Annotated in this window: 49 protein-coding genes, 1 tRNA gene and 1 pseudogene (1 of these 51 running past the window's edge); 27 read left to right on the top strand and 24 right to left on the bottom strand. The window is 63.4% G+C overall.

The genetic code is table 11. The annotated features are described in order from the left end of the window. The 4 genes from QWU43_RS04440 to QWU43_RS04425 form a co-directional block, all read right to left on the bottom strand. Positions 1-1011 carry the 5' end (the start) of a fatty acid synthase subunit beta domain-containing protein gene (locus QWU43_RS04440; RefSeq protein ID WP_370917239.1) on the bottom strand. It extends 8367 nt beyond the left edge of the window, so only the first 1011 of its 9378 coding nucleotides appear in the window; its start codon is at positions 1009-1011; the stop codon falls past the left edge of the window. A 299-nt stretch (positions 1012-1310) separates the two neighbouring features. Further along, the gene (locus QWU43_RS04435; RefSeq protein ID WP_370917238.1) at positions 1311-2021 is read right to left on the bottom strand and encodes a TetR/AcrR family transcriptional regulator; all 711 of its coding nucleotides are present in this window, start codon (positions 2019-2021) and stop codon (positions 1311-1313) included. A 102-nt stretch (positions 2022-2123) separates the two neighbouring features. After that, a complete protein-coding gene (locus QWU43_RS04430; protein WP_370915308.1) occupies positions 2124-2537 on the bottom strand; it encodes a YccF domain-containing protein in 414 nt (137 codons plus the stop codon). A gap of 62 nt (positions 2538-2599) precedes the next feature. Next, positions 2600-3448: a DNA-formamidopyrimidine glycosylase family protein gene (locus tag QWU43_RS04425; protein WP_370917237.1), complete on the bottom strand. Its 849-nt coding sequence runs from the start codon at positions 3446-3448 to the stop codon at positions 2600-2602. Between the two features lie 935 nt (positions 3449-4383). On the opposite strand from QWU43_RS04425, the gene QWU43_RS04420 reads away from it, so the two are divergent. Then, positions 4384-4551 carry a hypothetical protein gene (locus tag QWU43_RS04420; RefSeq protein ID WP_370917236.1) on the top strand — a complete coding sequence of 56 codons (168 nt, stop codon included), beginning with the start codon at positions 4384-4386 and terminating at the stop codon, positions 4549-4551. Between the two features lie 76 nt (positions 4552-4627). On the opposite strand, the gene QWU43_RS04415 is transcribed toward QWU43_RS04420, so the two are convergent. Next, positions 4628-9550, bottom strand: a complete 4923-nt coding sequence (locus tag QWU43_RS04415) for a DEAD/DEAH box helicase (RefSeq protein WP_370917235.1) — start codon at positions 9548-9550, stop codon at positions 4628-4630. 143 nt (positions 9551-9693) lie between these two features. Between QWU43_RS04415 and QWU43_RS04410 the strand changes: the two genes are divergently transcribed. The 4 genes from QWU43_RS04410 to QWU43_RS04395 all read left to right on the top strand — a co-directional run bounded on the left by QWU43_RS04410 (position 9694) and on the right by QWU43_RS04395 (position 12162). Then, a complete protein-coding gene (locus QWU43_RS04410; protein ID WP_370915311.1) occupies positions 9694-10455 on the top strand; it encodes a 3'(2'),5'-bisphosphate nucleotidase CysQ in 762 nt (253 codons plus the stop codon). Between the two features lie 70 nt (positions 10456-10525). Next, entirely contained in the window at positions 10526-11335 is an 810-nt protein-coding gene (locus QWU43_RS04405; protein ID WP_370917234.1) for a thymidylate synthase, read from the top strand. A gap of 3 nt (positions 11336-11338) precedes the next feature. Beyond that, positions 11339-11878: a dihydrofolate reductase gene (locus tag QWU43_RS04400; protein ID WP_370917233.1), complete on the top strand. Its 540-nt coding sequence runs from the start codon at positions 11339-11341 to the stop codon at positions 11876-11878. Positions 11879-11907: 29 nt separating this feature from the next. Further along, a complete protein-coding gene (locus QWU43_RS04395; protein WP_370915314.1) occupies positions 11908-12162 on the top strand; it encodes a mycoredoxin in 255 nt (84 codons plus the stop codon). 75 nt (positions 12163-12237) lie between these two features. Here QWU43_RS04395 and QWU43_RS04390 read toward each other — a convergent pair whose 3' ends face one another. The 3 genes from QWU43_RS04390 to QWU43_RS04380 all read right to left on the bottom strand — a co-directional run bounded on the left by QWU43_RS04390 (position 12238) and on the right by QWU43_RS04380 (position 13849). Next, a complete protein-coding gene (locus tag QWU43_RS04390; protein ID WP_370917232.1) occupies positions 12238-12621 on the bottom strand; it encodes a hypothetical protein in 384 nt (127 codons plus the stop codon). 125 nt (positions 12622-12746) lie between these two features. Next, positions 12747-13505, bottom strand: a complete 759-nt coding sequence (cobF, locus tag QWU43_RS04385; protein WP_370915316.1) for a precorrin-6A synthase (deacetylating) — start codon at positions 13503-13505, stop codon at positions 12747-12749. A 74-nt stretch (positions 13506-13579) separates the two neighbouring features. Then, the gene (locus QWU43_RS04380; RefSeq protein WP_370915317.1) at positions 13580-13849 is read right to left on the bottom strand and encodes a hypothetical protein; all 270 of its coding nucleotides are present in this window, start codon (positions 13847-13849) and stop codon (positions 13580-13582) included. 212 nt (positions 13850-14061) lie between these two features. On the opposite strand from QWU43_RS04380, the gene QWU43_RS04375 reads away from it, so the two are divergent. The 3 genes from QWU43_RS04375 (at position 14062) to QWU43_RS04365 (ending at position 16079) form a co-directional block, all read left to right on the top strand. Then, positions 14062-14137, top strand: a tRNA-Arg gene (locus tag QWU43_RS04375). A gap of 151 nt (positions 14138-14288) precedes the next feature. Continuing rightward, positions 14289-15110 (top strand): alpha/beta fold hydrolase, encoded by an 822-nt coding sequence (locus tag QWU43_RS04370; RefSeq protein ID WP_370917231.1) that lies wholly within the window; start codon positions 14289-14291, stop codon positions 15108-15110. A 102-nt stretch (positions 15111-15212) separates the two neighbouring features. Then, positions 15213-16079, top strand: a complete 867-nt coding sequence (locus tag QWU43_RS04365; RefSeq protein ID WP_370917230.1) for a DUF1906 domain-containing protein — start codon at positions 15213-15215, stop codon at positions 16077-16079. Between the two features lie 15 nt (positions 16080-16094). Here the strand turns inward: QWU43_RS04365 and QWU43_RS04360 are convergent, their stop codons facing one another. The 6 genes from QWU43_RS04360 to QWU43_RS04335 form a co-directional block, all read right to left on the bottom strand. After that, on the bottom strand, positions 16095-17495 hold the full coding sequence (locus tag QWU43_RS04360) for a cation:proton antiporter (protein ID WP_370915320.1): 1401 nt from the start codon (positions 17493-17495) through the stop codon (positions 16095-16097). A gap of 87 nt (positions 17496-17582) precedes the next feature. Continuing rightward, the gene (locus QWU43_RS04355) at positions 17583-18485 is read right to left on the bottom strand and encodes a hypothetical protein (RefSeq protein WP_370917229.1); all 903 of its coding nucleotides are present in this window, start codon (positions 18483-18485) and stop codon (positions 17583-17585) included. A 154-nt stretch (positions 18486-18639) separates the two neighbouring features. Then, the gene (locus QWU43_RS04350) at positions 18640-20292 is read right to left on the bottom strand and encodes a cation acetate symporter (RefSeq protein ID WP_370915322.1); all 1653 of its coding nucleotides are present in this window, start codon (positions 20290-20292) and stop codon (positions 18640-18642) included. Positions 20293-20300: 8 nt separating this feature from the next. Further along, on the bottom strand, positions 20301-20645 hold the full coding sequence (locus tag QWU43_RS04345; RefSeq protein ID WP_370915323.1) for a DUF485 domain-containing protein: 345 nt from the start codon (positions 20643-20645) through the stop codon (positions 20301-20303). Positions 20646-21037: 392 nt separating this feature from the next. Then, positions 21038-23461, bottom strand: a complete 2424-nt coding sequence (locus QWU43_RS04340; RefSeq protein ID WP_370915324.1) for an HAD-IC family P-type ATPase — start codon at positions 23459-23461, stop codon at positions 21038-21040. 246 nt (positions 23462-23707) lie between these two features. Further along, a complete protein-coding gene (locus QWU43_RS04335; protein WP_370917228.1) occupies positions 23708-24568 on the bottom strand; it encodes an aldo/keto reductase in 861 nt (286 codons plus the stop codon). Between the two features lie 136 nt (positions 24569-24704). On the opposite strand from QWU43_RS04335, the gene QWU43_RS04330 reads away from it, so the two are divergent. From QWU43_RS04330 to QWU43_RS04305, 6 genes are read left to right on the top strand one after another with little or no spacing between them, the layout of a single operon-like run. Further along, on the top strand, positions 24705-24974 hold the full coding sequence (locus tag QWU43_RS04330; RefSeq protein WP_370915326.1) for a helix-turn-helix transcriptional regulator: 270 nt from the start codon (positions 24705-24707) through the stop codon (positions 24972-24974). Positions 24975-24996: 22 nt separating this feature from the next. Continuing rightward, positions 24997-25443 (top strand): hypothetical protein, encoded by a 447-nt coding sequence (locus QWU43_RS04325; RefSeq protein WP_370917227.1) that lies wholly within the window; start codon positions 24997-24999, stop codon positions 25441-25443. Further along, the gene (locus QWU43_RS04320) at positions 25440-26021 is read left to right on the top strand and encodes a hypothetical protein (protein WP_370917226.1); all 582 of its coding nucleotides are present in this window, start codon (positions 25440-25442) and stop codon (positions 26019-26021) included. The genes QWU43_RS04325 and QWU43_RS04320 overlap by 4 nt, the downstream gene beginning before the upstream one ends. A gap of 21 nt (positions 26022-26042) precedes the next feature. Beyond that, complete coding sequence (locus QWU43_RS04315) at positions 26043-26951, top strand: ABC transporter ATP-binding protein (RefSeq protein ID WP_370915329.1); 909 nt, start codon at positions 26043-26045, stop codon at positions 26949-26951. Next, positions 26948-28192, top strand: coding sequence for an ABC transporter permease (locus QWU43_RS04310; RefSeq protein ID WP_370917225.1), 1245 nt, complete (start codon positions 26948-26950; stop codon positions 28190-28192). Before QWU43_RS04315 ends, QWU43_RS04310 begins: the two co-directional genes overlap by 4 nt. 51 nt (positions 28193-28243) lie before the next feature. After that, on the top strand, positions 28244-29746 hold the full coding sequence (locus tag QWU43_RS04305) for a carboxyl transferase domain-containing protein (protein WP_370917224.1): 1503 nt from the start codon (positions 28244-28246) through the stop codon (positions 29744-29746). A 71-nt stretch (positions 29747-29817) separates the two neighbouring features. On the opposite strand, the gene fkpA is transcribed toward QWU43_RS04305, so the two are convergent. Then, positions 29818-30177 (bottom strand): FKBP-type peptidyl-prolyl cis-trans isomerase FkpA, encoded by a 360-nt coding sequence (fkpA, locus tag QWU43_RS04300; protein ID WP_370915332.1) that lies wholly within the window; start codon positions 30175-30177, stop codon positions 29818-29820. Between the two features lie 203 nt (positions 30178-30380). Continuing rightward, a complete protein-coding gene (locus QWU43_RS04295; protein ID WP_370915333.1) occupies positions 30381-31676 on the bottom strand; it encodes a citrate synthase in 1296 nt (431 codons plus the stop codon). Between the two features lie 779 nt (positions 31677-32455). On the opposite strand from QWU43_RS04295, the gene serC reads away from it, so the two are divergent. The 3 genes from serC (at position 32456) to QWU43_RS04280 (ending at position 35591) form a co-directional block, all read left to right on the top strand. Further along, positions 32456-33589 carry a phosphoserine transaminase gene (serC, locus tag QWU43_RS04290; protein WP_370915371.1) on the top strand — a complete coding sequence of 378 codons (1134 nt, stop codon included), beginning with the start codon at positions 32456-32458 and terminating at the stop codon, positions 33587-33589. A gap of 167 nt (positions 33590-33756) precedes the next feature. Beyond that, positions 33757-34692 (top strand): septation protein SepH, encoded by a 936-nt coding sequence (gene sepH / locus QWU43_RS04285; RefSeq protein WP_370915334.1) that lies wholly within the window; start codon positions 33757-33759, stop codon positions 34690-34692. Between the two features lie 8 nt (positions 34693-34700). Next, positions 34701-35591 (top strand): hypothetical protein, encoded by an 891-nt coding sequence (locus QWU43_RS04280; protein ID WP_370917223.1) that lies wholly within the window; start codon positions 34701-34703, stop codon positions 35589-35591. Between the two features lie 7 nt (positions 35592-35598). Here the strand turns inward: QWU43_RS04280 and QWU43_RS04275 are convergent, their stop codons facing one another. Both QWU43_RS04275 and QWU43_RS04270 read right to left on the bottom strand, forming a co-directional pair. Beyond that, entirely contained in the window at positions 35599-36450 is an 852-nt protein-coding gene (locus QWU43_RS04275; protein WP_370915336.1) for a TrmH family RNA methyltransferase, read from the bottom strand. Positions 36451-36551: 101 nt separating this feature from the next. Further along, complete coding sequence (locus QWU43_RS04270) at positions 36552-38039, bottom strand: NCS2 family permease (RefSeq protein WP_370915337.1); 1488 nt, start codon at positions 38037-38039, stop codon at positions 36552-36554. A 220-nt stretch (positions 38040-38259) separates the two neighbouring features. On the opposite strand from QWU43_RS04270, the gene QWU43_RS04265 reads away from it, so the two are divergent. Beyond that, positions 38260-40209 carry a chorismate-binding protein gene (locus QWU43_RS04265; protein ID WP_370917222.1) on the top strand — a complete coding sequence of 650 codons (1950 nt, stop codon included), beginning with the start codon at positions 38260-38262 and terminating at the stop codon, positions 40207-40209. 110 nt (positions 40210-40319) lie between these two features. After that, complete coding sequence (locus QWU43_RS04260) at positions 40320-40910, top strand: aminotransferase class IV (RefSeq protein ID WP_370915339.1); 591 nt, start codon at positions 40320-40322, stop codon at positions 40908-40910. Here the strand turns inward: QWU43_RS04260 and QWU43_RS04255 are convergent. Beyond that, a complete protein-coding gene (locus QWU43_RS04255) occupies positions 40907-41701 on the bottom strand; it encodes a DUF3027 domain-containing protein (RefSeq protein WP_370917221.1) in 795 nt (264 codons plus the stop codon). The genes QWU43_RS04260 and QWU43_RS04255 overlap by 4 nt on opposite strands. 9 nt (positions 41702-41710) lie before the next feature. On the opposite strand from QWU43_RS04255, the gene QWU43_RS04250 reads away from it, so the two are divergent. Beyond that, entirely contained in the window at positions 41711-42538 is an 828-nt protein-coding gene (locus QWU43_RS04250; RefSeq protein WP_370917220.1) for a glutaminyl-peptide cyclotransferase, read from the top strand. Positions 42539-42547: 9 nt separating this feature from the next. Then, the gene (locus QWU43_RS04245; protein WP_370917219.1) at positions 42548-43081 is read left to right on the top strand and encodes a DUF2771 domain-containing protein; all 534 of its coding nucleotides are present in this window, start codon (positions 42548-42550) and stop codon (positions 43079-43081) included. A 9-nt stretch (positions 43082-43090) separates the two neighbouring features. Here QWU43_RS04245 and QWU43_RS04240 read toward each other — a convergent pair whose 3' ends face one another. Further along, a complete protein-coding gene (locus QWU43_RS04240; protein ID WP_370915343.1) occupies positions 43091-43480 on the bottom strand; it encodes a cold-shock protein in 390 nt (129 codons plus the stop codon). Between the two features lie 661 nt (positions 43481-44141). On the opposite strand from QWU43_RS04240, the gene QWU43_RS04235 reads away from it, so the two are divergent. Then, positions 44142-44792 carry a resuscitation-promoting factor Rpf1 domain-containing protein gene (locus tag QWU43_RS04235; protein ID WP_370917218.1) on the top strand — a complete coding sequence of 217 codons (651 nt, stop codon included), beginning with the start codon at positions 44142-44144 and terminating at the stop codon, positions 44790-44792. Between the two features lie 205 nt (positions 44793-44997). Here QWU43_RS04235 and QWU43_RS04230 read toward each other — a convergent pair whose 3' ends face one another. After that, positions 44998-45189 (bottom strand): hypothetical protein, encoded by a 192-nt coding sequence (locus tag QWU43_RS04230; protein ID WP_370915345.1) that lies wholly within the window; start codon positions 45187-45189, stop codon positions 44998-45000. A gap of 64 nt (positions 45190-45253) precedes the next feature. Here QWU43_RS04230 and QWU43_RS04225 point away from each other — a divergent pair, with 64 nt between their 5' ends. The 5 genes from QWU43_RS04225 to QWU43_RS04205 all read left to right on the top strand — a co-directional run bounded on the left by QWU43_RS04225 (position 45254) and on the right by QWU43_RS04205 (position 54161). Continuing rightward, on the top strand, positions 45254-47629 hold the full coding sequence (locus QWU43_RS04225) for a helicase-associated domain-containing protein (RefSeq protein ID WP_370917217.1): 2376 nt from the start codon (positions 45254-45256) through the stop codon (positions 47627-47629). Between the two features lie 93 nt (positions 47630-47722). Then, positions 47723-49384 carry a DNA repair helicase XPB gene (locus QWU43_RS04220; protein ID WP_370917216.1) on the top strand — a complete coding sequence of 554 codons (1662 nt, stop codon included), beginning with the start codon at positions 47723-47725 and terminating at the stop codon, positions 49382-49384. A gap of 55 nt (positions 49385-49439) precedes the next feature. Continuing rightward, a complete protein-coding gene (locus QWU43_RS04215; RefSeq protein WP_370917215.1) occupies positions 49440-50090 on the top strand; it encodes a DUF3239 domain-containing protein in 651 nt (216 codons plus the stop codon). A gap of 549 nt (positions 50091-50639) precedes the next feature. Then, on the top strand, positions 50640-53027 hold the full coding sequence (locus QWU43_RS04210) for a sensor histidine kinase (protein WP_370917214.1): 2388 nt from the start codon (positions 50640-50642) through the stop codon (positions 53025-53027). An 861-nt stretch (positions 53028-53888) separates the two neighbouring features. Then, a complete protein-coding gene (locus QWU43_RS04205; protein WP_370917213.1) occupies positions 53889-54161 on the top strand; it encodes a hypothetical protein in 273 nt (90 codons plus the stop codon). Between the two features lie 299 nt (positions 54162-54460). On the opposite strand, the gene QWU43_RS04200 is transcribed toward QWU43_RS04205, so the two are convergent. The 3 genes and pseudogenes from QWU43_RS04200 to QWU43_RS04190 all read right to left on the bottom strand — a co-directional run. Beyond that, on the bottom strand, positions 54461-55207 hold the full coding sequence (locus tag QWU43_RS04200) for a condensation domain-containing protein (protein ID WP_370917212.1): 747 nt from the start codon (positions 55205-55207) through the stop codon (positions 54461-54463). After that, positions 55144-55839, bottom strand: a complete 696-nt coding sequence (locus tag QWU43_RS04195; protein ID WP_370917211.1) for a phosphopantetheine-binding protein — start codon at positions 55837-55839, stop codon at positions 55144-55146. The genes QWU43_RS04200 and QWU43_RS04195 overlap by 64 nt, the downstream gene beginning before the upstream one ends. 559 nt (positions 55840-56398) lie before the next feature. Continuing rightward, positions 56399-56794, bottom strand: a pseudogene (locus QWU43_RS04190) (AMP-binding protein); the annotation flags it as partial. Positions 56795-57671 lie beyond the last annotated feature (877 nt).

Here is a 57671-nt window from a genome sequence, read left to right as displayed (position 1 = left end):
ATCGCAGCGCTCGGACATCCCGATCGCGCGTTCGACGGCCGGAGCCATCGAGGAGTGGTGGAAGGGAGCCGCAACTTCGAGAACATTAAAAACGGGCTCGATCAGCGAACCACCCCGCTTCTTCTCGATGATCCCCTCATTGTGACGCTCAGATGCGGCGAGGAGAGCACCACGCGCCCGTGACAGTCCTTCAGATGTACCCGCGAGAACGAAATGTCGCGGGCTGTTGCACAGTGCCACCTCAACCCCTGAATCAGCGATGTCGGCAAGTGCATCATCGATTCCTTCACGGCAGAAGCCTCGAACGCTCAACATGCATGACTCATCGGAGGCAATGTCGAGATCCCGCGCCCGGGCGGAGGTCACAGCACCGAGGATGAGGGCGAAGGCAACCACGTCGACCAGACGACCACGGTCACCGGCTGCAATGGCCTTGGCCGCGGCGACACCGATGCTTCCCTGGGAATGCCCGGCGAAGCGCCAGGAGGACAGATCCACTCCGGAATCCGCAAGCTGATGAAGCGCTCCGATCTGTGCCAGGGTGATGCCCGCCACGGAAACCGCCGGTTCCCGGTCGAGGGGAAGGCGCGCCGGACTCGCCCCACCGATAAGGGCATGCAGGCGTTCCCGCGCACCGGGCACGATGATCGAGATGTCCCGGGCAACCGGCGCGCAGCGGTGCCACGCAGCGTCCAGAAGTTCATCCAGGAGACGTGCGGTGGAGGAGTCCGTCACACTGTCAGCGAGTGCCTCGACCCACTGTGATGCTTGCCCCGCGAACAGAATTCCGGGATCCGAGATCTGATGCAGTGGGGTCTCACCGGCTGTGAAGCTGGTGATGTCATGGGTGTCGGCGTGCGTGGTGGTCACTGATGGAACTCCTCGGGGGAAAACGTCGGCGGTGGGGTGGACGGTACCGATCGCGAACCCCGGAAATCCGGGGCCATGGGAGCTGGTTTTTCGGTCGCGTTCGCCCGCCGCCGTACTCGGATTGACGGTGCTGGCTTTCATTCGGCGGGCCACCTCCATGCTCACCATCGATGACCGAGAAGTCACCAAGGCATGCGGAAAGAGGACGGACCGCGTCTACCTGGAGCGTAAGACAGTTAGGTTAGCCTGTCGAATACATTTCTGTATCAAAGCGATACATTTGTGTATCGCACCCGCTCACAGCCACACCAGCCGACGATGTGTTCTTGTTCGCATCCGTGGTGAAGAAGAGGATCTGCCGACACTCCGGTCGCGTGAACGGTTGCCCCCGCTGATGTGAACCACAAGCATGAAGCGACACAAACGAGGTGCCGACGGAGTCATTCCCCGTTCGTAGATCCCTCGGGGATCATCTCTTCCACCGGCCGCGACGAAGCAACCAGAAGGGTGAGCACCAGATCCAGGATGTCATCCAGTTCGAGCATCGTCCCCCGACGATGATGCTCCGCTTCCGCGTCCTCCAGCCGGTCCCGCCACACAGCCACCCCGGTGTAACGCATCGTGATTCCAATCACCGCCTGGGCGATCGCCTCAGTACGCTTCACCGGAACCCTGTTGACCTCGGCCAGCATCAACTCGAGAGCACGCCCGACCCCGACCACGAAATCACGGTTGAGCTCCATGAACTGTAATGCCCAATCCGGCTCCCGCGCCGCACGAGCAAGCAATTCATTGTGCAGAATCAGGAAACTGCGATCCAGTCCCAGTCGCTCGCGGGTTCGGACCAGAGCGTCGGACAACTGCGCCACAGCGGTCTCCTCAGAGCACCCCGCGAGTCGATTAACCGGCCGGAACCCGGCGACCCACTCGCGGGTCACGGCGTCGAGAAGCTCAATGACCCGCGAGTACTCGCCCCTCACGACCAACGTGAACAGATCATCCTTGTCGGTGAAGTTCGAATAGAACGCCCCCCGGGTGAAGCCGGCAGCCCGACAGATCCGCTCCAGCGTGCAACCCTCGAAGCCATGGGCGACGATGACCCCACGAGTGGCTTCGACCAGTTTCGCCTGGGTCTCCGGATTACTGCGCACAGTAGCTCACCTCCTCGGAGGATTCACCCCCACCATCGACGGGCCGACTATCGGGCCGTTTGTCCAGAATACAGCCCACTCCGCCACCGATCATTCAGCCACTCACATCTGCACCATCGGGCGGTACCCGACCGGGATCCGGTCGTTGTCGACGATCTGCTTACCGAAGGGGAAACAGGTCACCGGGATCATCTTCAGGTTCGCCAGTGCGAGCGGGATACCGATGATGGTCACCGCCTGGGTCACCGCCGTGGTCAGGTGCCCGAGTGCCAACCAGAAACCAGCGACGACGAACCAGATGACGTTACTGACGGTATTGAGCCCACTGACCCCGGTGTCGGGGACAATAACGGAACGACCAAATGGCCACAGCGCGTAGTTGGCCATCCGGAAGGAGGCGACGCCCGCGGGAATCGTGACGATGAAGATGCACGCGACGACCCCGAAGATCACGTAGGCCAGAGCCAGCCACACGCCGCCGAAGACGAACCAGATGATGTTCAGGATGAGTTTCATGTCCTCATTCTATGGCCGTCCCCTGTACGTTTACTGTGTCTTACCCTTGAGAACAGCATGGGTCACCGACCGCCGCCGACCCAGCCCTCCGGAACCGGCTGGCAGTGCGGGCACCACCAGATGACCCGCTCCAGCTCTCCGTCGTCCCCACCCCGGTCCACGCCACCGAGGAAACTCTGCTCAATCGGGGTCCCGCACCTGCGGCACGGGCGGTGGTTCCGTCCGAACACGTAGGCCGTCTCCCCTGAACGTTTCACACCTGTGGTCACCCGCACCGGTTCACTGCGATTCGCCCACATCAACCGGCGGGTCACATCGAGAACCCGGTCCACGTCCACCTCCGACACGGGCGTCGCGGGGTGGACACCGCACAGGAAACAGATCTCCGCGCGGTACTCGTTGCCTACCCCGGCCAGATTCCTCTGGTCGAGCAGTGCGGCACCGATGGCCCGGTCCGGGCGGACCAAAATGCGGTGCCGCGCCTCATCCCGTCCCCATTCAGTCCAGTCCTCGTAGAGCACGTCCGGCCCGAGATACCCCATCCGCTCCCGGTACTCGGACGCGGGGAACACCTGCACGAGGCCCAGGTCGAAGCCGACGACCTCGATCGGCGCACGGTCGGGGCCGTCACTGAGCCGGAGCACCACCCGCGCCGCGTGCCCGGGTTTCCGCCACCGGGCCCCCTCCCGGTGCACGGACCAGGTGCCCTCCATCTTCAAGTGCGTGTGCAGGATCCGGTCGCCGAAAGACATGAACAGGTGCTTGCCCAGCGGCCACACCGCCCCGACCGTCTCCCCGGTGAAGGAGACGGTGGCGTACCGGGGCACGCGTATCGACGTCGAGGTCACCTCGCGTCCGCACATGAACTGCATCCGCGCGGACAGTTGGTAGACGGAATCACCCTCGGGCACGGGGCTCCTTTCAGGATCACGGGGGCGCCTGATCAACCTGTGGATGCTGGCGATCCTCGAGTACCGGGTAGAAGCACCTTAGAAGCGAGACACGACGCTCCACACGATCACCAGCTACATGTCCCGGTGCCGGGTCCGTGGTAGTCCAGTCGGGCTGAACCAGAGTCTTCTCCCTGTACCCAGCGGTGTCACCGCCAGAATGCCACGGCCATCCTTCCGTCAGGTTCACCCGGCCACTACACCGGATCGACGATGGTGGTCATGCTCCCACCGTAGACCCTTCCCTGATATCGACGGGTTCGACTACCGTCGCCACACCGACATCCATTGTGCGGAACCGCGATTGTTCAGGTGATTCGCCTGGCGGAATAACCCCACATCACTGTGTACAAGTTGTACACAGTGATGTGGCATCCGTAACGCTGTCCCAGTTCACAATCAGAGCGACTACATCGCTGCCGCACAGAATGAGCCGGTAGAGATCACGTCCCGAGGTATCGGAACGCCGAGCCGTCGTTATCTCGCCCGAGTTCTTCGACCGGGCGGTGCTGGCGATGGAAGAGCTGGCGGAGATCCCCGCAGCCGACGAGTCACAAAAGGAGACCGGAAGGGTCTCCCACGAGAAACTTGAACGCGAACTCGGGCTCTGATCCAGGCTCATGCCCCATACGATCAGTTACGTTCCATCAGCCGCGAAAGCCCTACGCAAACTGGACAGAACCACTGCCCGCCGGTTGCTCACCGTAATCCGGGTAAGCGTCAGACCCACACGAGGGTGTGTCCAGCTCAAAGGGGGCAGATGGGAGGATGAAATCCCCTACCACGGGCGGGAAACTCCACACATTCACGAACAACGTTATCCTCGGCGGCACATCCGTTGGAGCTCCACGCGCGGATCACAATAACTACGGACACGGTAAACAGGGAGAATAGTGATGATTCTCAGAACAGTCGTCACGCTCATCGGAACAGCCGCGATTTTCTTCGTCTTTTTCGGTGTACTGCAGAACTGGGACATGAATTCTGCGGCGACGAGCATCTTCACTCTGCTGTTTAGCGCGGTGTTCGCGTATCTCATCTTCCGCACTCCCCGGAAGAAATAAACGCAGGAGCTCTCGACCGAATTGTGCCGACACCACACTGGACCGGTCCCCGTTCCCACTCGGGCAGGGGCTCCCCTCAGCGCCCCGGCTGCCTGGGCCTGCGGAATCCGCCACCGGGCGGCGGGTCGTCGAAGGTGAGGTCAATGTCGGCGGCATCGGCTGCGGCCTCGGACAGTGACCTTCCAGGTCGGGTACGCGCCACCCGGGGAGTGACGGTGCCGGAGGTTCCGGCCAGCCGCAGTCCCTTCGGGGTGATCGCGGCACCCGCCGAGAGGAAGGCCCCGACCAGTGAAGATTCGAGGGCCGGTTCCCCGCCGATCTTCTCCACGGTGAACCGGGACATCCGCCCCGCCGCAACCGCATCCACCAGGGCGGCGACCACGAGGGCGACCAGCTCCGCCGCCCCGCCGGGGCAGATTCCGGGGAACAGGGTGAGGCTGCGGCCACCCCGGGTGAGGTACGCCAGCGGCAGCCCGTCGGCCAGGACCACCACAGCACCAGCGCTACGGGTCGGACGCGCCCCGGGGCAGTCGGGCCACGGTAGAGCGGCTCCGTAGGGGTTCGCCGGATCAGCGGCTGCGAGCAGGACCACGTCCGGATCGGTGGTTCCCGACGGCCAGCCCTCGACGTCCGGGGTGTCGGCCAGTCCCCGAAGCCGGTCGATGACGGCCGTCGTGGAGAACTGTGCGGCGCCGAGGCCGTCGATGACGTAGCCGCGCATCGCCTTGCCGGTCTCCTCGAAGGAGGACAGGACCTTGTAGGCGAGCGCGAACCCACCGGTGACATCCTCGGCGACGACGCTGCCCCGGGTGACCACGCCGTACCGGTCCAGCCACGCCTCGCCGTGTGCGACGGAGCGGGTCGTCGGGTCGGTGGCCGGGGTCACGGCGGCGGCCCACCGGCCCACCATGTCCGGTGGGGCGGATACCGCCGTCGCGTTCGCCCGTTCGGCCTGTGCGAAGCGGGTGCGCCCCATGCGCAGACGGTTGCGGGTGAGCCTGCGTTTCGCACGGTGTGCTGTGGCACCGGAGGTCGTGCCCGCGAGGCGGGCCCGCAGCGGCACGAAGCTATCCGGGCTGACCAGTCCCAGCTCGACGAGCTCCCAGAGGGAGTCCGCTAGATCACGGGCCTCGACGCCGCGCGGCACGGCGATGTCGAGATCATCCTGCGCGAGGGTGGACACCTCCCCGAGCAGCTCGGCGAAGTGGAAACCGCCGCCGCGGCGCAGCACGGTGAGTACCGCCTCCTGCAGTCCGGTGAGCGTGGGCGGCTCGGTCCGCGGGGCGAGCTGCGCGGCGTAGTCGGCGGGCAGCAGCATGATCCACGGGTCCCGGGTACCGGCGGAGCCTGCGCCCAGGATGAGCACCTCTCCGGTGGCGGTCAGCTCGTCGAGCAGGCGCGGGGTGTAGTCACCGACGCGGGCCGGCAGGACGAGGGTCTCCCAGGCACTCGCGGGCAGGCGGACACCGGCGAGCTGTTCGATGACCGTGTACACACCGTCCACACCGCGTAACACGGGCCGCCTGCCGACGCCGGCGATCTGGTGCCAGTCGGTGAGGAAACGCGCGAAGGTCGAACCACTGACTGGCTCGGCCTGGGATCGGGCGAGCGCCAGCGACCTACTGCGGATGGTGCGCAGGACCTCGACGGCGCAGTACTCGGGCCCCTCGACCCCGGCACGGTAGTGGCCCTCGATGACGGTTCCGTCGGTGACGGCCTGGCGGAGCGCGGTGTGTGCGGCGGCGGGCGCGAACCCGAAGGTGTCCGCCAGATCCGCGAGGGTGAAGGGGCCGCGGGTGCGGGCGAAGCGGTTCACGAGCTGGGCCAGTGCATCAGTGACGGTGGCCGGTTGCGCCGCCACACCTGCGGGTACCGGGACACCGAGGGCGTCGCGGAGCAACGGGGCGTCGAGGGACTGCGCCAGGTGCTCAGTTCCGGCGATGCGCACGAGCATGACCCGGTCGCGGAGATGGTCGAGGACGAGATCGACGACGGTGCCGGGCTCGCCGAAGGTGCAGTGCTCGTGGACCCTGGTGACGGGGACTGGGCCGATGATGCGCAGCACGTCGGCGAGTTCCTCCGGACTCCGTGCCCGACGCCCGTCGGCAGTACGCTGTAGTTGGTCGTGAACCTCAGCGATGATCCCGGCGTCGAGGAGTTCCCTGAGTTCCACGGTTCCGAGCAGTTTCGCCAGGAGCGCGGGGTCGAGGGCGAGTGCCGCCGCGCGTTTCTCCGCCAGCGGGGTGTCGCCCTCGTACATGAACGCACCGGTGTAGGTGAACAGCAGCGAGGAGGCGAAGGGGCTGGGTTGGTCGGTGGTGATCTCCGCGATGCGGACACGACGTGCACCGAGATCGGCGCACAGATGTTTCAGCGCCGGGAGGTCGTAGACGTCCTGCAGGCACTCGCGCACCGTCTCCAGGATGATGGGGAACGACGGGTATTTCCGGGCGACGTCGAGGAGCTGCGCCGAACGCTGGCGCTGCTGCCACAGCGGCGCCCGTTTGCCGGGGGTGCGGCGCGGCAGGAGCAGCGCGCGGGCAGCGCACTCCCGGAACCGGGAGGCGAACAACGCCGAGTTTCCGACCTCCCGGGTGACCAGGTCCTCGATGTCGTCGGCGTCGAAGGTGAACAGGTCGGCGCCGGGTTCACCGTCCATGTCGGGCAGGCGGAGGACGATGCCGTCGTCGCCGGCGACCGCCTGGGCGTCCATGCCGGTGTTCTCCGCGATCCGCGCACCGACGGCGAGCGCCCACGCCGCATTCACCCCGCGTCCGTAGGGGGTGTGCAGGATGATGCGCCAGTCCCCCAGCTCGTCGGTGAAGCGTTCCAGCAGCAGCGTCTTCTCGTCCGGGACGATTCCGGTGGCGTCGGCCTGCTCCGCGAGATAGCGCGTGAGATTCTCGTGCGCCCAGGTGTCCAAGCCGAGGCCCGCGGCGCGCGCCGGATCGGCGGCGACCTCGCGGCGAAATGCACCGAGTGCGGCTCCGAGTTCTGCGGGGCGGCCCGCCTGGTCCCCGATCCAGAACGGCAATCTGCCGGTGTGCCCGGGTGCCGGGGTGACGATGACCTGGTCGCGGGTGATCTCCTCAACCCGCCAGCTCGATGCCCCGAGGGTGAATACATCGCCCACCCGGGTCTCGTAGACCATCTCCTCGTCCAGCTCACCGACCCGGCGGGGCGCCCCACCACCCTCGCCGGTGGTGCCCGCGAGGAACACGCCGAACATGCCCCGGTCCGGGATCGTGCCACCGGAGGTGACGGCCACCCGCTGCGCGCCGGGCCGGGTGGTGAGCATTCCCGTGACCCGGTCGTAGACGACGCGGGGCCGCAGTTCCGCGAAGTCAGTGGACGGGTACACGCCGGAGGCCAGGTCGATGACGGCGTCGAACACCTCGCGCGCGAGGGTGGCGTACGGGTGGGCACGGCGCACAGCCTCGTACCACTCGTCGACGTGGATGTCACGGGCGGCGACGGTGGCGACGGTCTGCTGGGTCAGCACGTCGAGGGGGTTGCGGGGCACGGTCAGTTCCTCGATCGCACCGGCCCGCATCCGTTCGACGGTGACCGCGCTCTGCACGAGATCAGAACGGTGCTGGGGATAGAACGAGCCCCTGGAGACAGCGCCGACGGTGTGCCCGGCGCGGCCGACGCGCTGCAGTCCGGCGGCGACGGACGGTGGTGAGGCAACCTGGATGACGAGGTCGACGGCACCCATGTCAATGCCGAGTTCCAGGGATGAGGTGGCCACGACGCAGGTGAGTTCCCCTGATTTGAGCTGCTCCTCGATGCGGGCGCGTTCCTCCTTGCTCACGGAGCCGTGGTGGGCGCGGGCGAGGATAGGGTCGGCTTTCCCGGCGACGTCGACGGACTTCATCACCTGAGCCGGTGGCCTGCGGGTCGGTGCGGAGAGCGCCCCCGGGTCGTGTTTCTCGGCGTGGATCTCGTTGAGTCTGCTGGTCAGTCTTTCCGCGGTGCGGCGTGAGTTGACGAAGACGAGGGTGGAGCGTGCCCGGGTGATCTCCGCGTAGAGCTCGGTCTCGATGAACGGCCAGATGGAGCCCGCGGTGGGCAACGCCGATTCCTGCGGAGCACCTGTCGACGCCGCCGGTTCGGGGTCGCTGGTTGCGTCCAGTGGTTCAGTCAGGCCGTCGGGATCGTCGATGACGGCGTCCCCGATGGTGGAGGCGTGTTCCGGGGTGGGTAGATCGGACATGTCGGGCACGGGGACGTGGACGTCGAGTTCCCACCGTTTCTCGCTGCCCGGCGCGATGATCGCGACGTCGCGGTCGGTTCCACCGAGGAACGCGGCGACCCGTTCGAGGGGTCGGACAGTGGCGGACAGCCCGATGCGCTGCACCGGCTGCCCGGTGAGCAATTCCAGGCGTTCGAGGGACAGCGCGAGGTGCACGCCGCGTTTCGTGCCCGCGAGGGCGTGGATCTCGTCAATGATGACGGTGTGCACACCGGTGAGCGTGCCCGCTGCCTTCGAGGTGAGCATGAGGTACAGCGACTCGGGCGTGGTGATGAGGATGTCCGGCGGGTTGCGCTGCTGACGGGCTCGTTCCTTCGCTGGGGTGTCCCCGGAACGCACACCGACGGTGATGGTCGGCGCCACGACACCGAGGCGGTCTGCGGCACGGGCAATCCCGGTCAGCGGGGCACGGAGGTTGTTCTCCACGTCGACACCGAGTGCCTTGAGCGGGGAGATGTAGAGAACCTTCACCCCGGAGCCGTCGGTGCCTGTGGATACGGGCATCGTGTCGGCATCCTCCGATATGGGAAGGAGTGCCTGTCTGGGACGTCCGGTCAATGAGTTCAGCGCCCACAGGAAAGCGGCGAGGGTCTTGCCGGATCCGGTGGGGGCGACCACGAGTGCATGCCCGCCGGTGGAAATCTCGGCCCACGCCTGTTCCTGCACTGCGGTGGGCCGGGCGAAGACGTCCGTGAACCAGGTCCTGACCTCCGGACGGAAGCGGTCGAGTGGGGACGTCGGCATGCTTCCCATTCAATCAAATGTTCGTATCGACGGGATCTCCACCTAGGATGAGTCGGCCGGTTTCCGAACATGCCCGACCGTGTGACCGGTATGACCCTGCATGCCCCCAGCAGATGCCCGTTCCAACAACTAGAGTGGGGACCATGACCGCGAACATTGATGATGCCATCCTCACCACTCGACTTGCCCAGGGAACCGGCGACATCCTGAAAGGGGTACGTGATGTCGGGGCGTTGCGGGGTCGTGGCCTCGGTGACGCCGGTGATGAGCTGGCCCAGAGCTGGATCTCCCGGGTATTGGAGCAGCACCGCCCGGATGACGGCGTACTCAGTGAGGAAGCCGCCGACAATCCGGCGCGCCTCGGCAAGGACCGTGTCTGGATCATCGATCCTCTCGACGGCACCCGCGAGTTCGCAACCGGCCGCCAGGACTGGGCCGTGCACATCGCTCTCGTTGAAAACGGAAGGCCCCTGTCCGCTGCTGTCGCTCTACCCGACCTGGGTGTAGTTTTCAGTTCCCATGACGCCCGCGCAGTGAACGGCCCATTCGCCCGGAAGATCGTCATGTCCCACAACCGTCCCCCGAAGGTGGCCTTCCACGTCGCGGAAAAACTTGGTTTCGAGCCGATGGACATGGGCTCCGCAGGAGCGAAGGCGATGCACGTTCTCCTCGGTGATGCCGACGCCTACGTCCATGCGGGAGGCCAGTACGAGTGGGATTCCGCTGCGCCCGTCGGAGTGTGTCAGGCCGCTGGACTGCACTGCTCCCGGTTGGACGGTAGCGAGCTGACCTACAACAACAAGGACACGTACCTCCCGGATCTGTTGATCTGCCGCAAGGATCTCGCGGATCAGATCCTTGCGGCCGCCGCGGAGTTCCTGGAGGAACACGGCTCCTACACCTAGTCCCCACCCTTTTCCGGAACACAGCCCCGTCGATCAGACTGAGGGGCTGTGTTCCGTTAGTCTGGACGCCATGAGCGCCACCGCAATCCCCACCCCCTACGAGGATCTTCTCGCGCAGATCATGCGTGAAGGAAACCACAAAAACGACCGTACAGGCACGGGAACCACCAGCCTGTTTGGCCGCCAGATGCGGTTCGAACTCACCGAGTCCTTTCCTTTGATCACCACGAAGAAGGTGTACATGAAGGGGATCGTCGGTGAGCTGCTGTGGTTCCTGCGGGGTGAGTCGAACATCGGATTCCTGAAAGAGCACGGTATCAGGATCTGGGACGAGTGGGCGTCCTCTGAAGGTGAACTCGGGCCTATCTATGGGGTGCAGTGGCGCAGTTGGCCGACACCGGACGGCCACCACATCGACCAGATCTCCCAGGTAATCGACCAGTTACGGAACAACCCGGATTCCCGCCGAATGATCGTCTCCGCGTGGAATGTCTCGGAGCTCGACCAGATGGCACTCCCCCCGTGTCATCTGCTGTTCCAGATGTATGTCGCAGACGGGCGACTGTCCTGCCAGCTTTACCAGCGTAGTGCCGACATGTTCCTCGGAGTGCCGTTCAACATCGCCTCCTACGCACTCCTCACGCATATGTTCGCGCAGCAGGCTGATCTTGAGGTCGGTGAGTTCATTTGGACGGGCGGAGACTGCCACGTTTACGACAACCATCGGGAACAGGTTGAACTGCAACTGTCCCGCGAGGCGCGCCCCTACCCGCAGCTCCAGTTACGCAAGGCGTCCTCGATGTTCGACTACACCTTCGATGACATCTCCATCACCGGGTATGATCCGCACCCGGTGATACGCGGGAAGGTGGCGGTCTGAGGCATGGGCTACCGGGCAATCTGGGCTCAGTCCGTCGACGGGGTCATCGGCGATGGTACGGACATGCCGTGGCACATTCCGGAGGATCTGGCGTATTTCAGGAGGATGACACTCGGATCTCCTGTTCTGATGGGGCGGAGGACCTGGGAGACGATTCCGGAGCGGTTCCGCCCACTTCCGGGGCGGGAGAACTATGTGCTGGCATCGGGATGCCCCGGCGCCTGGTCACGCGGCGCCCGGGTCATCAGCGACCTGTCGCAGGCTCCGGAAGACGTTTGGATCATGGGCGGTGGGCGTGTCTACGCCGATACCCTCCCGAGGGTCGACGAGGTTCGGGTGACGCTCATCGACGCCGAGCTGCGCGATGTGCTGGGACCAGTCGCGGTCCTCGCCCCGGAACTCGGTGAAGCGTTCACGTGCACGGATGAGACGGACTGGTTGGAATCGGAGAAGGGACGGCTGGTCGGCACCGCTGCAGTAGCTCAGCCGGAGGGGCCACTCCGTTTCCGGATCCGGACATATCTCCGTACCCCGGTGGAATAACCCGGTCAGGTCTTGGCGTTGAAGCCGGTATGAGCGACAATCACATCACAGTGTTCCTGACCGACTGGTGCCCCTACTGCAAGCGTCTGGTGAAGGCGCTCAACAGTACGGAGACACCATTCACCGCAATCAACGTCGACGATGACGTCGAGGCTGCCGCATGGGTCGAGTCGGTGAACGACGGTAATCGTATCGTCCCTACCGTGAAATACTCCGATGGGACGCATGCCACGAACCCCCCGGCTTCGGATGTACGTCGTAAGCTGGAGGAGCTGCAGGGCTGATCTCTCACCCCAACCCCATGGAAAACCGCCGCCCCGACATCCTGTGTGTCCGGGGCCGCTTTCATGGACGGGCTTTTACTCGTCGCCGCCACGCCAGAGATGCAGCCCTCGTCCCGTACGACGGGGAGCCGAGAACCTGAGCAGGACGATGACCAGCCAAGGAACGCCGATGAATAGCTCGAAAATGAACCACCAGGTGAATGTCGCGGCCACTACCCCGGAGAGGATCAGCGCAACTGGGCACGCCAGGCCTGCTAACGAGCGTAGCTCGGAGATCATCGTCACACCGGCGGCGGTCATGACACTGAGAAACGCGCTGACTCCAAAACCCCAGGTCAGCGCATGACTTTCAACACGATAGGCGAACACCGCGAAAATCGCCCAGACGGCCGCAAGTATCCACACAACAGTGATCCACGGACTGAACGGCACCTTCTGCTTCTTCCGTGATGCAGGCACCCGGACGTCACCTCTCTTTCGTTTCCCGATCCATCGGCATCCTGTGCTCCGGGAACGGACTTCACACCAAAGTCACAACCTACCTGTGCCCGGAGAACCCACCAACCGGTGGTCTTCAGGAGTTCTCATTCACCATCGAGTTCCCGGAGTAGATAGGTGTCCATGATCCATCCATGACGTTCCCGGAGGGTGTATTTCAGGGCGGCGATCTCATCACCGATGTTCTCGACATATCCGGAGCGGAGAATCTGGTCCGGTGTCCCAAGGTACGCACCCCAGTAGATGTATGTGCCGGACCCGAACACCTCGTTCCAGGCGGCCCCGCTGTCGAGCATGACAAAACAGTTCCGGCGGGCCGCTGCTGCGGTATACGGAAGCAGGCGTCCGGTGGTGACGTGAATCGACTCACCGACGCGGTTGGCGGTGATGGCGTGCGCGGCGGTTAGGGCCTGAAGCGCGGTGATTCCGGGGATCACCTGCACAGCACAATCAAGACCCGCTTCCTCCCGCATGCGCTCGATGATCCGGAGCGTCGAGTCGTAGAGTGACGGGTCACCCCAGACAAGGAACGCGACGGCACCGTCCGGACCACTGGCGCGGATAATTGCATCGGAGAGGATGCCTGCCCTTTCGTGATGCCAACGACGGACCTCTGCATGATAATCAGCCGGGTTCCGGTCACGGACAGCATCAGGGACCGTGACCACGGGCACATTAGGCGCATGAGTCTCAACGATCCTTCGACGGGCGCGCAGGAGATCAGCTTTCTGTTCTCCCTTGTCAATCGCGATGACCGCGTCGGACGAGCGGAGTGCATCGATCGCACCGAGCGTAAGGTGCGTGGGATCTCCAGCCCCGATGCCAATGACCAGCAGTGTCCGCATCTCGGGCTACCTCCCCTTCCGGGTCCGGTGGGAACAACCTGTCGATGCCCGATACTACCGGCGGAAAGCGGCAATCAGTCGTCGCCGTGGATCTCCTGATGATCTTTCACCGACAACCCGGAGGTGAAGCCCTCGAAGTTCGCGATGAACGACTCTCCAAGGTACTTCGTACAGGCCTCAGAGAGCTGCTTTGCATCGTAGACGTTCAGGAGCAGGAGACTGGTCAGGGTACCGTCTTCCTCAACCTTGTCGAGCGAGAGCACCGGGCCGCGTTCTCCACTGACTATGTTGGCGACGACCGGGACGCGGCGGACATCGGTGAAAAGTGGTTTCTTCGGGAACATGAAGCACCTTCCTTTATTTAGGGGCGGAGTTTCCTTTACCTCGCAGGTATTACCGACAGCCTATGTTCCTTCCGCGGTCATTGACACGAAGGTCACGGTATTGCCTTTGTTTTACCCGTTTCAACCACCCCCGACGCCCATCAGTGAGCTGGTTTCCGTCACAGACCCAGGATGGGTTAATCTTGCACGGTCCGGTAGTGTGATCGGAACAGGCCCTAGTAGCTCAGTGGATAGAGCACGGCTCTCCTAAAGCCGGTGTCGGAGGTTCGATTCCTCTCTGGGGCACCACGAAGAACACCCCGCGAACTGTGCTGAAGCCGGTTTGTGGGGTGTTTTTTCATGTTCAGTCGGTAACTGTCTCAGTCCGGACGCGGCGAGAAGGTATGTCAGACGCCAGGGAAATATCGTATTACTGTCCCCAACCGCAGAAGGAAACACCATGCCCTCTTCCCCCCTCGCCAGGTACACGCTCCCCTCCAGGAATAATGCCCGGACATTCATCAGCTTTCACGGGATCACCGACAGCAGTGTCGCCAATTCTGATCTCGGGCACAGGATGTCGTCTGATTTCCGAGTGATACTCCCCGATGCCCGAGGCCATGGCATGTCTCCAGATTTCAGCGCGAAACAGCTCCTACACCCATTCGACACCCTCCTCGAAGATGCACTGAATCTGGTTAAAGAGGAGATATCACGAGACACTCGGCGACGTCCGGTGGTTTTGCACGGGCATTCAATGGGCGGAGCTACGGCTGCCGCGGTTGCCCGTCATCATCCTGAACTCGTCGCCGCTCTGATTCTCGAGGATCCGGCGTTGTTTACGGTGGAACAGCGTGCACGATTCGCGGCGACTGCTGAACCCCGGATCAGAAGCTCTGAACGGGCATGTTCCGAACCGGAGGTAGTGCTGGGGGAGCTCCGGCAAGTCTTCCCGGGATGGTCGGTGACGGATTCCGCGGGATGGCTGTTCTCCCAGGCCAGGGCACGGGAAGCTTTCCTGCGGATGGCTACCGTGGACAGTGGTGAACCACGCGGCCTGGTGTTGTCTGCGCTCAAGGTTCCGACACTTCTGGTCACGGGCGACCGCGACTGCCTGTTCGGACCGGAGGGTTTACGTGAGGTCTCGCATCTGGGGAATCGTCATCTCCGAACCGCTCTCGTTCCCGGGGTGCGACACAGTGTCCGGCGAGATGATCCGGAGGAGTTCCATGCCGCAGTTTCAGGGTTTCTCAGAGACGTCGTTGGCGATGTGCAGCCCTGACCCGGTGGACAGACGTCACTGAAGCCACGGAAATGTTGCTACTGTTACGCATGTGACCCCTGTTGCCGCCGGGGTCTGCCGCATCTCCACAGGAAGACAACAATGACGCCGCAGCAGCCCATCGTTCAACGTCGCGTGCTTCTCAAAGCCGCCGCTCTCGCCATCGCAGGTGGTTCCATCGCGACTACCGCCGGAGTTCTGCCACGGGCACACGCAACCCGGCCGGTACTCGGCACCGTACTCGATTACGCCGCAGGCGTACCCGATGCCCGCGCCATCGCCGCAGCCGGCCACCTCGGAGCGGTCCGATACGTCTCACAACGCCGTCCGGGCGCGGAGAACTGGATGCTGGGCAAACCCGTCACCGCCGCGGAGACCCTCGCGTTCAACGCCGTCGGGCTCAGTACCGCCAGCGTCTACCAGTTCGGGCGCGCCGATACCGCCGACTGGCTCCGAGGTGCCGCTGGTGCCGCAGTCCACGCGCCCCATGCGATCGCACTGCATGCTGCGGCGGGTGGCCCCATGGGGCGTCCGATCTACGTCGCCATCGACGACAATCCAACCCGCACCCAGTACAACAATCAGATCCGTCCCTACCTCACAGCGTTCAAGACTGCTCTTGAGGCCGCAGGACTCCGGCTGGCGGTGTACGGCAACTACAACGTGATCGCCTGGGCACTGGCCGACCAGCTCGGTGAGTTCTTCTGGCAGCACGACTGGGGTTCCGGGGGAAGACTCCACCCCCGGGCGGACCTGCACCAGCGGGCGAAGCGGACAGCGTGGATCTCCGGTGTCGAGGTAGACGTGAATGATGTCTACTCCCCCGACTGGGGCCAGTGGAAGGCCACGTTCCCCGGCACCGGGGTGCCTGGCCCGGCTGAGTTTCCCGCCCCGTTGTCTCCCGCACCAGAAGATCCGTTGAAGGCTCTCAGCCAGCTCCTGAATCACCTGAACGGACTGTCAGGCTGATCCCACGGAGAAACCTCAATCCAGCTCTGAGTCGATGGTGATCTCATCGTCGGAAACCGTACTGCTCTTCGGCCGTGGTTTCGAGTTCACGGTGGGACGCCCGGTGGAGGCGGAGGTTTCACTCCGGTATTCGGCCGCTTCCGCCACCACCTCACTCTCCGTCCTGCGTCGCACCTCTTCATCATCCGAACCATCGGGTGCGGGAATATACGAGTGCACGTTTGCGGCGAGCATCGGGAACAGCAGTACCGTCGCGGCGCCTGTCGCAACCATCACCGACGCGTGACCTTCCCCGAGCAGCCCGCGGTCGACGGCGATCTCCGTGACCGCCACGATGATCGGGAGCCCGGTCGCGGAATAGAGCGAGAGTTCCACCTGATCCCGGAATCCCCGGATTTCCGAGCCGGTGTCAGTGAAGCACTCCGCCAGAAGAATCGGCAGGCCTCGGGCGATGTAGATGACTGAGATCCCGACGATAACCGCCCACGGAGAATGCAGTACCTCCCGTACGTTGATCGACATGCCGGAAGTGATGAAGAACACCGGTATCAGCAGGCCGTACCCCATGACGTCAAGACGTGCCTCCACCGTCTTACGTGCCCGGACCGGAACCAACGCCCGGAGAATGATACCTGCGGCGAACGCCCCGAGAACGACATCGAGCTCAAAGACCGCAGCCATCGCCATCAACGTCGTCAACAATACGATGACCATGCGCATCACGGTCTGACTCGTGTGGCTCGCACCATCTCGCACCGCGTGACCGACCCACGGGACCAGCCTGGAGACGGTCCTCGGAACGAACGCCACCATCATCGCTCCCCCCATGAAGAGAGCGAGGATGACCAGGGTAAGAGACGTGTTTCTCGTGGAGAGCAGCAGCGCCATCGCGAACACCGGTCCGAGTTCCCCCACAGCACCATGAACGAGGACACCACGCCCCACGGGAGAATCCGCACGTCCGGAATTCTTGATCACCGGAAGCAACGTCCCCATGGCCGTGGATGACACCGCGATGGCAAGCACAATACTGCGCAGTAGATCAGCCGTACCGAACAGGAGCAGCGCCGCACAGACGGCGAGTCCCAGACTGAGCAGCCAGGTTCCGGTCGCCCGACGCCCTTGCCGCCCCTTCATCACTTCGGGGTCGATCTCCCAGCCCGCGAGCAGGAACAGCATACCGAGACCGAGTTCCCGGAGCAGCGCATTCGAGCCATCCAGATGGGCGAGATCGAGTACCTCCGGCCCGATGACCACCCCCAGGAGAAGCATGAAGACGACGCCGGGAACCCGTTTCCCCGTGATGAACGACAACAACGGTGAAGCGAGAGCCGCGATGGCTATCCACATCATCGAGACGATGACACCGGGCGCCACGGAAGCCCCGGAAGCGAGTACAGCGGTGGAACTCAACATCTACCTTCATTTCCTGGAGGATAAACCCACACGGGAACGATTGCCGTACCCATGGCGATCCCCCATGATAAGCCACTGCAAGGGCACCTAGGAGTCCGGTGTCGTCGACAGCTCCGTTGCCGACAACCGGTGCCCGGAACTTCCCGCAGAGTTTTTGGCCCCGTTACGGGCAAGGGCATACAACTGTCTCTCCACCAGTGCAGTGAGATCCTCAGCGGATCCGGCCACGGCCGCCGCCGCGACGAAATCATCTCCGAAGGTCACGGATGAATGCAGGGAGTAGTCGTTCGACCACCCCCACTTCGTCCCCGTCGCACCGGGCAACACCGCCGTCCCGAAGTCCTGCGGATAACCATCAGCGGCGATCTCGTCGGATTGGCTCATCGCAGTCAGGATGGGCGACATCCGGTCATTCTCCAACTTTTGCCGGATAAAGGAGACGACATCATAGGTGGAGGTGACGCTGTATCCCCATTGCTCGTCGGATCTGGTCGACAACAGGCCATAGTCCCTTGCTGTCACATCTATGGCCCGCGGGTACCGTTCCCAGAGTTCATCCGCGAGGTAGTCATCAGAAGACCGGATCATCTCCACTGCGTCGAGCTTGTCCGCGGGATTACCGTACCGGAGGACATAATCTGCGATGTAGAGCTTGATCAGGCTGAGCGCCGGTCGGGCGTACCGCTCCGTAGCAGTACCCGTGTGCCAACCGTCTGAGAGCCGGGTGAATGACACCTGCGAACCTGTCGCGTTTTCGGTGAAGCCACCGAGATCTTCCCGGGAGAGCTTAACGTTGGAGCTTTCCCGCCCCGCGACAGTAGTGGATCTGTTTGCCGCATCTGAATCCACCCCAGGGCCATCAGCAGGGAAAAACGGTAGGGAAAAGAGACAACCGACAGCGACGAATACCGGCACCATGCGCCCGATTCGTCGCTGTCGGTTGCTCCATCCACCCGGATCGCTCACGGATCCGGCGGGACGATCAACCATGTCAGACACGATACCGGCGGCCCCCTCCACCCCCCAACTTCTCGGGTTCAGGTGGACGGGGCCGCCGTTGTGTTCTCGCGCAGTGGTGGCGTTGTTTTTCGGTCACCCGCCGTCTCGGGCGACCGAGCAGCATGCGAAGTGGGGACGAAATTAACTAGTGATCGACCGCGGCTTCCACACCGACACCAGTCAGCGAGCGGACCTCCATTTCCGCCTGGAGGTCGTCCAGGTTGTCCGGCTTACCGAAGATCGTGCCGAGGTAGCCTGCGAGGAACGCCGCCGGAATGGAGACGAGACCCGGGTTACGCAGAGGGAACCACGCCCAGTCCGAATTGGGGATCATCGCGCTCGGATCACCGGACACAGCCGGGGAGAACACGATGAGCACCAGTGCCAGGATGAGGCCGGTGTACATGGAGCACAGGGCACCGGTGGTGTTGAACTTCTTCCAGTACAGCGAGTACAGGATGGTCGGCAGGTTCGCCGAGGCTGCGATGGCGAAGGCCAGGGCAACGAGGAAGGCGACGTTCTGGCTCATCGCCAGGATACCGAGGACAATCGCGATGACACCGATCACAACCACCGTGATTCGGGAAACCCGGACCTGCTCAGCTTCGGTGGACTCACCGTTACGGATGATCGAGTGGTAAATGTCGTGCGCAACGGATGCGGACGCCGTGATCGCTAGGCCTGCGACGACCGCGAGAACAGTGGCGAAGGCGACAGCGGAGATGGCCGCCATGAAGATCGAACCGCCGAGTTCCAGTGCGAGTAGCGGCGCAGCGGCATTCTGGCCACCGGGGGCGCCGAGGATACGGTCCGGTCCGACGAGCGCGGCAGCCGCGTAACCGAGCATGAGGGTCATGAGGTAGAAGGCACCGATGAGGACGATCGCCCAGGTGACGGAGCGACGGGCTTCGCGCGCCGTCGGAACCGTGTAGAAGCGCATCAGGACGTGCGGGAGACCTGCGGTACCGAGCACGAGTGTCAGGCCGAGGGAGATGAAATCAATCTTGGTGATGTTGTCCTTGCCGAACTTCAGGCCCGGCTCCAGGATCGCGTGGGCATCGTAGCCCTTGCCTGCGAGATAGTCGGACTCGGCGTGCTTCTGCACGGCCGCATCAAGCAGGTGAGGGAAGGATCCGACCTTGATGAAAATCAGCGCGGTCATGATACCCACCCCGCCGACGAGGAGGACTGCCTTGATCATCTGGACGTAGGTCGTGCCCTTCATGCCCCCGAGCAGCACGTAGGCAATCATGATGACGCCGACCACGACAACCACGAGTGCCTGCTTGGACTCCTCGTGGACGTTGAGCAGCACGGCGACAAGGGAACCCGCACCGGCCATCTGCGCGATGAGGTAGAAGAGCGAAACGAAGAGCGTGCCCAGTGCAGCCGCCATACGGACGGGCTTCTGCTTCAACCGGAACGACAGCACGTCGGCCATTGTGAACTTACCGGTGTTACGGAGCGGCTCGGCAACGAGCAGTAGTGCGACCAGCCAGGCCACGAAGAAGCCGATGGAATAGAGGAAGCCGTCATATCCCGCGAGTGCGACGGCGCCGACGATACCGAGGAAGGAAGCCGCGGAAAGGTAGTCACCCGCGATGGCCAGACCGTTCTGCTTACCGGAGAACTTCGCGCCACCGGTGTAGAAGTCAGATGCCTCGCTGGTGGACTTGCCCACCTTGATGACGACGCCCATGGTGACGACGATGAACAGGATGAAGACTGCGATGTTCAGGATCGGGTTACCGGCCTGCGCGCCCACTTCCTGAGCGGAGTACGTGGTGAGATTATTCATGAGGGTGATCAGCCTTCCATTCTCTCACGGATCGCGGCCGCCTTGGGCTCGATCTTTTTGTTGGCGAAGTTGATGTAGATCCAGGTGATGGCGAAGGTGGTCACGAACTGCAGTAGTCCCATGATCACGCCCCAGTTGACGTTGCCGAACACCGGAGTGCTCATCCAGTCCTTCGCGTACACCGCGAGGAGGACGTAGAACATGTACCAGAGGAAGAACGCGATGCTCATGGGGAAGGCGAATCCACGGAATGTCTTCTTGAGGTCTAGGAATTCAGGGTCCTTCTGCATCTCCCGGAACTCTGCGGGGCCGGGTTCACGGCGCCGCGCCGGGGCGGACGAATCTGCACTCATGTAAGGATCATCTCGCTTTCTGTTAGTCAGTCTGACGGAGTAACTGCTGCGGTGGAGCGGAACTCACAGTGTGAGCCGCCACCCCTCCACTTCGCACACCCCTGCCGGAGGGCCGGTGACAGTGACGGATCAGATCCATCGGGCATCAATGTGCACGCCATCACAAGACAAGGTGTAGATGTGAAGTTACCTAGCTCACGTTGCAATGTGAAAGCTAAACACCTGAATTACCGCTTTAGCATTCTTCACACCACCCCCATAAACAGACCTGACCATCTGTTTCTTTTTCTGACCACAACCCCCCGTCGCGCGAGTGTTCGGACGTTGTTAAGTTTGCGAAGCCCCTTCTTCCTGTGACTCTAAGGAACGCCCCCCCCCCCGGAGCAGTCACCTCATTCCCTGAACGCGAAGACCCGCGGAGCCATCCCCGCCCGCCGCTGGCCGATCCACCATGCCACCTCAATCAACGAGGCCCCTACACCGCCGACAGCCAACGCGTGAAGCAGAAGCTGGTGATTCGAGGTATCGAGAAGCAGCAGATGCGCCAGCGGAGCGATGGCAAAGATCGTGACATACGCCACGGCTGCCCCGACGATCAACGCGATCCGCCACCACTGATAGGGGCGGGCAACCACGGCAAGCACCCAGAGCGCCATGACGAGGGTCACCGTGAGAGTGGCCGTCCCCGCCTGTCGGATCATCGGTTCAGGGGCCTGTGCCCCCGGATTCACCAGAATCCAGAACACAACGGTGAACACGCCGATCAACAGCCCCGAGGGCAATGCGAGCCGCAGTACCCGGGACACGAAACCAGATCGGGCTCTCTCGTGATTCGGTGCGAGCGAGAGCACGAAAGCCGGTATACCGATGGTGAACCAGCCGATCATCGTGACGTGGATCGGCTGGAATGGGAAGGTGATGCCGAAAAGTCCGACCACCAACGCCAGGACGATAGAGTAAATGGTCTTCGTGAGAAACAGATTGGCCACCCGTTCAATGTTTCCGATCACCCGACGTCCCTCCGCCACAACGTGGGGCAGTGTGGCGAAACGGTTGTCCAGGAGAACAACCTGCGCCACAGACCTGGTCGCCGGCGAACCTGAACCCATCGCGACCCCGATTGAGGCATCCTTCAACGCCAGCACATCGTTGACACCGTCACCGGTCATCGCGACGGTGTCTCCCGCAGACTGCAACGCCCCCACCATGTCCCGCTTCTGCTCCGGGGTCACGCGGCCGAACACCGTCCCTTCGGAGACCTGACGGACGAAATCCGGGTCGTCAGCGGCCGGCAGGTTCCGGGCATCAACCACCTTGCCCTCCAGTCCCAGTGACGCGGCAACAGCACCAACGGATACGGCATTGTCTCCCGAGATCACCTTGACCTCGACCCCTTCACGGGCGAAGTAATCGAGTGTCTCCCCAGCATCATCCCGGACCTTCTGCCGCAACACCACCAGCGCACACGGAGTCAGTGAAGAGCACCCCGGAGAAGCCGGGGACGCTTCAACCGCGCCGAGTTCCGTGGCCCGGCAGAGCAACAGGACCCGCAACCCCTGATCCGTGTACGGCGCTGCGGCGGTGAGCGCATCGGAACCATCAACCGCGAGAACATCCGGCGCTCCGAGCACCCAATCCCCCAGCCCTTCGAGGGAGGCTCCCGACCACTTTCGCGCCGAGTCGAAGGATACCGTCGAAACCACCTCGGAGACCGTTTCCGTGGAGACGCCTTCCGCGATGGCTTCCATCGTGTCATTACGGTGATTGTCCGATGCAGCGATGGAGGCGAGGACCCTCCGCGCCTCATCAGTTCCGTCACCACCATCAATCATCACGATGTCATCGAGTTCCATCCGGTTCTCCGTCAACGTTCCCGTCTTGTCGGCGCAGACGATGTTCACCCGGGCAAGGCCCTCAATGGCCGGCAGCTCGTTAACCAGTGCCTTTCTCTGCCCCAGACGCACAACTCCCACGGCGAAAGCAATGGAGGTCATCAGCACGAGACCCTCCGGCACCATCGGGACAAGGGCGGCGACCATCGAGAGCACGGCCTCCTTCCAGGGCGCGCCAGTCCGTCCGAGCTGGGTCCACACGGTGAGAATTCCGGTGGGAATCAGCAACCAGGTGATCATCCTCAAAATCTGGTTGATGCCATCCATGAGTTGTGAGTCAGTCAGCGTGAAGCGACCAGCTTCGGCAATCAGCTTCGCCTGATAGGAGTCACCTCCAATGGCGGTGGCCTGGAAGGTTCCGGAGCCGGAGGTGACAAAGGACCCCGAACGGATGGGATCACCCTCGGACTTACCCACTGCATCGGATTCTCCGGTGAGCATCGATTCATCGACTTCCAGACTCTCAGCAGAACGCACATACCCGTCCACGACGATCTGATCGCCGGGGCCGATGTCGATGAGGTCATCGAGAACGATCTCATCCCTGACGATTTCGGTGGCCACTCCGTCCCGGATGACCCGTGGTTGAGACTCTCCAAGAATCGTCAGTTTGTCCAGGGTTCGCTTCGCCCGGAGCTCCTGGATGATGCCGATGGATGAGTTCGCGATGATGAGGAGACCGAAGGCCGCGTTGATGACCGACCCGGTGGACAGGACGATCACCAGCAACACACCGAGAATGGCGTTGATGCGTGTGAAAACGTTGCTTCGGATGATGTCGGAGACACGTCGTCCCGTTCGACGGACCGCATGATTGATCAGACCGGCCTGCACCCGTTCCCTGACGGACGCGGAATCGAGCCCCCCGGGGCCCGTGATATAGCCAGTGGTTGCAACGGCGGACGCCGTGGGATCCATGTTCATGGCGCCAACTCTAACCCCGGGTACCGCAACCGACACCATTCACAGAGCACGACACAACGATGTGGAGCGCCACCATGGAAAGGTAAGCGGGCCAGTAGCCGATCCGATCTACAGCACACCAACCGCACATACCTTCCCGCTCCCGCGAAGCCAAACCACCTACTGGTGACACCCATACCGGGAGGCCGGTTCGCCGGAGATCTCATCCCGGTTCCTCTACAGTTGGCCGACCGGCCGACCGGCTGCTCAGTCTTCGGGGAACACCAGCGGATCAGGGCCGATACGTCCCGCAATGGCGGAATCATCCAGCGCGGTGATGCTCTCAACATCACGTTCAGCAAGGTGGAAGTCGAAGATATCGAAGTTCTCACTGATACGCTTCGGGTTCGCGGACTTCGGGATGACGATGTTGCCCAGTTGGAGGTGCCAGCGCAACATGACCTGTGCCGGAGTTCTGTCCTGTTCCGCCGCGATCCGCGTGATCACCGGATGATCGAGCCCTCTCCCCCGACCGATCGGGGACCACGCTTCGGTGGCGATTCCGCGTTCCCGGTTGACTCCACGAAGTTCCGGTTGGGAGAAACCGGGATGCAGTTCAATCTGGTTGAGCACCGGGGTAATCCCGGTGGCTGAGATGATTTCGTCAAGGGTTTCGGCGTAGAAGTTCGAGACACCGATCGACCGGATACCCCCGAGCCCCTGGATCTTCGCCATCTCCCGGAAGGTGTCCACCGCAAGCCCCTGCCGAGGACAGGGCCAGTGGACGAGATAGCAGTCGACGTAATCAAGGCCGAGCCGCGACAGTGACTCCTGGAAGGCGCGGGCCGTTTCATCCGCCCCGTGACGGTCGTTCCACACCTTGGTGGTGATGAACAACTCTTCACGGGTGACATCACCGGCGGCGACAGCGTCACGAATGGCGTTGCCGACCTGTTCCTCGTTGCCGTAAATGGCGGCGGTGTCGATGTGCCGGTAGCCCACATCGATGGCGTGCCGGACCGCCCTGACACAGCCATCGTCCTTGAGCTTGTAAACGCCGAATCCGAGCTGCGGTATCTCATTGCCGTCGTTCAGGGTCACGGTCGTGGGAAAGGTCTTCTCAGTCATGGCCCCCATTGAACACCCATGGCCGGAGACGCGCACGAGGTACGCGAGCACGGGGGCAGTCGGCCGGCATCCACACCATCCAACGTTACACAGTAGAATATTGACAATTCATTGTGTTTATACAACACTTTATTTTATGTCCCCATCGAAAAAGCCGACGCGCCCAATCTACAACCGCGTCAAGGTTCTGCGCACGGAGCACGGGATGTCACGTGCCGATCTCGCGGCGGTCATCGAGGTCAATCCACAGACCGTCGGAGCTCTCGAACGCGGAGACCACTACCCCAGCCTCGACCTGGCGATGCGCATCGCCGAAACCTTCCGACTACCGGTCGAGGCAGTGTTCTCCCGCGAGGAGTTCAGCCCCATGTCCCACGACCTCTACCCCACACCAGTGACACGGTGAGCACACGGAAAGGAACACGACAGTGACCACACCCCGCATAATCGCACCGACCGTCTCCCTGAGTAGGCGTCGTCTTCTCGTCGGGGGCTTCACCGCAGTCACCGCCGTCGCGGCCCTGGTCGGGATCGGAATCAGCACTGGCGTGGTGCCCGTCTACCTGTTCGCCGCCATCTGCGTCCTTCTCGCTGTACTATCCAACCGACTCGGCACGGCAACCGGAATGAACGACCGGTCCCGCGAACTGGACGAATACGAGCACGCACAGAGGTCACACCGTCGTGAGCAGGCTCTGTGGATGCTGTCAGCCTGTGCCGGAGTCTGTGCGCTGGTCATCGGGATCTCCGCGGAATCCGGTTCGGTGGATCTGATCCGGGCCACCACCGCGTTCCTCCTCCTGGGGGTCCTGTTTTCCCTGACCTGGCCGAACCTCGTGACCGCGTGGACCACACCGGACACGGAGGAAGCATGACCGGCCACACTCCCTCCCCGAGGACCCGCTACCGGCAGCGCCGCCTGGACAGTTTCGAACGTCGACGGGACGTCCTGGACTCTCGGTTCCACCGGTGGCGGAATCTCCGCCACCGGCGGGTCCTGGTTCTCCTGTTCTGCGGGGTCTACCTCACCGGGGTGACACTCAGCGTCGCGGCGGTACTCCGTGAACAGGCGACCCTGCTCGCCATGACCGCGGCCCTGTGTCTGGCGTCCTGTGCCATCTGGTCCATGATCCGCACGCTGATCCGACTGGAGGACATGGCGCCGCCGGAGTTCCTCGACGAATACGAGCTGGAGAGACAGCTCCGACTACGCGCCACGACAACCCACTTCTACTACATGATCGGTCTGGTCTACGCCGGAATCATCACCTTCGGATCGGTCTGGGCGCTGGACAGAGGGTGGGCGATGCGCGATCTGTACGACCTGACGTACACGACCGGCATGACGATGTTCCTCATCATCGGTCTGATCGGCGCCATCCCCGGACTCGTCCTCGCGTGGACCTTACCCGACCCCACCGACCCCGATCTGCTGTTCCCCGACGCGGACTGAAAACCAGTAAGGAAGAAAACCATGACACGCTCACCATCCCCGCTCGTCATCGACGGGATATCCAAGAGATACGGCGATCTCACGGCACTCGACGGCATGAGTTTCACCGTGCACCCCGGCGAGATTTACGGCTTCGTCGGATCCAACGGGGCCGGCAAGTCGACCACCATGCGTATCGCGCTCGGGGTCATCGCAGCCGACTCCGGCGAGGTCCGGCTCGGCGACGAACCGCTCACCGAATCCTCCCGCCGCCGCATCGGTTACATGCCGGAGGAACGGGGACTGTACCCGAAGGAGAAGATCGGCGCACAGATGATCTACCTGGCACGGTTGCATGGTGTCGACAAGCGCTCAGCCGAGAACCGCACCACCGACCTCCTTGAGCAGCTCGGGCTCAGCGGCCGAGCCGACGACCAGCTCGAGTCACTCTCCCTCGGAAACCAGCAGCGCGTGCAGCTGGCCGCCGCCCTCGTCCACGACCCGGATGTCCTCGTCCTGGATGAACCGTTCTCGGGCCTCGACCCCGTGGCGGTGAACGTGATGAGCGACATCCTCGTCGAGCGGGCGCAGGCGGGGGTCCCGGTCCTGTTCTCCTCGCACCAGCTCGACCTCGTCCAACGTCTCTGCCACCGCGTCGGGATCATCGCCGCTGGCCAGATGCGCGCGGAAGGCACCGTCGACGAGCTCCGGGACACCGGTGAGGACACTTACGAGGTACATGTCGGTACCCCCGGGGACTGGTGGCGGGCGGTACCCGGGGCCACCGCAGTCAGCGGTGGCGACACCGTGACACTACTCACCCTCGATCCCGGATGCCCGACCACTGACCAGGACATCCTGCGCGCCGCGATGGCCGCCGGTCCGGTTCACCATTTCACCCGTCGCCGTCCCGATCTGTCCGATCTTTTCCAGGAAGTAGTCAAACCATGAGCCACCCGACCGACACCTATTCTTCGACTGCGGCGATCCGGCTGATCGCCGCCCGTGAGGCACGCGCCGTCCTCACTCGGAAATCCGTCTGGGTGACCCTCGTCATCATGCTCGTCGCCGTCCTTGGTGGTCTCGGCTGGGGCGCTTGGCAGGGTTCGAAGGAGAGCGCACCACAGGTCATCGGTTACATCGAAACAGAACCTGCAGCACTCGCGGCCGTGACCCGGGACAGCGGGGACGGTCCGATCATCGAATCGATCGCCTACCCGGATCAGGCTGCCGCACTGGAAGCACTCTCCGACGGGGACGTCGATGCCATCTACCGTCCTGCGGAATCCGGGGCGGGTTGGGAGCTGGTCACCGAATCCTCCGGTGACACAGACATCCTCACCGCACTCCGGGCCGCACAGAGCACGATCGCACAGGACGAATTGCTCGCCGAGATCGGGATCAGCAGTGCACAGCTCTCCGCTATCACCGCAACCGGAACCGTGTCCGCAGTCCACGTGGGCGACGAATCGGGCGGTGGTGCCTTCGGTGATCCGCGGATCGCAGGAACCGTCATGATCACGCTGATAGGCATCGGTGTACTGGTCATGTCGGTAATGATGTTCGCCATCACCATCGGTTCTGCGGTCATCGAGGAAAAGTCCTCTCGCGTCGTCGAACTCATGGTTTCCACTGTCCGGCCGCTCGATCTCCTGTGGGGCAAGATCATCGGAGTCGGTGGAGTTGGATTGGTGTTCGTCGCCGCCCTGTTCGCGGTCGCGGCTGCGGGAATCGGGTTCACCGGGATCGGCGAGCGTTTCGACGTCGAGATAGATCTCACGGTTCTGCCTGTCCTGCTACTGTTCTACATCCTCGGGTATCTCTTCTTCTCGGTGCTCTATGCGGCGGCCGGCTCGCTGGTGTCCAGGATGGAGGACTTCCAGGGCGTGCAGACACCGGTGATTCTGCTTCTCATGGGAGTGATGTATCTGCCGTTCTTCGGTCTGTCTCAGGTGGATTCGACCTTTATGCGCACCGCCGCCTGGGTGCCACCGTTCTCATCCTCGACGATCCCGTTGCAGTACGCGGTCGGCAATGTCGGGGTCGGAGGCGTCCTGGGCGCCGCGGCGATCCTCACCCTGTCCACTGCCGTGATCATCTTGCTCGCCGCCCGGATCTACCGCTCGTCGATTCTGCACACCGGCTCCCCCGTGGGCTGGCTGAAGGCACTGCACCGAGCGCAGCGGGGCTGACCTGTACCGGATCGCCCCGGCTGGCGGCTCACCGTGGTTACAGTGACAGCCATGACGAACACCACCTCCCGCGATCTCATCGATCAGGTTCTCGATCCCGGTTCCTTCATATCCTGGGACAACCCACCCGTATACGGGAACATCAGTGACGGGTATCGGGAGACTCTCGAACGCGCCCGGGAAAGGTCCGGCGTCGATGAAGCGGTGATCACCGGCGAAGGGACAGTGAGCGGTACCCGGGTGGCATTCGTCCTGAGTGAGTTCGGTTTCCTCGGCGGATCCATCGGAGCGGCGACAGCCCGCCGCATCATCGACGGAATCCACAAAGCCACAGAGAGTGGACTTCCCCTGTTGATCTCTCCGGCGTCAGGCGGCACCCGGATGCAGGAGGGAACCCCCGCCTTCGCATTGATGGTATCCATCACCACAGCCGTCTACCGGCACAAGGACGCCCGACTCCCCTTCCTCGTGTATCTCCGTAATCCCACCACCGGCGGCGTGATGGCGTCCTGGGGATCCGCCGGACATTTCACCTTCGCGGAACCCGGCGCACTGCTCGGTTTCCTCGGACCCCGCGTCGTCGAGCTCACCACCGGCATCCCGATGCCGGACGGGGTGCAACGGGCCGAGAACCTCGCCGCCCGAGGTGTGATCGACGGTGTCGTCTCCCCGGGCCAACTGCGGGAATCGGTGATGAAGATCGTCGATGTCCTCCGAACTCCGACCACGGGCGTGCACACGATCGACGTGATGGTATCTCCGGAAACACCCCGTATAGACGTGTGGGATGCGATCACCGCGACACGCCGTACCGACCGCCCCGGACTGCGGAATCTCGTCGAATGCCTTTCCGATCACCTCATCCAACTGTCGGGCACCGGAGACGGTCGGATCTCCCCGGCTGTCATCGTGGCCCTCACCCGGATCAAGGGGCAACCGTGTGTGCTCATCGGGCAGGACCGGCACGCCCAGCCGCCGCACGCGGCGACGGAACTCGGCCCGGCGTCGCTACGCTTCGCCCGGCGTGGTGTGGCGCTGGCGCAGGGCCTTGGTCTGCCGCTGGTCAGTGTCATCGACACCCCGGGGGCTGAGTTGTCGGTCGCAGCCGAGGAAGCGGGCATGGCGGGTTCCATCGCGCGGACCCTCGGTGAACTCGTCGACGTAGACGTTCCGACGGTCTCGGTGATCCTCGGGCAGGGCTGCGGAGGCGGGGCACTGGCGATGCTGCCCGCAGATACGGTTCTCGCCGCCGAACATGCCTGGCTCTCCCCACTGCCCCCGGAGGGCGCATCGGCGATCATCCACCGGGATACGGACCATGCCCCGGAGATGATGCGGGAGCAGCGGGTCTCCGCCTTCGCCCTGCGGGATACCGGTATCGTCGATGCGCTCATCCCGGAGGAACCCGACGCTGCCGAGGAACCGGATGCGTTCATCTCACGGGTTCTGAACGCAATTGCCGGGGCGCTCAACGAATTGGCGTCAGCCCCCGAGACAATCGGGCGCGAACACCGCTTCCGACACTACGAGCGGTGGGCCGTGGAACGGAACTGACACCTGAGACGCGAGGAAACCACCGCCCCGATTGGGCGGTGGTTTCCTCGTTGGGAATCTACTGCTCTACATCAGCCGACGCTGATCAGGTCAATGACGAAGACAAGGGTCCGGCCGGAGAGCGGATGCCCGCCACCCGCAGGCCCGTAGGCGGCTTCCGGGGGAATGGTGAGCTGGCGGCGCCCACCCACCTTCATCCCCGGGATACCCTCCTGCCAGCCTGCGATGAGGCCGGAGAGGGGAAATTCGATGGTCTGTCCACGATCCCAGGAAGAGTCGAACTCTTCGCCCGATTCGAAGTCGACGCCGACGTAGTGCACCTCCACGAGTCCATTGGGCTGAGCAGCCGGCCCGTCACCTTCAATGAGGTCGACGATGACGATGTCCTCTGGGGCGGGGCCGGTCTGTGCTTCGATCGTGGGCTTGTCCATGAACGCTCCTTTGGGCTGTAGACGTGATGTTCACTGGCGATGGTACGCGATGTTGCCCCGCTCACGACCGGGCGAGGGTGGCGTGCCACCACAACGGAGCCACTGTACGCGATTTTCTTTCAAGGAAAAAATACCGGCGACCCTCGACAAGGAAGAACCCGCGGTGTACCGCGGGTTCTTCCGCATCTCGATCAGCGATACATTCAGCGCTGCGGGCGCGGAACGAACTCGCGGAGAGTCTCACCCGTGTAGATCTGACGCGGGCGATAGATCTTGGAGGCGGGGTTCTCGATGAGCTCACGGTACTGGGCGATCCAGCCCGGAAGACGGCCCATGGCGAAAAGCACCGTAAAGAAGTCCGTCGGGAAGCCCATCGCCCGGTAGATGAGACCGGTGTAGAAGTCGACGTTCGGGTAGAGCTTGCGGGAAATGAAGTAGTCGTCCGCCAGGGCGATCTCCTCCAGGTTCAAGGCGAGATCGAGCAGCTCGTCACCACCCATCTTCTCCAACACCTCGTGCGCAGTGGACTTGATGATTGCCGCACGCGGATCGTAATTCTTGTACACGCGGTGACCGAAGCCCATGAGACGGACACCGGCCTCCTTGTTCTTCACCCTGGTCATAAAGTCGGTCGCGTCGCCGCCGTTGGCCTTGATCTCATCAAGCATCTCGAGAACAGCCTGGTTAGCGCCACCATGGAGCGGGCCAGACAGGGCGTTGATGCCCGCAGCAATGGAGACGAACATGTTCGCCTGCGCGGAAGCGACCATACGCACCGTCGAGGTGGAGCAGTTCTGCTCGTGATCGGCATGCAGAATGAGCAACTGATCGAGGGCCTTGGACATGACCGGGTCGACCTCGTAATCCTCGGTCGGGAAACCGAACATCATCCGGAGGAAGTTCTCACGGGCGTTGAGTTTGTTGTCCGGATACATCCACGGTTCCCCGTGGCGGGCACGGTGCGCCATCGCAGCCAGCATCGGAACCTTGGCCATCAGGCGGACAGTGGCCTTGTCACGGTGCTCTGCATTCAGCGGATCCAGGGAATCCTGATAGTAGGTGGAGAGGATGTTCAGGGAGGACGCCAAAACGGACATCGGGTGAGCATCACGGGGGAACACCCGGAACTGGCTCTTGAAATCCTCGTCGATGAGGGTGTGGTGCCGAATCTCGGCATTGAACTTCTCCAACTGCGCCTGCGTCGGCAACTCACCGTGAATAAGCAGATAAGAAACCTCGTTGAAGGTGGCTTTCGCCGCAAGGTCCTCGATCGCGTAACCACGGTAGCGGAGAATCCCCTCGGCACCGTCGATGTAGGTGATCGCAGATTCGGTGGAACCGGTGCTGACATAGCCCGGGTCATAGGTGACGAGTCCGGTCTCGGCGAGCATCTTGCCCAGGACGATGCCGTCCTGACCTTCGGAAGCCCGCATGATGTCCATCTCGAACTCACCACCGGGGTAGTGGAGTACGGCCTTGTCCTTGTTGTCAGTTGCCACAATGTACCTTTCAAGCTTTGTCAAGTGTCACCATCCCAGTTCTGGGACGGCCATTGCACCGAAGCATGGTGCGCCACGCTGAACTGCCACGCCTCACCGGGCGGTGTTGCCCGGAACACAATCCGGATAATCACCTCCACGCTATACGGTTTGTCACGCACAGGCATCCACTCCGGTTGTACCCGTAACATCATGCCCGCTAGATGACCTGAACACATAGAGCCAGGACTCACCGCCCCCGCGTAGCCCTAATGAAACAGCGGCAACAGACAACAGCGGCACGTGACACACCCTGTGAAGTTATCAGTGTTCCATGAGGTGAGGAGCCTTTTCAGAGGATGGACCGAGATGGCCAACGGCACCATTTTTCAAAGGCTCGGTACGTCATGGTTTTACACATACCCCCAAAAACACGGCAGTGGGGTGTGGCACAGTCTAGCAAAGATTGTGATGACCCAGACAGTTAAGTGCACAGTATTCAACCCCAACACACCCGCTACGGGGGGCCCGGGACACAGGTTTACTACCCCCGCCTATTTGGTCTTCCAGGGTCCGCGAACAGAACATGACGTTCGAGCATTCCCCACTGCCCGCGATCTGTCCGGCAGGGCCGGAAGGTTCCTGCATCTCTTCCTCCATCACGTGCCCGAGCCACACCCCCACCATGCGCCCCGGACCAGGCCCGGGGACTAGAGTTATCCGGGTACGGTTTTGTGCTGTACCCGGTCTGCTACCAGACCACAGCCCCAGTACCCAACGAGGAAGACCCCGACACCGCCATGACCGACCAGTACCCCACCCTTCCCGCGAACCTGTTGCCCGCAGACGGCCGCTTCGGCTGTGGTCCGTCTAAGGTGCGTCCCGCTCAGATTCAGGCCATCGTCGACGGCGCCACCGGAATCGTCGGAACGTCCCACCGGCAGGCCGCTGTTCGCGACGTCGTCGGCTCCCTCCGTGAAGGTCTGGCCGAACTGTTCAGCCTTCCGGAAGGCTACGAGATCGTCCTTTCTCTCGGTGGTGCCACCGCCTTCTGGGATGCCGCCACGTACGGATTGATCCGTGATCGCTCCGGTCACCTGACCTTCGGGGAATTCTCCGGAAAATTCGCCGCAGCGGCAAAGAAGGCCCCGTGGCTCGCGGACCCGGCGATCGTCGCCGCGGAACCTGGTTCCGCCCCGCAGCCGCAGGCATTCGAGGGATGTGACGTGATCGCCTGGGCCCACAATGAGACATCCACGGGTGCGATGGTTCCAGTGACCCGACCGGAAGGCTCCGCGGGATCCCTCGTCGTCATCGACGCGACTTCAGGTGCGGGCGGGCTCCCGGTCTCGATGGACCAGGCAGACGTCTACTACTTCTCCCCACAGAAGTGCTTCGCGTCCGATGGCGGGTTGTGGTTCGCGGCAATGAGCCCCGCGGCGATCGAGCGAATCGCCGAGATAAACTCCTCCGACCGTTTCATCCCCGCCTTCCTCAACCTGCAGACGGCCGTCGACAACTCCCGCAAGAACCAGACCTACAACACCCCGGCCGTCGGTACCCTCCTGATGATGAATGACCAGGTGCAGTGGATGAACGCGGCTGGCGGTCTCCCGGGCATGGTCGAAAGAACCACCGCTAATTCACAGGTCCTCTACCGCTGGGCGGATGCCCGCCCCGAGGCACAGTGCTTCGTCTCTGATCCCGCGAACCGGTCACTGGTTGTCGGCACCATCGACTTTGACGATTCGATCGATGCGGCACGAATCGCGAAAATTCTGCGGGCGAACGGGATCGTCGACGTGGAGCCTTACCGCAAGCTCGGCCGTAACCAGCTCCGTGTAGGTATGTTCCCCGCAATCGATGCCGCCGACGTTGAGAAACTCACCGCGTCCATCGATCACATCCTCGACGAGGGGCTTGCCACCGCATAGCCCGGATTCAGCCACAGCCTGGCTCCGTACGGGGAGCATCCGTCACAAAAACACCACCGCGACCGGCGCTTCTGACCGGTACCGCGGTGGTGTGTGCGTTAGAGTGGAGCAAAAGCCGACCCCGGACCCGGGAGATCCGGCCCCATCAGAGCACACAGGGAGATCGTATGCGGGAGCTCAGAATCGTACCCGAGGAATCCACACCCGGGTCCCTGGTGCTCCACCTCGTCGATCCGGTGTCGGGCACCGCGGAGGATGAACAGTTCTTCCTCACGGTCGATGATCGACTCCGCGGCATCATCACCGGCGACGCGGCCACCCCCGCAGCAGAATCTGCCATGTCGACAGATACCGACGGGGATCCCGCCGCATCCCGCACATCACGGGAACCAGACCCCAGGCTCTCTGCACCGCTCACCATGAGTCCCAAGGAGATCCAGGCGAGAATCCGTGGCGGCGCAGAAATCAGCGAACTGGCCACAGAATGCGGTGTCCCGGAGAGTCGCATCGAGCCATTCGCACACCCGGTCCTCCTGGAACGCGGACGTATCGCCGACATGGCGAAACAGGCACATCCCGTCCGAGACGACGGGCCCGCACCACTCACCCTCTGGGAGGTCCTCGCGACGGCGCTAGCCGCCCGTGGATACGATCTCGACAGCAGTGAATGGGACTCCTACCGTGAGTCCGGTGGCCAGTGGGTCATTTTGGTCACCTGGTTGGAGGGGCAAACCAGAACCACCTCTGAGTGGTCCTACCACCGCCAGGGCGTCAGCAATGCCACCGCGGTCGCCCGGAACTCGGTCGCGGCAGCCCTCCTCGACCCCAACTTCGGACGCCCCAAGCGTATCCTCAGCCCGGTCTGGGCGGGGACCGACACCGCCCAGGACGATGACAGGACCGGGGAGCACGGTTCATCCCACACGGCCCCCGGAGACTCCGGCCACGATGCCGAGGACCATCTCGGGGATGGAGGTGACCGGGATTTTCTCCGTCATCCCGATGATGAGCAGTCCAAACGTCCCCGCCGCAGAGCCATCACCCCGCACTGGGAGGATGTCCTTCTGGGGGTCCGCACGAACACCAAACGACCGAAGAACTGAGTCTCCAGGTGAACAATCCGACCCACACCAGCGCCGTCATCACGATCTGGTTCGTCAACACAACCGACCCAGCCGCCGTCATAGCCAGTGAACCACGCTCCGACCGTGGTTTCGGACGTAAGTATCTTGCCCAGTTGAACCCGGCATGGCCCATCACTCCCATCGGTCAGTTCGCTCTGAACCGGAGTGTTCCGGCGTCAACCGACGAGTACTACATCGCGGGATATCCCGGTGTCACCCTCGTGCAGACCGTCATCGACGACATCCATCGACTCTCCGACCTCGATCCCCGTCTCCTCTCTTCCCTGCCCGCCCAGGACATCTACGTCTTCGCGATGGATCCTGCGACCGACTTCGGTGGATTCGCCCACTTCCATGACGGTACGGTGGTGCGTTCGCTCTGCGCCCGGCGTGACCGCCTCTATGAGGACATCGGCCTACCTGACCCCTTTGAGCTGCCGTTCTGGGCCGGTGAGCACGATGACGGCACTGGCGGTGGCATTGACCTTCCGTTCCATCCCGTTGACCTGGTTCCGGCCGCGCAGCAAGCCTGGTTGGGCTTCGACATCACATCTGATGGCCCGGACATCCACGTCACGGCCTTCGCTGTCGACGGACGCCCGGAGCCCCGTTTTCTTGACGGATCCGGACATCACCGGGCACCAGACCTGGATACGGTGGTGGGCAGGGCGTCGTCGAAACTCGGGCTGTCCGTGCGCGACCCGGGGTACGACGATTACGAGACCCACGATGCCGATGATGCGGACGGTGACGAATTCCGGAGGCTCGCGGAAGCAGGTGCGGCGGCAGCACGCAGGGTCGGCAAGATCATTGTGAGGCGCGGCCGCGTCATGAGGAAGACCATCGGACATCGCCTGCGGCACACCGACCGCCCGTGAGAACCACTCAGCGCAGACTGCGCTGGCGTTCGTAAAATGCAATCGCAGCGGCTGTCGCCAGGTTGAGGGAATCCGTGCCGGAGGCCATCGGTATCCGGGCACGGACATCGGTGGCCCGCATGGCGTGCTCCGACAACCCGGGCCCCTCCGCTCCGACCAGGAGTGCGAGCCGATTCACAGGGTACCCATCGGCTCCTGTGACGGCATCCGCGAGATGCTCCGCAGCCGGATCCGGTGTGAGTGACAGAAGGGTGAATCCGTCGGCGCGGAGGTCCTCGAGTCCTCGCTGCCACGTCGTCGGTGTTCCGGAAAAATGCGCAAATGGGGTGCGCAGAACATGCCCCATGGAAACCCTCACCACCCGCCGGTACAGTGGATCCGCGCACCCGGCACCGAAGAGGATCGCGTCCACGCCGAGTCCCGCTGCGTTGCGGAACAACGAACCGATGTTCTCATGATCCCCCACCCCTTCCAGGACAGCGATGGTGCGCGCACCGTCAACAGCTTCGGTAACGCTCATACCGGGTACTCTGTCGGCGGCGGCGAGCAGTCCACGGTGCATATCGAACCCCACGGTCTCTGCGAGGGTACGACGCTCCACCTCATAAATCGGGATACCCCTGGCCGAGACAGCCCGGACCACCTCGGGATCGGCAAGGAATTCATCCAACCGGTGCCCGAAACCGACGATTGAGCGAACCGGGAACCGGGAGGCCAGGAGTCTCCCGACAACCAGTGCACCTTCGGCGATGACCAGTCCCTTTCCCCCGGGGAGGTCGGGGCGGTTGTCTGAATGGTTGAGGTCCCGGTAGTCGAGGAGCCTGGAATCGTCTGGGGAGGTCACAGGTATGCGCAGCACGGTGTCATCGTAGGACACTGTGCCCGCCGGGACACACAGAGGCGCCGACCTCCGGGGAAACTGGCCGGGGGTCGGCGCCTCGTGGGGTCCGGACGGAGCCGTCACCCGATGGCGTGGATCACCGGATCAATGGTGAAGTAGATCATGAAGAGTACGGAGATCAGCCACAGCAACCAGTGCACCTTCTTCGCGCGGCCGCTGGCGAGGGACATCAGCACGTAGGCGATGAAGCCCACACCGATGCCGTTGGCGATCGAGTAGGTGAACGGCATGATCACGATGGTGAGGAACGCTGGAAGTGCGACGTGGAACTTCGTGAAATCAATGTCCACGACCTGCCCCATCATCATCGCACCAACGACGACGAGCACCGGGGCAGCCGCCTCGATCGGGACGACCTCATACAACGGAGTGAGGAACATCGCGGCAAGAAACAGGACACCGGTGACCACGTTCGCCAGTCCCGTTCGGGCACCGTCAGCGATACCTGCAGCCGAGTCGATGTAGACGGTGTTCGACGATGCTGAGACACCACCACCGACGACGGCGCCGGCGCCCTCGACGATCAGCGCACGCTTCATGTCCGGAAGGTTGCCCTCAGCGTCAACCAGGCGTCCCTGTTTACCCAGCGCGGTCATGGTACCCATCGCATCAAAGAAATTTGCCAGGACCAGGGTAAACACGAGCAGCGATGCGGAGAGCACTCCGATGCGACTGAAGGCGCCGATGAGGTCAACCGCTCCAACCAGCGACAGGTCGGGTGCACTGCCCACGCTGTCGGGGAGCGCTGGAACGGCGAGGGACCAACCTGTGGGAACCGGTTTCCCATCGACGAACGACGGGCCGGAGTCTGTGAGTGCCTCGACGATCATCGCAAGGACCGTGGTGGTGAGGATTCCGATGAACAGACCACCACGGACCCGTCGGGTGACCAGGACACCACAGATGACCAGCCCTGCACAGAACACGAAGGTCGGCCATGACCCAATCGATCCATTGATACCGAGGCCGACAGGTACCGTGGTACCCGCGGCATCCGGGATGCGACGTACGAAGCCCGCATCGACGAGCCCGATGAGCGCGATGAACAGGCCGATACCGACGCCCATCGCGGCCTTCAGGGAGTGCGGTATCGCCTCAAAGACAGCGACGCGGAAACCGGACACCGCCAAGATCACGATGATTATGCCGTCAATAACGACGAGGCCCATGGCTTCGGGCCAGGTCAGACCTTCTGTGGCCACCAAGGTCACCGCGACGAGGGTGTTGATCCCGAGTCCGGTGGCGATACCGAAGGGGTAGCGGGCGATCACGCCGAAGGCGATGGTCATCACACCGGCCGCAAGGGCCGTCACCGCAGCCACCTGTGGGATACCCAGGGTGTCACCGTTGACGTCGGCGGTGGTGCCGATGATCAGTGGGTTCAGGATGATGATGTAGGCCATGGCGAAGAAGGTGACCACGCCGGCCCGGATCTCGGTGCCCACGCTTGACCCGCGGGCGGTGATGTGGAAGAAACGGTCGAGTGCGCCGTCGGACTGGTCCGTCTGCGGCGCGGCAGCGGTGATGCCGCCGGTGCTCTCGGTCATGAGTGTAGGGTGTCTTTCCGTCAGTACGGTCAGGGATGTCACATGCCCTCCCGTCCAACCGGGCAAAGGAAAGCTGTGCCACGGATACAATGGCACCGGCACGCGCCGATGGGCAACCGGACTTCATGCAGTACCGGGCCTGATTCGACGAGATGACCGTATCGGGGTGAGCCGCCCCGGGTGCACACGGCGAGCACGCCCCGACCTTACGGACCTGACTGTGACAACAATTCTGCTGATAGACAACCACGATTCATTCACGCATCTGCTCGGCGACCTCATTCACCGGGCCACCGGTGTAGCTCCCCATATCCTGTCGAACAACTCCCCCCGAGTTACCCCCGAGCTCATCGCGGGAGCTGATGTGGTCGTCATCTCACCGGGCCCCGGATCACCCCATTCACCCGATGATCTCGGTGCGTCCGCCACCGCGATCGGCCAGAACCGAGTCCCCGTAGTCGGAGTCTGTCTGGGGCACCAGGCCATCGCGTTGGCTGCGGGAGCGAACGTCGAACGCGCGATGCATCCCAGGCATGGTCTGGTCAGCAGGGTCACTCACGACGGCACAGGAATCTTCACCGGGGTTCCCTCCCCCATTGAGGTTGTGCGCTATCACTCCCTGGATGTGACCGCTCCTCCACCGAATGTGGAGGTGCTGGCCCGCGCCGATGATGGAACGATCATGGCTCTCCGCCGGACCGATGCTCCTCAGTGGGGTGTGCAGTTTCATCCCGAGTCCATCGGCACGGACCACGGTGTCACGTTGCTCCGAAACATGGTCACACTCGCCTTACGGCACGGGACGCCGTCCTCCGGAACTGAGACGCGATGCTGGCGCCGGATACCGGTTCCGCACCCGCCATCCGCCCGCCGGGTCGCGGAATTCTGGCGAAGCCGTTATCCCGTACTCGTGTGGCTCGACGGTGCCGCATCCGAACCTGTGATCGCTGAGACGACCGCCGTTCGGGATCTCCCTGACGATCCCGAAGCCCCAGGCATCGTCGCAGCCGGGCATCACCTGGTCCATCCTTCCGGTATTCCCGACGGGAAACTCACCGAGGATAGTTCCCCCGCTCACCCGGACATCGTTCCCGGCGCGTTCGGGGTTCTAACCTACGAAGCTTCCGGAGGGTGGGACGGTGCGAAGGTAACCGAGGTCGACGGGAGTGAGCAACTGCTCGTACCCGAGGTGCTGTACCAGTGTGGCCCCGGCGGCGCCCATCTGACGGTTCCGGCGGATCTCCCGGAAAGCCACTTCGGGGAACTCATCCCAGCGCACCGTGTCCGCCCCCCAGATCCCCTCCCCCCGGCGCCCACGGTCGTGGATGGAATCCGTATGCGCCACAATGCCGCGACATACCGTGAAATGGTTGAACGCTGTCAGCGCTACATCGAGTGCGGCGAGTCCTACGAGCTCTGTCTCACCACCTCCGCATCCGCGGAACTCGCCGATGCCCCGGATCCGTTCGCCTTATTTCTCCGCCTCCGGCGCCTGGCAGCGGCACCGAGGGCCGGAGTACTGATCACACCTGACTTCGCGGTGTTGTCAGTGTCCCCGGAGCGTTTCCTCACCGTCACCGCAGGAGTGATGACTGCATCTCCGATCAAGGGAACCCGTCCACGGGGTGCGACACCGGAGGAAGATACGCGACTGGCCGACGAACTCGCGTCAAGCACGAAGGACCGTGCGGAGAACATGATGATCGTCGATCTGCTCCGAAACGATCTCGCCCGGAGCTGCATCCCCGGTACCATCACCGTTCCTGAACTGTGTGCGGTCCACACCTTCGACAAGGTTCATCAGATGATCTCGACCATCTCCAGCAGGCTCCCCGTCAACGCGAATAGCCTCGATGCTGCGCTAGCGGCGTTTCCTCCGGGGTCAATGACCGGCGCCCCGAAACAGCGCAGCATGGACATTCTCGCGGAGCTGGAAGGCACACCACGGGGTGTGTACTCGGGGTGCATGGGCTGGATCTCCGCAACCGGGGATCTGGATCTGTCCGTACTCATCCGCACGGTGGCCGTCCACGGTCGGAGCCTGAACTACGGGGCCGGTGGCGCGGTGACCCGGTTGTCTGATCCGGCAGCAGAGTGGGAAGAGGTTCTGGTGAAGACCCTACCTTTTCGTCTTCTGCTGGAACACGGCATCTCAGAGGTTGATCTGTGACCTGGCCGGAACGTGTATCGACGTCGTTCCGGATGATAGACGGCCGCGTCCGCTGCTGGCATGCACACATGGAGAGACTCCGGCCATGGTTGTCGGACGGAGACGAATCCGTGATCCGATCGACTCTGCGAACTGCAGGTTCAGGCGCGTTCAACCCGTTGGTTTCCGTGGGGGTTGGCGGCCCATCGGTGCTGATCCGACCTGATCGGGAGTTCCATGAACTCATCACGGTTGACGCCATCGGACACCGGGATCTACGTACCCAACCGACAATAAAGGGGCCGGACCTGGACTGGCTCGCAGATTGTCTGATGCAATCCCGAGACCGCGGGGCAGATGAGGGATTGTTACATGATGACGCCGGTTTCGTCATCGAAGCCGTCTACTCCACGATCTTGGTACTTGGTCCAGGCCGCGCGACACTGATCCGGCATCCGCGTTCTCTACGTTCGACGACGGCTGACGGGGTGTGCACCCTTCTCCGGGGATCGGGGTGGCCTGTCACGGAGGAAACCCGGATCCGTCCTCGAGAGCTCATGAGGTCCCAGGTATGGCTGCTCAACGCATTCTCCGGGGTTCGCGCGGTCACCGGCTGGGTAACTGAACGTGGGCTGATTCCGGCGCCGGATGCCGTCGAAGCCGGACCGAACGGAATGTCCGGAGTATCGGCACAGCTCTGGTCCACCGCGATCCGGGTCTAGAGTTCAACGGTGTATTCGTCGTCGAAAACTTCGCCTTCCGGGGTTCCGAGGGTATCCGCCGGCGGAGTGTCCGAATGGGCACCACATCCGTAGCCGGAGTGTGCGACACGTCCATCAGCCGCGTACTCGTTGGTGCACACCCCGAAGTTGGCGACGGCATTTTCGGGCAGTGGAATCCAGAAGGCGCAACTGCCGCAGTGCAGCGCCGCACGCTGAGCGAACTCGCTGGTCGGCCCGAAGTCACTCCCCCGCCATCTGTGGAGAGCATCATCGAGTCCACGTCGGGTGAGGCGTTTGTCCGTGCGTTGACACGGAATCGCGGGACGCTCGGAATCCGTAGCCCCGACAAGTTCCGTGGCGTCGACGAGGCGTTCATCGTCGGGCCTCGGCGGCATGACATCACCTGGGCCAAGGTCGCCGGGGCGAACTCGCTCAGCGTAAGGCACCCAGTCTGGAGCCCGTAGTGCATCTCTGCCTGGCTGCAACGCAACTTCGTTGACGGTAACGTACTCCGAGTTCGGGGCGCAGGCGACGACAGCGACCCATTCCCATCCACCGTAACCGGGCACATCAGCGGCGAACCGATGCGCGGCAGAGTGTGCCCCGATCCGGCTCACACCGAGATGAATTCCAACTCCGCCTTCCCCGAGACCGACAACAGCGTCGCGTGCGACAGCGATAGCTCCGGCTCCGAGCAGGGGGTCACTCTTCCGTTCCCGTGTCCGGCGGGAGGATCGGCTTCGGCGATGATTACTCTTCGGCACCCGACCATTATCCGGTATCTGATGCATGATGGACGAATGTCCCCTCTCATGTGGTCACGAAGCGTCACTGTCACTGCGACGACACTGTGCCTGACCCTCGTCGGTTGCACCCCGGATCCTGCTCCGGTCATTCTCCGGGAACATGGTCTGGACCACTTCGGGGTGGAGACCGTCGCGCAGTACCCGATGGCCGGGGACAGTTTCACCCAAGGGCTGGAGTACGACGGTGAACGACTTCTCGTCGGCACGGGAATCACAGGTGAGTCCCGTGTGTACACATCCGATCTCGATGGCACGGAGATCCGCTCCGTGGACCTGCCACCCGAGTATTTCGGGGAGGGGGTCACCGACACAGGCACGGCGATCTGGCAACTGACCTGGCGGGACGGGACGGCGATCAAGCGCGACCGCGACACCCTCGAGGAAATCGGGCGGACGTCCTACCCTGGCGAGGGGTGGGGTCTCTGCTCCTTCGGCGACACCGTCGTCATGTCCGACGGCACAGACCACCTGCGGCTGCTCGATCCGGACGATCTACGGGAACTCTCACGTATCCCGGTCACGTTGTCGGGTGAACCCATGGATCGGCTCAATGAGCTCGAATGCGTCGAGGCCAATGGACGGAGGTCCGTTCTGGCGAACGTCTGGACGACTACGACCATCGTCCGGGTTGATCTGGACGACGGTGCAGTGACTGCGGTGATAGACGCTTCAGGGCTCAGAGACGCGAACCCGACGGACCCGGATGACGTTCTGAACGGCATCGCACAGGTACCGGGCACCAACCGCCTCCTGCTCACCGGTAAGCGGTGGGGCACCCTCTACGAGGTGACGCTCACGGAGTCACCGACCACGGACCGATAGACTGCGGACATGGCAGAACGTAGGAACAGAGGCAAGAATCTCCGGCAGTTCATCATCCTCATCATCGCGGTGATCATCGTGGTCGCGGTGTCGGTGTTGTTCCAACGCTGGTGGAACGACCGCCCGGGCCCGCCGCCCCAGGAGATCACCCTCCAGGCATCCGTCGGAGACAGGGAGGTGATCGTACGGCCCTACAGTGCCTGCGAGATCGACGTCTTCTGTCCTGAAGGGGAGGTAACCGATCTCGCGGTCGGTGCAGAGGAAACGCTCACGGTCACCCTCCCCCCCGAGGTGTACGACCATGATTTCTCAGTACTCATGATCTACGACAATCCCGCAGCCAACGACCAGCGCCTCTACCCGGGCAACAGTACCCGGGAGGTAGAGATCGACGGGTCCGCGGAGCTCAAGGACGGTTCGGAAGATGAGTCAACCGACGCCCGGCTCCTGGTGGTTGAGGTAGCCTCACCTCAAATCGGGACCGACAAGGACGGGCATCCCAGCCCCGTCCGTGTCGTCTGGTCCATCAACGCCCAACCCTGAGCAGAAACCTCAGGAATCGAGCTCCCGGGCGACAGCCCGGAGGATCTCGGCCACCTGCCGACCGGTCTTCCGATCAGGTCGGCGACCCGTACGAAGATCGGGCTGCACCTTCGATTCCAGAAGTGTGACCAGGTCGGAGATCATTCCATGGAGTTCCTCCGGCTGGTACTTGTGCTGGGGCCGCCGGACCACGCGGGGGGTGTCGAGGACCTTCACCCGGAGCGCCTGCGGACCACGACGCCCCGCTGCGAAATCAAACTCGATTCGCTGACCCGGGTGGAGTTCCTCAACTCCGTCAGGAAGCACCTGTTTTCCCACGAAGCAGTCCTCGTCGCCCGGATTGGATACGAAGCCGAAACCGCGTTCCGTGTCATACCACTTGACTTTGCCGATAGGCACTGGACCTCACCCTTTCATTGAGCGCTGGGAGGGAGCCCGGCGCGGGGACCCGCCGACGACAGGGGATCCCGTCATTCTGCCGACCATGCCGCCCCACCGTCACCCGAGCATCACGTAAAGAAGCTAATATACCCCGATAGGCACTGCCGTGACCCCGCTCCCTCCCCCGGGACACAACAAAGCGGAAGATACCAGCAGAACCGCACCCCATCCAGTATGTATCACCAAGGCGATGAGAGCTGATCCTCGATATTTGCCAGGCTGGATAAAAATTGTGACCCAACCGTATCCAATCCGCTCACCTGCTGTTTCATCGACTCACGGACGCGTAGCCGACATTTTTTCGCGTCCGGAACGTGACAGTTTCGTTATAAACCAGTACCGTTGCTGAGCGTAGGCCCTACCACCACGCCCGTCGAGCCCATCGCACCCCCTGTCCGGGACAACCGATGGCGTGGTAACTCACGTCGGGGCCTGTGGATTCCCACGAGATCAACCAGCCCACCTCGCGCCGCCACTTCAGGTGCGGCGCTGGACCGTCGAACTGAACACAGCGAGGACAGGGGCGGAGCTGCCATCACCGGTAGAACCCGGTATCGGCACCAGACATGGTAGCCGGGGCAGCCCGACAAGCGATGACCGAGAGGAAACGAAAGACTTCATGGCCCATCACGCAAAGCAGACTCCCTCCCGCATGACCCGGCTCGCGGCATCCGCCGTGGCTGTCGGGACGGCAGCATCCATTCTGGCGCCCACCGCGTCCGCTGCCCCGTACTCCGACTGGGACCGGCTCGCACAGTGTGAGGCCGGTGGAAACTGGGGTATCAACACCGGAAACGGCTTCTACGGCGGACTCCAGTTCACCCCGGGCACCTGGCGCGCCTACGGTGGCGACCAGTTCGCACCACTGCCGCACCAGGCCACCCGTGAACAGCAGATCGCCATCGCCGAGAAGACCCTAGCGGGACAGGGCTGGGGTGCCTGGCCCGCCTGCTCCGCCCGACTCGGTCTGAACTCCGCCCCGAACACGCACCGTGGCGTTCCCGCCCCGGAGGCTCCTTCCATCGCTGCGCCGGTGATCCCCGCACCCGCGGAGTTCAACGCTGAAGCCACCGTCATCGAGGAGCCCGTCGCAGGTTCCAGCGATGTCATCCCAGTTGATGCGCTATACAACGCCCTGGTGAACGCTCTGCGTGACCGTGGACTGCCTGTACCTCATGAACTCACCGCCTTCTACCAGGCGAACCGAGGCAACTTCGAAGCCTTCTACAGTGCCAACCGGGACAACATCGAGTTCCTGCTGGGACGCTGACTCCCCCTTCATCGGCGATACACCTGAAGCCGCCAGGCGAGTGCACGCACCCCACGTGTTCTTCTCGCCCGGCGGCTTCAGGTGTATCTGGCGGACGTCATCCCGTCTCCGGCAGAACCCGGGTAGCACGAAGTGCCGGAGATTGACTCACACCACGTATCGATGGAGCCATTCTCCGGCTGGGCCGGACGGGAAAGTACCGTTCTTAGCGATTGACCCGCGTATAGGGATGGACGTAGCCGAGTTCCTCCACGGGGCGCGGGAAAACCATCTCGTCACCGTACGGACTCGATGCACCGTCCACCTTGGAGACCAGCTCAGTCACCGGATGTCCACCCCCGGGGACATGCTCCGGCCAGCCGGGATCGACGTAGCTTTTCTTTTCCATTTTCGACATGGCCCCATTCTCTCAAACGGGGCGCAGAAAAGTCACCTTATGACCCTCTAAACTTGGCGTCACCATGAAAACACCTGCCTCCGCTCCAGATTCAGGCCCCACGTTCAGTCAGTGGCTCTCGGGGGTCGACGACGACCTCCTCACCCGAATCCTCTCCCACCGACCCGACACCGCGTGGCCACTGCCTCCCGGAATCGGTGCCTTAGCAGCCCGCCTCCAACTTCGGGCATCGGTCGCCCGGGCGACGGCGAACCTGACGGCACTGCAGCTCATGGTCCTCGAGGCAGTCGCTGTACTCGGGGGTGAACTCCATCCGGTGTCCGCCCCCGATGTGGTCGAGCTGGTCACCGGACGACTCAACACGGCGGAGAATCCGGCACAAATAGACGCGGATACCGTGTCCGACACCCTCATCGAGCTGATCGAGCGGGCACTCCTCCACGGAACACCTGATCGCCTTCGCGTCACGGGAGAAGCCATGTCCTCGCTTCCGGCAAACTGGCAGCTTCTTCCCGATCCTGCCGGACGCACCACGCCCCTCGACGAGCAAACAGCCCGGGCCAGGATCACTGAGCTCTCTCCCCGCGAACGACGAATCCTCGACACGTTGGTCGCATCCGGCGGATTCGGATTGACCAAGGATGCCGCGCCCGATGCTGATCCTGACCGGCCCGTACCCCGACTCATCGCCGCGGGGTTACTCCTTCGGGTGGACAACAGGACGGTCAAGATGCCCGCAATCGTGCGGGGCCTTCTCGACGGCACCGGTGTCACTCCTCAGCCGCTTCTCCCTTCTCCCCGTACCGCCCCGGACGGAGGTCTCATCGCTGATCCAAGAGCTCAACGAAAGGCCGATGACGAGGGGGCTGCAGCGGGTATGGAGGTGACACGCCTCATACGACGTCTGATAACAATTCTCGGTGATCAGCCCGTCCAGTGTCTGAAGGAGGGCGGAATCGGTGTCCGCTCACTCACCAGGCTGTCACGCGACCTGGACTGCGACGAGAAAACGGTGCACCGTCTGGTCTGTCTCGGTGTCTCCGCCGGGCTGTTGGGCCGCGGTGAGCCGGACCCTGCCCCATCCGACGACCCAGGTGGCGAGCTCCTGGCCCCTACCCCCGACGCAGATCGCTGGCTCGCGGCTCCACCGGCAATCCGCTGGTCGATTCTCCTCGACGGCTGGGCCGGATCCGTCTGGGCCCATTGGCGTATGGGGCGCACCGACACCCGCGGCCGAACCATCCATCTTCTCTCCACCGCGACCGAGTACCAGGGACTCCCCGGTGTCCGACAACTGGTGATGGCACAGTTCGTCCGCCCGCCTGAAGGTATTGCCCTGGCTGCTGGTGAACTGGACGAGGATCTTCGCTTCACCGCGCCGGTACCCGCCAGCAGGATCCGGCCGGGAACCGTCTGCGAAATCGTTTCCGAGGCAACCTGGGTCGGAGCACTCGGCCACGGTATCGCCACGACGCCGCTCCGGGCGCTGATGAGAATTGGTGCCGATTCCGAAGCCGAATCCCCGGCCCCGGCACTCGTCACCGCGGCTGAATCGGTGATCCCTGCACCCGTCGACACACTCATTGCGCAGGGTGACATGACGATCCTGGCCCCCGGCCCTCTTGCCCCCGAACTGGAATTCGAGCTGACCCTCGCCGGAGACATCGAATCGGCGGGGATGGCCAGTGTCTTCCGGATCACCGAGAACTCTATCCGACGCGCTCTGGACGCGGGGCGGAGCGGCTCCGACATCCGGGCCCTGCTCGACCAGCACACACTCGGGGACCTGCCGCAAAACATCGACTACCTCATCACCGACGTGGCCCGCCGCCACGGGGCCCTTCGTGGCGGCCCCGCACTGTGCTACCTGCGCTGCGATGATGAGGCACTTCTCCGGCAGGTTGCCGAGGCTCCTGGCTCGCAGAAAGTCGCCCTGAGACTGGTCGCTCCCACCGTCGCCGTTGCGCAGGCACCACTCATCCAGGTTCTCGATGCGCTCCGGGCTGAAGGGTTCCAACCCGTCGCAGAATCCGCTACGGGAGCCAGCCTCGACCTCCGTGCACGTCCTTCACGGGTACGCACGGAAAACAGAGGTGCCCGCCCTTCAACCCCCCTGGCCCCCGGGAGTATTCGCGATGTGGTGGAGACAATACGACGGGGTGAGGCAGCTCAGAATGCAGCCCGCACGGGGCGTACCGCCACGGATGGCACCGGACGCACGGTGCAGGGAGCACAGGCACTAGGTATCCTCCAAGCCGCGGCGCGGTCGAATCGTACGGTGACTCTCGGGTTCGTCGACAATCACGGGCAGTCGGGGTACCGCCGGGTCACCCCGGTGATGGTGTCCGGTGGGCAGGTCGACGCCGTCGACGAGGACACCGGGGAGACCCAGCGCTTCCTCATCCACCGCATCACCGAGGTGATTCTGGGGGACGACTGACCACACCCGCACGAGAATTCCATCAATGCAATAATGGTGGTTTGACCCCGCACCGGGGATATACCCGTGAAACTGGAGAGGACGTGGACGCCTGTGCCCATCGGAGACGGCCCACTCATCGTGCAGTCGGACAAAACCGTACTGCTGGAGACCGGGCACGAGAAGGCCGACGAGGCCCGCTCGGCGCTGGCCCCGTTCGCGGAACTGGAACGCGCTCCGGAGCATGTACACACCTACCGGATCACGCCTCTCGCACTGTGGAACGCCCGCGCCGCGGGACACGATGCGGAACAGGTCGTCGATATGCTGGAAACCTACTCCCGATTCCCTGTCCCGCAGGCACTGCTCATCGATGTCGCGGAGACCATGAGCCGCTACGGCAGGGTACGCCTGCACAAAGATCCGGCGCACGGACTCACCCTGGAATCGGAGGAGGCCGCGATCCTGGCGGAACTCATCCGGCACCGGAAGATCGCCCCGATGCTCGGTGAGCGCATCGATGACACCACATTCACCGTCCATCCTAGTGAACGAGGTCGGTTGAAACAGGAGCTCCTCAAGGTCGGCTGGCCCGCCGAGGATCTCGCCGGATACGTCGACGGTGAAGCACACCCGATCGAATTATCCACCGAGAAGGACCACTGGGAACTACGGGATTACCAGGCTCAGGCCGCCGAAGCTTTCTGGGCTGGCGGCAGCGGCGTAATCGTGCTCCCCTGTGGTGCGGGGAAAACGATGGTCGGTGCCGCAGCCATGGCGAAGGCTAAGGCCACCACCCTCATCCTCGTGACCAACACCGTGGCTGGGCGCCAGTGGCGCGACGAACTGATCCGCAGAACGTCCCTCACCGCCGACGAGATTGGCGAATATTCTGGGGAGGTCAAGGAGATCCGCCCAGTCACGATCGCGACCTATCAGGTGGTCACCCGTCGCACCAAGGGCGAGTTCCGGGCACTCGAGCTGTTCGACTCCCGGGACTGGGGACTGATCATCTACGACGAGGTCCATCTGCTCCCGGCGCCGGTGTTCCGGATGACGTCCGATCTGCAGTCCCGACGGCGACTCGGACTCACCGCGACCCTCGTGCGCGAGGACGGCCGTGAGGGCGACGTTTTCTCCCTCATCGGCCCGAAACGCTTCGACGCACCGTGGAAGGACATCGAGGCGCGCGGCTACATCGCCACCGCGGACTGCGTCGAGGTCCGTGTCACCATGACCGACGCCGAACGTATGGCCTACGCCACCGCGGAGGCCGCCGACCGGTACCGGCTGGCGGCGTGCGCCGGCTCGAAGATGCGGGTCATCCGCAAGCTCCTGGCACAGCACGCGGGCCAACCGACGCTGGTGATCGGTGCGTACCTCGACCAGCTGGAGGAGATCGGTCAGACCATCGACGCCCCCGTCATCGAGGGCAGCACCTCGAACAAGCAGCGGGAAAAACTGTTCGCCGCGTTCCGTGCCGGGGAGATCGATGTCCTCGTCGTCAGTAAGGTCGCGAACTTCTCCATCGACCTGCCGGAGGCCGCAGTCGCCATCCAGGTGTCGGGTACCTTCGGTTCCCGACAAGAGGAGGCACAGCGCCTCGGTAGGCTGCTGCGGCCGAAGGCCGACGGAGGTGAGGCTCACTTCTACTCGGTCGTCTCCCGCGACAGCCTGGACACCGAATACGCCGCACACCGGCAGCGTTTCCTCGCGGAGCAGGGCTACGCCTACCGCATCATGGACGCAGCCGATCTGCCGGGATCCGGCATCTAGACTGGCAACGGACGGCACCCGCAACCGATTCCAACCACGGAAGGTAATCCACGCGATGAGCGCAACCGACTTCCCCTTCACCGTCGACGAGAACCACAGCAAGACGAACAATGAACTGTTCCGGGATTCCCGTCGCCTCGTGGTCTCTGCGGGTGTCTTCGGTCTGATCCAGGTAGCCGTCGCAGCCGGGATCCTGTGGTACTTCGGTGGGCAGCCGTGGGTCTGGATGATGGTGATCGCCCTGGCCGTGATGGCCGTGGTGAGCTTCGGCATGATGTTCGTCCTGCCCCGAAAGGTCGGCACCGCGCAGGAACTCTACGACCGCTATCCCCTCGTTCCCGCGGTCGTCGCAAAGGTTAACGAACGGGACCTCGTACTGCTCGCTCTGGTGAACACAACCGTGGATGAGAACGATAAACCCCGGTGGGCACTCGCCGCGCGAACGGTCACCAGACTCGCGGGCCACCCGCGAAAGGTCGGCGAACGGGTCCCGTCGGTGGCGGTGTCCGGGCAACGGCATCTCTCGGACAGAGAACACTGGAGCGAGGTCACCCCGATGCCGATTTCCTGGGCGACACCAGACAGGGGTGTGATCGGCCGGGCCGCTGACGCCATCCCGGCGGCTCAGTGGAAACGCCTGGAGAAGTCCGTCGATCGCCTCGCCGAGGTCCGCGAGACCCCCGCAGACCTGCTCGTTCTCGACTGACTTCCGGGCCCGGAGCATTGCCCGGTTCAACCATCCGGCCCCTGGCCACCGGACCACGGCAGTGTTCGATCTCAAAGATCGCCCATTCGGGTCCGGATTCGACCACTTGGTTGGTGTCTCCGACCGGTTCGCATCCTCCGATCACGGGATCAGCGCGAGATCGGCAACTTGTCCGGGATCGGTCGACCCACACGACAAGCTCGTCCAACCGGGGGACGCATCCCGCAGCTGATGCACGACCGTAGCGACGAGTGCGGCGACACCACCGTGCCCGGAGAGAGAAGGTCGGCATCGCCACAGGGCGCAGGAGGACACCTGAACGGTCCCATCCTCTCTCTCCTCGGGCACCGGCCTCCCGTTGATACCCGGTGACCCCGAACAGTCATCCACTGTGCGGCCGCTCGAGGCCCCTTGAAAGTATGGGGTTCCAGTGAGCTCGATAGGACACTAAAACTAATAGCGGATACACCCTTCCCGGATGCCGCCAGCTCAGGAGTTTCACCGTGAATGGAGCTCGCCCATGAACCACGACCGGTGGGGGGATACGGCATGAGTGGATCAACGAGCATCCCGGAATCCGGCATCACCGACAGCCGGGGGGCTGATACCCACGCCCCGGACGTCGATCCTCCATTTGTCCCTGCTCCCACCCGAGCTATCGGAGATAGCGCGCAGAGTCCTTTCGGACATCTGACCAGTGGACGCCGGGCGGAGGCCGCGGTGTTGCGGGTCACCGCTTCCGCAACGAGTGCCGCCTGGATCCTGGCTCTGGTATTCAGCAGAACCGGGAACCAAGTCGCTGGACAACTCTCGACGGGAAGCTTCAGCGGATCACTCGCAGCGTCAGCCACTCTCCTGATCTGTGCTTCGCTTCCCCTGCTGGTGTTTTTCAGCCCGGATCCGAGACGCTACCGGCAGCTGATGGTCCTCTCCGCCACGGGATACACCGCCATCATCAGCACCCACATTGTGTTGAAGGCGGTGTACGGCAGTTCTCCGCTCGGCGACCTCCATATGGAGGACTATTCCGGTTTTCCCGCCGTGTTCTTCGCCGCTTCACTCCGGCCACCGCTCGGATACGCTTTCGGGGCGATCATCATCGCCGCCTCCACACTCCTGAACAACACGATCCCCCTCGGTAGCCACTTCCTTCTCGCGATCGCCCACGGTGAGATCATTACTTTTCCGTTCCTCGTGTTTCTCGCCTACGCAACCAGCACCGCCCGGCGACTCGACGCCCGCGTTGCGTCGCTGCACCGCGCCGCGCTGCTGAACGCCGGGTCCCGGACGCTGAGGGAGACAGAGACCCAGTTTCTGGCCCACGTGCATGACAACGTCCTCACATTGCTTGGCTCCGTCGCCCGGGGCAACCCCGGGATCGGTACTGAACAGATCATCGGAAGATTGTCACCCGACGGTGTGCCGTACCCGGGCGGCGCTCCGGTCGCGGTCCGTGAGCTCATGGATGAGATGCTGCGAATCGTGACGATCTTCGATCCGAGAACCGTGGTGACATCGACGCCTGTGCCGTCCACCGCGGTGACCCTACCGGCTTCGGCGGCGGCGGCGATCTGTGACGCTCTCCGCGAAGCTGCACTCAATTCCGCGAAACATGCACCGGACGCCCAACGCCGGTGCGAGATCATTGTCACCCACAGCGACGACCGTCTGCGTGGTTTAACCGTCCGCTACAGCGATGACGGCCCCGGCTTCGACATCAGGAGGATTCCGGACGACAGGGCGGGGCTCCGCCTCAGCATATTCAGTCGTCTGCAGACGACGAAGGGCGGAATCGTCGACATCGAATCGGCACCGGGAAAAGGGGTGACCGTGACGATCGGATGGAGCGCCGACACGTACACCCGGATGCCTGCGGAACAGCCCCGCGACCCGTTCAGGTTCCCACCACTCGAACGCCTCACCGGCCGACACGTCACGTACAGTCCGTGGTTCGCGGGGTGCATCGCCATGACGTTCATGAGCATGCAGTGGACCGAGCGGCACCAGTACACCAACCACCCGGCGCAGATTGTCGCGACGATCGGTTTCGGGATCGCAGTCGCGGCGATCATGACCGGACGGGAGTTCAAGCTATCGATACCCGCGACGTGTGCAACAGTTACGGGCACCCTAATCATGAGCGTCAGCGGCCTGATGATGGGAGCCGGGCACGACATGCCGTGGCCCACCCACTGGTGGTTCTACGCCCTGCATTCGATTCTCCCTCTCCTCGCTATCCGAAGGCGTGGCGGAACTGCCGCAGCAACGTTTGGATGCGTCGTCGTGATCGTCACGGCGGCACGTGCAGCAGGAGCGACGGTGGACGCACCGGCTCTGTTTAGCATCCTCAACGTATTCCCGACGATCTTCGCCGGCGCACTGGTTCCGCTGTTGATCAAAAGAGCGACGAGCCAGTTCCCGATCGCGACGAAAGATGCGTTGAAGCATGACGAAGCCGAGCACCGGGCAGGTACCCACACCGGATATCTCCGACGGAACTGCGAATGGGTGAAAGCGATGATCGCATTCGCCTTGCCGGATGATCTGCCGTTGCAGGAAAGGACACGCAATGCGCGTCTCCTCGAGATGCGGCTCCGTGATTCAATCAGATCCCCGTTCCTCGACGTTCCCGATCTCACCCGGGAGGTGTGGAATGCACGGAAGCGGGGCGTCAAGGTCACCTTGCTCGATGATCTCACCCCGGCGAGAATCTTCCACCGGACAACCGTCGATCACCCGGAGCGCCCACCCGAAGTCGATGAAGCCTGCTCGCTGGCGGCGGACATCCTGAGATCAACGGACCGAGGAAGGGTAACCGTGCGGCTCATGCCGAGGGGCCGGGAACTGGCGGCGACCATACTGACGGAGACGCCTTCCGGGACGGTCTGCCATACGATCAGGAACCGCAGGGAGTCGGAGCCTGAACAATCGACGTAGCCGGGACCTCGGTGGCGCACAGTGCTGCGCCGGGCCTGGTAAACGGACACGTACCCGCCCTCATTCTGGTTGATCACAGTTTCTGGACGACGCCTCTGATGGTGGGGGGCCGCTACCGGGCGACGAGCCCCCTGTGTGGAGGCGGCGTGGCCGGGTGTGTCTCTCGGAACGGCGCGCCTTTTCAAGCCCGTCCCCCCGTCAACCGGCACGGCGAGGTCATCTCCGCATCCCGGGAAACCCGGGTCCTGTCCGCACCGGTCCTTTCCGGACAAAGTGTCGGGGTGCCTCGTCGGACGTTCCCGGTACCGCGTGCAGGCGCGCCATGACCGCTGCTGCGGCCACGACGACAGCGACGGCAGCTGTGCCCGGGACACCGAACTGATCCCAGAGATCGCCGAAAACTCCCCGACCGCGTACGCGGTACGAAAGGACGACCGTACGAGCGGTACAGGCGTCGGCACATCACCGCCCGAAACCGATGCAAGAGCGGTCCGACATGAGAGAACAACAGCAGGGACCGTCGCTGCTCTGGCTTCACCTTCCGCTCCCCCACTGGAACCGCAGGAGTACACGCGGGTGGGACAGCGCCTGCGGGAGCACCGGGACGGGAGTGTCGGGTTGAGCCGATCAACGGCCCGCGAAGGTACATCCCGGAGAGAAGCGGCACCGGGCCGCCCGGCACCGCCATCCGACCCCGAGGAGAAAATATGCACGCCGTACAGTTTTATGCGGTAGACGTCCCGAACGACAGATGTCGGGGCCGATGAACGGCGAGACCGGGGCTTCGGGAAGCCGCCCATGTGACACCGGATCGCTCACTGTCCGGTGCACGTGGACAATCTGATGGAAGGAGAGAATCAGATGAGAAACAAGTCGTCCTTCTACGGAGAAACTGAACCGAGGTGGTTGCTGGCTACCGCGTGGCTGCTCATCCTCGCACTCCCGGCAATCACGTTCTGCGCGTTACGTATCGACAACAGCTATCAGTTGATCTTCATATACTCACCCGTTGCAGGCCTTGTCGCACTTGTCGCCGCAGTGAGACTCCGCAGCTGGCTACTCGTCCTCCAGGGGATCTTCACGGCGACCTTCTACGGATACCTCACCTTCCTGTACTTCGGTCTCGTCCCGTAGACATGAGCGTCCGCGGCGGACCCCGCCCTCGCAGCTGCCGACCGGATAGCCCACGCCCGGTGTTCCGGCGCGTGGGCTTCATCATGTCCACGGATCGCCATCATGCCGGTAAAACCGGAGCACCGGGATCAGCGGGTGGGCCATCTCTGATGATTCGTCTTTCAGGGGAAGCTGCGGCGGTTTGTGATGTGGGGCGATGAGCCGCCGACATGACGGTTGCGGCCGGGTGAGAGGAGTTCATGGGAACGGCTGAACGCCGATGACCGGAGCACCGGCTTCATCCGGTCAGCCCGCGTTGCTCAGCAATGGTCCTTCCAACCCGCCAGAACGTCCCTCAGCAGCGTATCCAGTTCCTCGGCACTGAAGATGCTGCGCCGGGCCTGGATCTCCAGCCAGTGTTCCCCGCCGTGCCGCAGCACGTAGGCCATGGCGTCGAACTTGACGTCGCCCTCCATGGGGTGGACGCCCACAACCGGCTCCGAGCCGATCTCCATGTGGGAGGCGAAGAAACCCGTGACAGGAAAACGGTCCTCGCATTCTTCCTGCCCCAGATCGTCCATCCCCCGGTCGAACTGGTAGTCCTGGTGCTCGAGCGCTCCGAGAAGGCGATCCTGGAGGATCGACGGCACGAGTTCTCCCGCGCGTAGGCGCACGAGAACGAGGCTGATGAAGTTGCCGACAGTGTCCTCGACGCCGGGGACGGTTCGCCCGTGCCCGGGCGTGCCGATGAGGAGGTCATCCCGACCTGTGCGCTTCATGAGGCTGGCGAACAGCCCCAGCATCACGCCCTGGAACGGGGTGATGCCACGCGCGCGCCCCGCGGCCAGGAGAGAATCCGGGATGGGGCGCACGGCCCGCCAGACACCCTGCTGCGCATGGCGGGCGTCCAGGTGCACGGGAAGTTGTGGCGGATCGCGCAGCTGTTCCTCCCACCAGGAATCCCGGTCCGGGCGGGGCTCGACGCGGGAGAAGTCGGCGTAGCTCAACCCCACACGTGGCGGCAGTGCGTGTCCCGCGAGAAGTGCGCCGAGTTCCCGCCGCAGCACCGACTGATTGTGGCCGTCGCTGAACAAGTGGTGGATGACCCAGCGGAGTTCCCCGTCGGATGACCCAGCGGAGTTCCCCGTCGGATGGCCCAGCGGTGCGGCGGCCACTGTCCGACGTCGATTGGGGTCGACACGACGCTCTCCCACTCGCGGGCGGTGAGCTGCTCTATCGGAGGAATCGTGCACTGGGCAACCGGAAGGAAGACCTGTTCGCCTTTGCTCGTGTCTACGATGGCGCGGAGACTGTCGTGTCGCGCAATGAGCTCGTGAACGGCGGCGTCGGCGGTGCTCTCTTCGCCCAGCGGCACACCGGAAGTCATGTTGGCCCAGTTGCGTTTGCCCCGGGGCAGGTAGACGCGGGTGTAGCGCCGCTGCCGTGCCGTAGCTCCGAGCCGACCGACGAAGGGAACACTGTCTCCACGTGGCACGCGGGAAGCCTCCCGTTCGGCGGCCACCGCCTGCGGGGTGCGTTTCTCGAAGAGGTCGCGCAGGCTCACCGAGATGCCCGCGGATGCAAGCTTCGCGACCCACGTCGTGGCTTCCCGGGACGTGCCACCGGCAGCGAAGAAGTCGTCTGCAGCGGCCAACGGCACTCCCGGTGCCCGCGAGGCTGCGTCGGCCACAACATGCACGAGCTCGGGATCGCCCCTGTCGTCGGCGTCTCCGGGCTCGTGGGTGGCGTGCGTGAGGAGATCCCGGAGGGCTGCCCGATCGAGTTTTTCCCCGCACGGTCAACGGCAGGTCCCCGCAGACGATGGGTCTCGCGGGAAGGTGGGTGGCGGGGAGACGGTCCACGAGCTGTTCCCGGATCTGCTCCGCGGTACGCATCCGGGCCTGGGCGAAACCGGCCAGGTGGGTGCCCAGTTCGTCCGCGACCGGTAGGACCGCGGCGTTCTCGACACCGCTGCAGGCGGCTATGACGGCCGCGACGTCTGTGGTGTGGACCCGCACGCCGGCGATCTTCACCTGCTGGTCCGTCCGGCCCTCGATGACGAGGCCCGCACCGCTGTCGTAGCCCAGATCGCCGGTGGCGAACCACCAGCGATCGTCGTCGCGGTAGAAGTGCGGATCCTCCCGGTGGAGGTAGCCGCTCAGGGCGAGTGGCGGGCCGATGTGAACTTCCCCGGCCTGCAGCCGGTAGCGGGTGCCCGGCAGCGGCACACCGACGGGGCACACGCCGTCGTCGCACCATTCGGTTGCGTCGGAGAAGAACTTCGCCAGGGTCGTCTCGCTCGGGCCGTAGAGGTTGATAACCCGCGTGTTCGGTGCGAACTGACGCAGGGCCACCACATGTCGGGCGTAGAGCGGCTCGCCGGTGAAGAAGGCCAACCGGAGCGATTCCCAGGTGCCCTGCGCCCGTCGCAGCCACCGTGCCGCGAGACTGGGAACGATGTGGCACACGGTGATGCTCTCGGCGGCGAGAAACGCAGCCGGGTCACGCACATCGTCGTCGCCGGGGAGGACGAGTGTCGCGCCACTGCTGAGGGGAATCAGTTCGTCCCTGAGGAACACGTCGAAGGTGGGCGGCGTCAAGCAGGCGCAGCGGTCGCCGGGACCGATACCGAAGGTGTCGGTCTGCCAGGTGATGAACTCCGCGAGTCCGCGTCCGCAGCCGATGATTCCCTTCGGCGCCCGGTGGTCCCGGAGCTGAACACGACATAGTCACCGGGGTCGGGAGGGGACGACGGCAGGTTCGGGAGGCCGTGCACCGCGAGGCTGTCCTCTGTCTCGATGAAGGCACACGCGTCGCCATCCCGCAGGAGACCGTCGGACCGCCTGGCGTTCCACACGGTGAAATTCTTGCTCGCCTCTAGACGTGCGAGAAGCGCGATGACGGTTGCCGAGGTAGGGCGGTTGTGGGTTCTCCCGATGGCGATGCGCCCGTCGAAGGCCCGGAGTTCCTCGGCGAGCGTCCGCACCCGGCCGGCGAGTTCGCCCCGTGACATGCTCCGGCGTTCACCACGCTCGCCGGAGACAACCGCGGTGGGTCGGGATTCTGCTGTCGTAGGCTGTGAAAAAGCGCTATGAGGGATGCCTAAAAAGCGGACGGGGTGGATTACATACATTGCTCCAGAATGGGATGGGCGGTACCGGACATGACCTGCTTCGCATGAGGAGCGAGGTTGTCGACATTGACCATCTTGATGGTCTACCTGTGCCTCACCCATTCTGAAGCGTACCGGGATATGTTCCGCTTCCTGACCCCGGTTTGTGACCGGGTAGCACTAATGGTGCTCCAGTCTCCACGGATGCCGACCGGTGGCCCCATACCTCGTGGAACCAGCCACTATTTCACCCTGTGTAGCCGGTTATTCGCCGGGAACTCCGGACGCGGGAACGCCGCCCCTAGAGCGGCAATAAACAACCACCCCGCCTTTTGGTGGTGAATATGACAAAACACCGGCCCCCGGGTGGTCGACATTCCTGTCAACCACCCAAAGGCCGGTGCCCCAATCCATACTCA

It is taken from the genome of Corynebacterium sp. CCM 9204 (genome assembly GCF_041357695.1).
Taxonomy (GTDB): Bacteria; Actinomycetota; Actinomycetes; order Mycobacteriales; family Mycobacteriaceae; genus Corynebacterium.
The sequence above is the reverse complement of the archived record's forward strand: the minus strand, read 5'-3'. Positions and strand labels throughout refer to the sequence as shown.

Excerpts from the sequence above, each read along its gene's own strand:
- QWU43_RS04430 (WP_370915308.1), bottom strand. The coding sequence starts at position 2,537 with ATGAAACTCATCCTGAACATCATCTGGTTCGTCTTCGGCGGCGTGTGG.
- QWU43_RS04420 (WP_370917236.1), top strand. The coding sequence starts at position 4,384 with ATGATTCTCAGAACAGTCGTCACGCTCATCGGAACAGCCGCGATTTTC.
- QWU43_RS04415 (WP_370917235.1), bottom strand. The coding sequence starts at position 9,550 with ATGCCGACGTCCCCACTCGACCGCTTCCGTCCGGAGGTCAGGACCTGG.
- QWU43_RS04410 (WP_370915311.1), top strand. The coding sequence starts at position 9,694 with ATGACCGCGAACATTGATGATGCCATCCTCACCACTCGACTTGCCCAG.
- QWU43_RS04405 (WP_370917234.1), top strand. The coding sequence starts at position 10,526 with ATGAGCGCCACCGCAATCCCCACCCCCTACGAGGATCTTCTCGCGCAG.
- QWU43_RS04400 (WP_370917233.1), top strand. The coding sequence starts at position 11,339 with ATGGGCTACCGGGCAATCTGGGCTCAGTCCGTCGACGGGGTCATCGGC.
- QWU43_RS04395 (WP_370915314.1), top strand. The coding sequence starts at position 11,908 with ATGAGCGACAATCACATCACAGTGTTCCTGACCGACTGGTGCCCCTAC.
- cobF (WP_370915316.1), bottom strand. The coding sequence starts at position 13,505 with ATGCGGACACTGCTGGTCATTGGCATCGGGGCTGGAGATCCCACGCAC.
- QWU43_RS04380 (WP_370915317.1), bottom strand. The coding sequence starts at position 13,849 with ATGTTCCCGAAGAAACCACTTTTCACCGATGTCCGCCGCGTCCCGGTC.
- QWU43_RS04370 (WP_370917231.1), top strand. The coding sequence starts at position 14,289 with ATGCCCTCTTCCCCCCTCGCCAGGTACACGCTCCCCTCCAGGAATAAT.
- QWU43_RS04365 (WP_370917230.1), top strand. The coding sequence starts at position 15,213 with ATGACGCCGCAGCAGCCCATCGTTCAACGTCGCGTGCTTCTCAAAGCC.
- QWU43_RS04360 (WP_370915320.1), bottom strand. The coding sequence starts at position 17,495 with ATGTTGAGTTCCACCGCTGTACTCGCTTCCGGGGCTTCCGTGGCGCCC.
- QWU43_RS04355 (WP_370917229.1), bottom strand. The coding sequence starts at position 18,485 with ATGGTTGATCGTCCCGCCGGATCCGTGAGCGATCCGGGTGGATGGAGC.
- QWU43_RS04350 (WP_370915322.1), bottom strand. The coding sequence starts at position 20,292 with ATGAATAATCTCACCACGTACTCCGCTCAGGAAGTGGGCGCGCAGGCC.
- QWU43_RS04345 (WP_370915323.1), bottom strand. The coding sequence starts at position 20,645 with ATGAGTGCAGATTCGTCCGCCCCGGCGCGGCGCCGTGAACCCGGCCCC.
- QWU43_RS04340 (WP_370915324.1), bottom strand. The coding sequence starts at position 23,461 with ATGAACATGGATCCCACGGCGTCCGCCGTTGCAACCACTGGCTATATC.
- QWU43_RS04335 (WP_370917228.1), bottom strand. The coding sequence starts at position 24,568 with ATGACTGAGAAGACCTTTCCCACGACCGTGACCCTGAACGACGGCAAT.
- QWU43_RS04330 (WP_370915326.1), top strand. The coding sequence starts at position 24,705 with ATGTCCCCATCGAAAAAGCCGACGCGCCCAATCTACAACCGCGTCAAG.
- QWU43_RS04320 (WP_370917226.1), top strand. The coding sequence starts at position 25,440 with ATGACCGGCCACACTCCCTCCCCGAGGACCCGCTACCGGCAGCGCCGC.
- QWU43_RS04315 (WP_370915329.1), top strand. The coding sequence starts at position 26,043 with ATGACACGCTCACCATCCCCGCTCGTCATCGACGGGATATCCAAGAGA.
- QWU43_RS04310 (WP_370917225.1), top strand. The coding sequence starts at position 26,948 with ATGAGCCACCCGACCGACACCTATTCTTCGACTGCGGCGATCCGGCTG.
- QWU43_RS04305 (WP_370917224.1), top strand. The coding sequence starts at position 28,244 with ATGACGAACACCACCTCCCGCGATCTCATCGATCAGGTTCTCGATCCC.
- fkpA (WP_370915332.1), bottom strand. The coding sequence starts at position 30,177 with ATGGACAAGCCCACGATCGAAGCACAGACCGGCCCCGCCCCAGAGGAC.
- serC (WP_370915371.1), top strand. The coding sequence starts at position 32,456 with ATGACCGACCAGTACCCCACCCTTCCCGCGAACCTGTTGCCCGCAGAC.
- sepH (WP_370915334.1), top strand. The coding sequence starts at position 33,757 with ATGCGGGAGCTCAGAATCGTACCCGAGGAATCCACACCCGGGTCCCTG.
- QWU43_RS04270 (WP_370915337.1), bottom strand. The coding sequence starts at position 38,039 with ATGACCGAGAGCACCGGCGGCATCACCGCTGCCGCGCCGCAGACGGAC.
- QWU43_RS04255 (WP_370917221.1), bottom strand. The coding sequence starts at position 41,701 with ATGCATCAGATACCGGATAATGGTCGGGTGCCGAAGAGTAATCATCGC.
- QWU43_RS04250 (WP_370917220.1), top strand. The coding sequence starts at position 41,711 with ATGTCCCCTCTCATGTGGTCACGAAGCGTCACTGTCACTGCGACGACA.
- QWU43_RS04245 (WP_370917219.1), top strand. The coding sequence starts at position 42,548 with ATGGCAGAACGTAGGAACAGAGGCAAGAATCTCCGGCAGTTCATCATC.
- QWU43_RS04235 (WP_370917218.1), top strand. The coding sequence starts at position 44,142 with ATGGCCCATCACGCAAAGCAGACTCCCTCCCGCATGACCCGGCTCGCG.
- QWU43_RS04230 (WP_370915345.1), bottom strand. The coding sequence starts at position 45,189 with ATGTCGAAAATGGAAAAGAAAAGCTACGTCGATCCCGGCTGGCCGGAG.
- QWU43_RS04225 (WP_370917217.1), top strand. The coding sequence starts at position 45,254 with ATGAAAACACCTGCCTCCGCTCCAGATTCAGGCCCCACGTTCAGTCAG.
- QWU43_RS04215 (WP_370917215.1), top strand. The coding sequence starts at position 49,440 with ATGAGCGCAACCGACTTCCCCTTCACCGTCGACGAGAACCACAGCAAG.
- QWU43_RS04210 (WP_370917214.1), top strand. The coding sequence starts at position 50,640 with ATGAGTGGATCAACGAGCATCCCGGAATCCGGCATCACCGACAGCCGG.
- QWU43_RS04205 (WP_370917213.1), top strand. The coding sequence starts at position 53,889 with ATGAGAAACAAGTCGTCCTTCTACGGAGAAACTGAACCGAGGTGGTTG.